Below are 45,394 nucleotides of genomic sequence, written 5' to 3' on the forward strand. Positions count from 1 at the left end.
CAAGCGCTGCGGCTGAGAATTGCGGCTGCGCCGCCTTGTCCGCTGCTGCGGTTGTCTTCGTCTTGCGTGGCATTCATGCTCCTTGTTGACATGCTATGCCTCACACACAAAACATCTGACAGGCTCAACTGGTGCCGCGATCGGGGCCGCTTCTCGCCGATAGTACGCGTTCGACGACCAAGTTTCGATGGCGGCAACCGCTGCGTTGCAGCCTCTCGCCGCCTCTTCCGATTTACCTGCTGCATAGACGGCCACATAACAACAACTTCCGATTGTTCGCTTCATGCCGGGCAAGTACATCCTCATACAACCCCGGAGGACTCATTTCTTCCCCCTCGAAATGTCATGGCGAGAACGCTCACATTTCAATAGCTGCTAGCGCTTATCTATAGGGCGGAAGAGGAAAATTCGACCCAAATTTTTTCACCACACTCCTTCCTACATCCAAAAAGCAGCCCGCCAGACACTGTGATTAAAATCAGTGTCACGCCAGCCCACCTACCCCGCCATGACGGTGCTGCCCTCCCCCACTTCGGACTCCCCACGCTCCACCCCGATCACCCGCTTTCACCGCACGCGCCTGATGCAGATCTGGCGCTCGGCAGGCTGGCCGTGCAAGGATGGGCTGGAGATTGACCTGCTGGCAGCGGGCCTCATCAACCTGCACATTGCGCCCGATGGTTGCGAAACCCTGCGCCTCACCGACGAAGGCATCCGCACGCTGGCGCAGGCCCGCCAGCGCGGCGTGCGGGCGCTGAGCCTGCACGACCGGCTGGGGCAGAAGTTTGCGGCGCAGTTGCTGGCTTCGGGGCGCATCGTATGGACCGAACTGTCACTGCGCGCGGTGATCGACACCGTGCCGATGGGGGATGTGGTGCCGCCTGCGGCCACGGCCGATGCGCCCGCCAACACCGCGCCCGCCATGGCGCTGCTGTGGGCCGAGGATGACCACGCCCCCGCTGCCCGCGCCGCCGCCAACGTGTGGCGCATGGCCCGGCCCGATCTGTTCTCGGTGCGCAACACCTCGGTGCCCGCCTACTTGCAGCCCATGGTGCATGAGGTGAAGGCGAGCCGGGCCGACCTGCTGTCGGACCTGCGGCACGACGCAAAGCGGCAGGCCTATCAGTGGTTGTGCGAGGAGTGCTACTACGTCTTCCCGGCGGGCATAGCCGAGCCCGAAGAGATCCCCGAGCACTTCGGCATTTGGGTATTGCACGGCAGCGTGGATGACGGGCGCTTTGAGCTGCTGCGCCCCGCGCGGCACAACCGCTGCACCCTGCCCTTTTCGGTGTGGATGGCGCTTTGCAAGGCCACGCCGCTGCGCAGCGATGACGACATGGCTCAGACCCATTTGGGCGAGCCTGCTCCTCCCGCCACCGACACCCCGACCACCCCGCCATGACCTACACCGTGGCGGTGCGCGAGCTGTGCGAGTTCACCGCCAAGCAGGGCGACCTGGACCTGCGCTTTACGCCCGCACCCACCGCACTGGAGGGCATGGCGGGTCATGCGGTGGCAGCGTCACGGCGGGGTGCAGGCTACCGCGCCGAGGTGGCACTGGGCGGCAGTTACCAAACTCTGCGCGTGCGCGGCCGGGCCGATGGCTACGACCCCGCGCAGCAGCGCATCGACGAGGTCAAGACCTTCAAAGGGCGACTGGACCGCCAACCCGCATCGCACCGCCACCTACACTGGGCGCAGGCCAAGGTGTATGGCTGGCTGCTGTGCGAGCAAGAGCAGTTGGCGCACATCGACGTGGCGCTGGTGTATCTGGACGTGGGCACGCAGCAAGAGACGGTGTTCACCGAACACTGCAGCGCCGACGACCTGCGCCAGCACTTCGAGGCCCAGTGCCAGCGCTTCATTGCCTGGGCCGAACAGCAGGTGGCCCACCGTGCCGTGCGCGATGCGGCATTGAGCACCTTGGCATTTCCGTTTGGCGACTTTCGCACCGGCCAGCGCCCGCTGGCCGAGGCCGTGTACAAGGCGGCAGTGGCGGGCCGCTGCCTGCTGGCCCAGGCGCCCACGGGCATTGGCAAGACCATGGGCACGCTGTTCCCGCTGCTCAAGGCAGCACCGGCCCAGCGCATCGACAAAGTGTTCTTTCTGGCCGCCAAAACCTCGGGGCGGCAGATGGCGCTGGATGCGCTGGCGCGCCTGTCCGACAGCGCACCCGCACTGCCCCTGCGCGTGCTGGAGCTGGTGGCGCGCGACAAGGCGTGTGAACACCCGGACAAGGCCTGCCACGGCGAATCCTGCCCGCTCGCCCGGAGCTTTTACGACCGACTTCCCGCCGCACGCGCCGCTGCGGTGGCCACCAATATCGAAGGGAAAACCGCCCCCGCTTTGCAACAAGCCCGCGTGCGTGAGGTGGCCCTGCAGCACGATGTCTGCCCCTACTACCTGAGCCAGGAACTCGCCCGCTGGGCCGATGTGGTGGTGGGCGACTACAACTACTACTTTGACCTGGGAGGACTGCTGCACGGCCTGGTCCAGGCCAACCAGTGGCGCACGGCACTGCTGGTGGACGAGGCCCACAACCTGGTGGAGCGCGGCCGCAAGATGTTCACGGCCGAGCTGCACCCCGCCGCCTTGGCCCAGGCCCGCAGCAGCCCCACCGCCGCGCAGCATGCGCCGGTGAAAAAGGCGCTGGACAAGGTGCGCCGCGCCTGGGTGGCGCTGGACAAGGCGCACCCGGCCCCATACACGGTGCTCGAAACCTTCCCCGACAAGCTGCTGGCCGCGCTGCAGCAGTGCACCACCACGCTCACCGAACACTTCACCGACCACCCCACGGAGCCAGACGGCGCGCTGCAGACCTTCTACTTCGACGCCCTGCACCTGCAGCGCATGGCCGACCTGCTCGATGCGCATTCGATGGTGGACATCACCCAAACTTCGTCAAGCCACCACCAGCGGGCCGCTAAACCCGGCGATTCCGTGGTCTGCATCCGCAACGTGGTGCCCGCGCCCTTCTTGCAACCCCGCCTCGCAGCGGCACACACCAGCACCTTGTTCTCGGCCACGCTGCAGCCCGCGCGCTACTACGCCGACCTGCTGGGCCTACCTGAGGACCATGTGTGGGTGGATGTGGAATCGCCCTTTGCTGCGCACCAACTGCAAGTGCAGGTGGCGCGCCACATCTCCACGCGCTACCCGCACCGGGCTGCGTCGCTGGCGCCCATCGCGGCGCTGATGGCGCAGCAGTTTCGCGCGCGGCCCGGCAACTACCTGGCGTTTTTCAGCAGCTATGACTACCTGCAGCAGGCCGCTGCACTGTTTGCGCAGCAACACCCCGATGTACCGCACTGGTGCCAGTCGCGCCGCATGCTGGAGGGCGAGCAGCGCGAGTTTCTGGCCCGCTTTACCGACACCAGCCAGGGCATTGCCTTTGCCGTGCTGGGCGGCGCGTTTGCCGAGGGCATCGACCTGCCCGGCCAGCGGTTGATAGGCGCATTCGTCGCCACGCTGGGCCTGCCGCAGGTCAACCCCGTCAACGAGCAGATCCGCGAGCGCATGCAGGCGCTGTTTGGTGCGGGCTATGACTACACCTACCTCTACCCCGGCCTGCAAAAGGTGGTGCAGGCCGCTGGCCGCGTGATCCGAACGCCCAGCGACGAAGGCGTGGTGCACCTGATGGACGAGCGCTTTGCACAGGCACAGGTGCGCAGCCTGCTGCCCGCGTGGTGGCAAACGCGCTAAGGTGCGGGGCACAGCCACCTTCCCCCCGCCAACCGCCCATGCTGACCGACGACGAGCGCTCCGCTTTCCTGCAATCCATCGCCTGCGTGCGGCAGCGGGCAGCGCAGGCGCTGCGGCAGGCCCGGGGCGCAGATGGTGCGGATGGCGCCGTGGCCTTCATCGCGCAGCTGCACCGGGGGCTGGACACCGTGGCCGAGCAGGCCCGCGCCACCGGCCCCCAGCCTGCCTGCCAGGCCGGTTGCGCCCACTGCTGCCACCTGCGGGTTGAGGCCACCGAGCCCGAGGTCTTCCACATCGCCCAGCACCTGCGTGCCCAGCCCGCTGCGGTGCAGGCTGATGCCATCAGTGCCCTGCAGCGGCATGTGGCAACTGCGCAGGCCAGCACCACGCGCCAGGCGTGCAGCTTTCTGGTGGATGACCGCTGCAGCATCTACCCCGTGCGGCCCGCCGCCTGCCGCAAGGCGCATTCGCTGTCGGCCCCGCACTGTGCAGAACAATCCCCCACCATCCCCCAAAACCTGCGCCTGCTGGTGGATGCCGAGGCCCTGATGGCAGGCACCGCCCTGGCCTACCGCGACCAGCCACTGCCCGCCAGCGCCCACGAACTGAACGCCGCCGTGCTGGCCGCCCTGAAGGACCCAGCCGCCCAGGCGCGCTGGCACCAGGGCGATCCGGCCGCGCTGGGGCCTGCGCCCGCGCAAGGTCCGCACACCTCCAAGACCCCGCCGCACCCTTGACTTCCATCAAGCCGCAGCCCGCCCACCGGCCCACAATGCCGTCCATGAGGTCTTTGCACAACACACCCGCCGCGCGCCGCAGCGCCTGGCCCCGCCGCTTGCCTGCCACCCGCGCACGCGTGCGCGCCGCCCCCCTGCTGCTCGCCCTGCCCCTGGGGCTGCTGGCAGGCTGCAGCAAGCCCGAGCCCACCGGCCCCGCCCAGACATCGTTTGCCGCGCTGGCCAGCGCCTGCACCCAGTTCCTCGCCGCCCGCCAGCCCCATGTGCGCCCCAGCGGCCCTGGCGAATGGACGTTGACGGGCTACAGCCCCGCCCTGGTCCAGCCCGAGGTCACCCGCACCGAATCGCCCGTGACGCCCTATGTGGGCAAGCTCGTCATCAAGGACAACGAAGCCCAGGCCCACGCCCCCACCGAAGCCGCCGCCCAGGCCATCACCCTCACGCCCGCGCACCTGCTCTCCAACCGCACCCACACCTTCATCTACAGCTTTGACGGCCAGCAGTGGCGCTGGCAAAACGGCCAGCGGCTGACCAAGATGCCGGGGCAGAACGACCGGGTGGAGGCGCTTTCGCAGGCCGAGGTGTCGGCGGCCGGGCCCAAGGGGTTTGCGGGATGTGCACCGCGTTGAATCAGCCCTTTTGCTCTGAAAAACTGGCACCACCGGATAGCACCTACCGCTGGCCAAACAGGCGCCCCGTCACGCGCTGCAATGCAGAGCTTCGCGGTAGCTGCGATACATGCGCCCCGTGCTGCCCGCGCAGCCTACATAGGGTATTTGACGCAACCCAGGCGCTTGCCAGGGCTGCGCCAGGCCGCTCAACGCGCCAATGCCTCCTTCGTGGCGCCTGGGCTGCCAGTGCCCCCATCGTGGCGCTTGATCAGCGCAATCAGAAGGTGAATGCCCACCGCCAACGCCACCAGCACGGTGGCGCCAAGGCCCCACAGCGCCCAGGCTAGGAAGGTGACGCCACCCGCCAGAGCAGGCATGGCATCGAGTGCGGCTTGCACCATGGGGCCCAGTGACGAAACGACAGCCTCCCACTGGCCCATCAACTCGGGGGATATCCAGGCCTTGAGCCAGCCCGGCACCAGGACTGCGTCTGTCACCGCGCTGCCGACTGCCAGTGCGCCGGCATTGGACACCGCCCAGACCATCGCCGCATGCGCCCCCCAACAGGCCACAGACCAGAGGGCAAGCAGAGCCAACGAAAGAAACCAGTTGATTGCGTAGAACATTTGAAAGCTTCCTCTGCATTGAAATTGGCAAGCGGTGAGTATGGGCAAGCCTTCGTTGCCTAGACATCAGCCCTGGCCGCACCTAGCATTCGGCTTTCTCGAACCTGAACCCACCCATGCTGAACTACCGCCACCTCTACTACTTCTGGATGGTTGCCAAGGAGGGGGGATTTGCCAGGGCTGCAGACCGGCTGGAGATGGCGGTGCAGACCATCAGCGCCCAGGTCCGTGATCTGGAGAAGGCGCTGGGCCACCAGTTGCTCAAGCCCTCGGGGCGCGGTGTGGCGCTGACCGAAGCGGGGCAAGCGGCCTTCACCCGTGCCGAAGAGATTTTCCAGCTGGGCCAGTACATCGAAGAAGAGGTGCGTGAGGCCGCGACTGCCCGTGTTGCCCGGTTGTCGGTGGGGTTGTCAGATGGCATATCGAAGCTGGCAGCACACGCACTGCTGGAGCCCGTGCTGGCCACACCCCACCTGCGGCTGGTATGCCATGAGGGAGAGTCGGACGAGTTGCTTTCTGAGTTGGCACTGCACCAGCTGGATGTGGTTCTGGCCGGGCAAGCAGCGCCGCGCAACCCCCACCAGCGCCTGACCAGCGAGCGCATCGCCCGCTCTGCACTGCAGTGGTATGGCCCGGCGTCGCTGGTGCGCAAGCAGGTGCGCGACCGGTTTCCCGAGTCGCTGCAAGACCTGCCAGTGCTGCTTCCCACCCACCATGCACCACTGCGCGCCACCCTGGATGCCTGGTTTCAAGACCTGGGCGTGCAACCCCGCGTGGTGGGTGAGTTTGAAGACAGTGCTTTACTGGCCGTGTTTGCGGCCCGGGGACTCGGGGTGTTTCCGGTGAGCCGGTTGGGTGCGCAGGATGTGGGGCTGGTGCGTGGGCTGCGCTTGCTGGGCGAATGCCCGCAGATTTTTGAGGAAGTCCACGCCATCTGGTCGCGCAGGGGGCAGCACCACCCGCTGGTGCGGCAACTGTTGGATGCACCTGCCGGGCTGGGCACCGCATAGTCCCCTGAATCTGAGAAATCGTTAGTGCGCCGGGGCTGTGGCATCACGCAGCCTGCACCAGCTCGCAGCGGCCGATTCCGGGAGGCGTGAAGCCCATTTTCCAATACTGGCGTGCTGCATCCATCAGCCCCCACTCACTTGGCGCCAGGTGACTGTCTGCAATCGCTGCGGTGTACGCAAACTCCAGCGCCTTGCGCCGCAGCGCAGGGTCGGTCACTTCGGCCAACAGAAAGGTCAGCGTGGGGCCATCAATGCTGCCCGTCAAAACCCGCCGTTCATGCATGCCCATCCACAGGTCTTCGCACAGACCATGGAGCACCTTGGCAAAGCCGCCGTGCGGCAATCCCAGCTCCTGCTCCATCTGAAGCCCATGCAAGGCATCCAGCTCGGAGCGGCTCACATGGCCATCCGATATCAACAGCAAGGCGATGATTCGGGCTACAGCTTCGGGGCTATTGCGGGGATAGCTACGCATCTCTGATCTCCTAGAGTTGGGGTACGAGCAATGACACAGGTGATAGGCAAACAAGCAATGGTTGACCCAACGCGCCGCCCTAGCGGCGATAGCGTGAGCGTGGCTGCCAGCCGTCGCGGTATTGAGCTTGCACCCGCAGCGGCACCTTGACTGGAATGCGCCGCAGCGTGGGTGCCCGCGCGACGGAGAAACCAGAGAGCCATTGCGAAAGGCGCTGGCGCAAAGAGGTGACAAGCGAAAAGATTCCAGACATGGCTTTCACGAAAGACTCCTTTGAGGCGGGAAGTTGCAAATAGGAAGAAGCCTTGAATGTGTGGCCCCCGCCCGCTGGCAAGAAGCAAGTTTTCTCTGATTCCTACATCCAAAAAAACGAAGTCTCCTGAAAAAAACGCGCTTGCCGCAAATGCGCAGGATTTTCAGGAAGGCAATGCAGAAAATTCCTGCTGGCTGGCAGCCACGCTGCGGACTACTGTGTCAACCTCAACTCAGGAGATCGCCAATGCAGATTCTTTTCAGAACACGCCACCCCGAAGCCGCACTCATGCGCGATGCCGTCGAGCGTCGCGTGCGCTTTGCCTTTCGGCGGCTGAACGCCCTGGTGCCACGCGCTGAAATCAAGCTGGATGACATCAACGGTCCGCGGGGCGGGCCCGACAAGCGTTGCCAGATCGCCTTGCGTACCGACGGCGCTGGTGCCGTGGTGGTGTCGTCGGTGGCCAGGGACTGGCGCTGCGCACTCGACGAGGCACTGGCCAGCGCCGCCCGGCATCTTTTGCGCACCTGGCGCCGCAATTCGACGCGCGCCAAACAACGTCGCCACGGCATGACAAAGGACGCCACCCGCCTGGCCAGCCGCGAGCAGCCCGCATAACGACCTGCTTACCGCCTCTGCATGTCACAGAGCAGTGGCTTTCAGCGTGCATCTAGGCCCAGCTCCGTCGCAGATGGACTTGGCTGCCAAGCAATCTGCAACCCGAGGCGGAGCAATTCACCTGCCCAGCGAACCCTCTGGCTCAGAACATGCGCCTTGCACCACTGCCTGCTCCACCATGTCCCGTGTGAGCGTGGGCACAAAGCTCTCGATGAAGCGGTAGGCATAGCCCCGCAGCCATGCGCCGCGCCGCAGGCCCAGGCGGGTGAGGTTTACTTCAAACAGATGACCTGCATCGATCAGCCGCAGGTGGCGGTCGCGGTCTTCGTCCACCGCAATGGAGGCGACGATGCCCACGCCCACGCCCATGTCCAGCTCCACATAGGTCTTGATCGCGTCGGCATCCATGGCGGTGAGCACGATGTTGGGGGGCAGGCTCGCGTTGGCAAACGCGGTGTCGATGTGGGCACGGCCGGTGTAGCCCAGCTCGTAGGTGATGATGGGGTGCTTAGCCAGCTGCTCCAGCGTGACGGAGCCAGGGTGGGCCAGCAGCGGGTGGCCGGGGGGCACAACGATGCTGTGCGTCCAGCGGTAGCAGGGCAGCGTGACCAGCGCGTCGTAGCTGGCCAAGGCCTCGGTGGCCACGCCGATGTCGGCCTCGCCGGAGAGCAGCATCTCCGCCACCTGGCGCGGTGAACCCTGGTGCAGGTGCAGCGACACCTGCGGGAACATGGCGCGGAAGTCGCGCACGACCTGGGGCAACGCATAGCGCGCCTGCGAATGCGTGGCGGCCACCGACAGGCGTCCCTGCGCGCTGTCGCTGAAGTCCTGCCCTGCCCGCTTCAGGTTGTCGGCTTCGAGCAGCAAGCGCTCCAGCGTGGGCAGCAGCACCTCGCCCGGCGGCGTGAGCCCGGTGAGGCGCTTGCCCGCGCGCACAAAAATCTCCACCCCCAGCTCGTCCTCCAGCTCGCGGATCTGGCGGCTGACGCCGGGCTGCGAGGTGTGCAGCATGTGCGCCACCTCGGTCAAGTTGAAGCCGCGCCGCACGGCCTCGCGCACAGAGCGCAGTTGCTGAAAGTTCATGGGTTTGCGTCAGCCATTGCTTTCGCCAGTGAATGTTGCTATTGCTGCCGCTATGGGCTATGGGCTTGTCGATTTGCGATTGCATTGATAGCTTCTTGCGCTTGATGGGCATGCGCAAGAGCCCGATTCAGTCTGAAACAGACTGATGCGCCAGAAGTCCAGGTACTGGCCTCGGGCAGGCCCGTTGGCCCTGAACTTGTCGAAGGTCTGCTGGTACAGAAGGTCCAGGCTTCGACAAGCTCAGCCCGAACGGGTCGGGAATGGGCCGTCAGGCAGGCTGCGCATCACAGCTTGGCGATCGACACCTCGGTGGACTTGACCAGCGCGACCACATCGGAGCCGACGACCAGGCCCAGGTCGTCCACCGAGCGGGTGGTGATGACGGAAGTGACGATGCCCCAGGGGGTTTCGACATCGACCTCGGAGACGACATCGCCGCGAATGATCTCGCGCACTTTGCCCTTGAACTGGTTGCGAACGTTGATGGCTTGGATGGACATGGAGTTCTCCTAAAAAGTCCGTTGAAAGAAAGAAAAACGAATGGGATGGGAAGGCTGCGGAATCACACCGCCCAGCGCAGCCCGTGCGCAGGCACGCCGGGCCAGGTGGGTTCGGGGGTGGACTCCACATCGGGCTTTTGCAGCACGCGGTCGAGGATGCGTTTTTCCAGCTGCGCAAAGGCGGCCTCGCCATGCACACGCGGGCGTGGCAGGTCGATGCGCTGGTCCAGCGCGATCTGGCCGTCTTCGATCAGGATCACGCGGTCGGCCAGGGCCACGGCCTCTTGCACGTCGTGGGTGACCAGCAGCGCGGTGAAGCCCGACTGGCGCCACAGGCCTTCGATGAGGCGGTGCATCTCGATGCGGGTGAGCGCGTCGAGCGCGCCCAAGGGTTCGTCGAGCAGCAGCAGGCGCGGGTCGTGTACCAACGCACGCGCCAGGGCCACGCGCTGGCGCTGGCCGCCGGACAGGCGTGCGGGCCATTCGCCCAGCCGGTCGCCCAGGCCCACGCGGGCCAGCACGTCGGCCGCTGCGCCGCGCCGCCCGGGGGGCAGGCCCAGGGCCACGCTGTCCTGCACGTGCTTCCAGGGCAGTAGGCGCGCGTCCTGGAACATGATGCGGGTGCTGCTGCTCAGGCCGTCCACGCTCTCGCCATCAATGCGGATGGCACCGCCCGACACCGACTCCAGCCCCGCCACCAGGCGCAGCAGCGTGCTTTTGCCGCAGCCACTGCGGCCCACGATGGCGACGAACTCGCCGGGCTCGATGACCAGCTCCGTCTTCTTGAGCACGTCGCGCGTGCCATAGCGTTTGTCCACGCCGCGCACTTCCAGGCGCACGCCCTGTGGCTGCGGCGGTGGGGAAATACTGGTAGTCAAAATGGCCTCCTGCGCCTGTCCATCAAGCGCTAGCAGCTATGAAAATGTGAGCATTCAGACACCCAGAGCAGGTGTCATGCCTGGTAACCGGAATGCCAGCGCAGCCAGTACCGTTCGAGGCCCTTGGCAAAGACGTCGGCAAGCTTGCCCAGCAGCGCATACAGCAGGATGCCCACGAGCACGATGTCGGTCTGCAGAAACTCGCGTGCATTCATCGTGAGGTAGCCAATGCCCGCCTGCGCCGAGATGGTCTCGGCCACGATCAGGATCACCCACATCAAACCGAGCGAGAAGCGCAGCCCCACCAGGATGCTGGAGAGCGCCCCGGGCAGGATGATCTGCTTGTAGAGCTGCCAGCGGCCCAGGCCATAGGTGCGCCCCATCTCGATCAGCCCCGGGTCCACATTGCGGATGCCGTGGAAGGTGTTGAGGTAGATCGGGAAGAACACCGACACGCTGATGAGGAACAGCTTGGCCGATTCGTCGATGTCGAACCACAGGATCACCAGCGGGATGAGCGCCAGTGCGGGGATGTTGCGCACCATCTGGATGGTGGAGTCGAGCAGCGTCTCGAACAGCTTGATGGAGCCGGTGAGCAGGCCCAGCAGCAACCCCAGGCCGCCGCCAATGGCCAGCCCGGTCAAGGCCCGGCCGGCGCTGACCCGCACATGGGTCCAGAGTTCGCCCGATACGGTCAGGGCCCAAGCGGCCTTGATCACCTCCAGCGGTGCAGGCAGCACGCGGGTGGACAGCCAGCCTTGCGACGAGGCGATCTGCCACAGCACGATGAGCCCCACGGGCACGGCCCAGGGCAGCAGGCGCTGCGCAACGCTTTTCACAAAGCGCACCACCGAAGCGGGGAGCCAGGGGCCTTCGATGGGCAGGTCTACGGCATCGGCCAAAGGGGACACCTGAAGTTCGCGGACGTTGTGGGTCTGTGTCATGGATAGGTTTCCCGTTCGTGGTCAGGCTCAAGAAATTCCAGCTGGTTGCCCGCCGGGTCTTTGGCATAGAAGCGCAGGTAACCGGGGAGCGCACGGGCTTCATCCAGCGCCACATCGGCCTGCAGCAGGCGGTGGCGCAGGCTGGGCAGGTTCTGGACCTCCAGCGCCAGGTGTGACACCGCAGGCACGGGTTGCCAGTGTTCTGTGGGCACCAGGTCGATGCGCTGCCCCCCGCTGCAAAGCGCAGCGTGGCGCCGGCCTGAAAACGGACTTCGGGCAGGCCCAGCAGGCCGGTGTAGAAGCGGCGGATCACGGCCTCGGCCCCCGCCGGGAAGGCCTGTTGCACATGGTGGATGGCGGCAATGCTCATGGGTGCACTCCCGCCTCAGCTTTGCGAAGCGCGCGGCACAAAATCATTGGCCACGGTTTCGCCAAACGGGCCCAGCGGGTTGCCAAACAAGGGATTGCCGCTGGCCAGCTGGTTGCGCAGCGGCAGGGGCAGCAGCGGGAACACCAGCTCGGCAAAGCGGTAGGCCTCGTCCAGGTGCGGGTAGCCCGACAGCACGAAGGTGTCGAGCCCCAGCGCGGCGTATTCCTCGATGCGTGCAGCCACCGTTTGCGGGTCGCCCACCAGAGCCGTGCCCGCGCCACCACGCACCAGGCCCACGCCGGCCCACAGATTGGGGCTGATTTCCAGGTACTTGCGGCTGCGCTTGGCACCACCAGCGTGCAAGGCGGCCATGCGGCGCTGGCCTTCGGAGTCCATGCGCGAAAACACGGCCTGGGCGCGCACCACGGTATCGTCATCCACATGGCTGATGAGTTCCTCGGCTGCGGCCCAGGCCTGCTCATCGGTCTCGCGCACGATGACGTGCAGGCGGATGCCGAAGTTGACGGTGCGGCCATGTTTGGCGGCACGGGCGCGCACGTCAGCCACCTTCTTCGCCACTTCGGCCGGTGGCTCGCCCCATGTCAGATAGGTTTCCACCTGCTCGGCCGCCAGGTCGTGTGCGGCGGGCGACGAGCCGCCAAAATACACGGGCGGGTGGGGCTGTTGCAGCGGCGGAAAGAGCAGCTTGGCCCCTTTCACCGAGAGGTGCTGGCCTTCGAAGTCCAGGCTTTCGCCCTGGTGGCTGCGCGTGAGGATCTCGCGCCAGATGCGGATGAACTCGGCCGACTGTTCGTAGCGCGTGGCGTGGTCCAGGAACACGCCGTCGCCCTCCAGCTCGGCCTGGTCGCCGCCTGTGACCAGGTTGATGAGCAGGCGCCCGCCCGAGAGCCGGTCGAACGTGGCCGCCATGCGCGCAGCCAGCGCTGGCTGGTGCAGGCCGGGGCGCACGGCCACCAAAAACTTGAGGTTGCGCGTGACGGGCAGCAGGCTGGACGCCACCACCCACGGGTCTTCGCACGAGCGGCCGGTGGGGATGAGCACGCCTTCGTAGCCCAGGCTGTCGGCCGCCACCGCGACCTGCTTGAGGTAGTCGTGGTTGAGCTGGCGTGCGCCTTTGGCAGTGCCAAGGTAGCGGCTGTCGCCGTGGGTGGGGATGAACCAGAAAATTTTCATGAATGAATGCCTCGGGGATGGGGGTATTGCCTACGTTTTTTAGGGCCGGGCCGGTGCAGCCGCTAACTGCGCGGCCGCTGGCCGCCACACGATGTCGGCCACGTTCACGGGCTTGGGAATCAGGCCCAGCTTGAAGAACGCGTCGGCCAAGCGCTGCTGGTCGGCCACGGTGGCGGGCGAGAGCAGCCCCACGGGCGACGACGGGCGGCGCTGGATGAACAGGCTAACCACGCCCGCGTCCAGGCCGCTGAAGTCGGAAATGAGCTTGATCGCGTCCTTGCGCGCCTCTTGCGCCAGGCGGTCGGCGCGGCTGAGTTCTTCAAACAGCACGCGCAGCACCTGGGGATGGGCCTGCACAAACGGGCGGGCGGCCAGGTAGAAAGAGTTGTTGCTGCTGGCCAGGTCGCGCCCCGTGGCCAGCACGCGGGGCTGGATGGCCAGCTCGGTGGCGGCGTAGAACGGGTCCCAGATGGCCCAGGCGTCCACGCTCTTGCGCTCGAACGCGGCACGTGCATCGGCCGGGGCCAGGTACACGGGCTGGATGTCGGCCCACTGCAGGCCCGCACGCTCCACGGCGCGCACCAGCAGGTAGTGCGCGCTGCTGCCCTTTTGCACGGCAATGCGGCGGCCCTTGAGGTCGGCCAGGGTGCGCAGGGGCGAATCCCTGAGCACCAGCAGCGCCGAGCTGTCGGGCTTGGGCGGCTCGGCCCCCACATAGAGCAGGTCTTTGCCGGCGGCCTGGGCAAACACGGGCGGCGAGTCGCCGGTCAGGCCGAATTCGAGGCTGCCGACCGACAGCGCCTCCAGCAGCTGCGGCCCGGCCGGGAACTCCAGCCAGCTGATTCGCGTGCCTGGAAAGCGTTTTTCCAGCACGCCCTGCTGCTTCAGGATGACGAGGTTGACGGCCGACTTCTGGTAGCCGATGCGCAGCTGCTCAGGGCCTTGTACGGCCGGGCCATGCGCTGTGGCACTCTGTGCATGAGCGTAGCGGCTGGCCAGCACCCAGTGGAACGCGGTGACGCCCAGCAGCTGCAGCGCGCGGCGGCGCTCGGTGCTCAGGGGAAGGTGGGTCATGGTGACTCCTTGCAGTGCTGTGTGACCCGGCTCTCAAAGGTCCACCGGCGCGGCGTGCAGCAGGTTGAGCTTTTTGGGGATGAGCTTGAGGTCGAAGAAGGTGTCGGCAATCGCCTGCTGCTCGGCCAGGATCTCGCGCGTGACGGGTGCAGTGCCGAAGCGGGCGCGGCTCAGGTACAGGTCGGTGATGGATTTGTCCAGGCCCAGCACGGCCGACAGCTCGGCAGCAGCGGCGTCCTTGTTCCTGGACACCCAGGTGTCGATGGCATTGACCTCTTCGATGGCAATGCGCAGCACGTCGGCGTTCTTGGTGGCGAAGTCGCGCGAAGTGAAGTAGTAGGCGCGGTTGTTGACCACGCCCGTGGCATCGACCAGCAGGCGCGCGTCGAGCTGCTTTTGCGCGGCGGCGAGGAAGGGGTCCCAGATGATCCAGGCATCGATCGCGCCGCGTTCAAACGCGGCCCGCGCGTCGGCCGGGGCCAGGAAGATGGATTGCACGTCGCCGTACTTCAGGCCGTTCTTCTCCAGCAGCTTGACCAGGAAATACTGCACGTTGGAGCCCTTGTTGTAGGCCACGCGCTTGCCCTTGAGGTCGGCCACGCTGCGGATGGGCGAATCCTTGGGCACGATCACGGCCTCCAGTGCAGGGCGCGGCACGGTGGCACCGGCATAGACCAGCGGCGCGCCAGCGGCCTGGGCAAAGATGGGCGGGGCTTCGCCCACGTCGCCGAAGTCGATGGAGCCGACATTGAGGGCTTCAAGCTGCACGGGGCCCGCGTTGAACTCGGTCCAGGTCACCTTCACGCCCAGCGGGGCCAGGCGCTTTTCGAGCGTGCCACGGCCCTTGAGGATGGAGAGCCAGCCCTTTTGGTGGCCCACGCGCAGCACGCGGCCAGCGTTTTGCGACCAGGCGTGGGGCGTTGCGACCGTTGCCGTAGTGGCAGCAACCGCAGCCAGCAGTTGGCGGCGTTGCAGGGAGAAGCGGTTCAGTTCGTTCATGGTGCGGATTCCAGATTCAAAACAGTTGTGGGATGGGCGACCGGGCGGGGTTGGCAGCAGGCGGCACACCGCCCTGCCCGCGCACCCGGCGCAGCAACAAAATCAAAATAAAGAGGACGAAGAGGGAGAAAGGCGGGCGCTGGCACCACGGCAGGGCCGCAGCGCCACGCCGTTGTCAGACGCTACATCGCACCTGCGAGAACGGCACCGGCGCAAACCGGGTGGCCTGGGCGGGCGACGGGCGCAGGGTTTCGGTCACCAGCACGTTCACCGCATCGTCCAGCCGGGCGGCAATGTCGGCCTGCACGTGGTAGCTGCCCTCGGGCGTCAGCGTGACCTGGGCATCGGTGGCGTAGATGCCGGGCAAGATGCTTTTGGCGCCCAGCGACTGCAGCACGGGCCGCAGCGCGTAGTCGAGCGCCAGCATGTGGTGCGGGCTGCCGCCCGTGGCCAGGGGCAGCACGACCTTGCCCTTGAGGGCCGTTTGCGGCAGCAGGTCCAGAAACACCTTGAGCACGCCGCTGTAGGCCGCCTTGTAGACCGGGGTGGCCACCACCAGCACGCTGGCATCGGCCACCTGGTCGATGGCATGCACCACCGTGGGGTGGCCAAAGTCGGCCAGCAGCAGCGCCTGGGGCGAGAGGTCGCGGATGTGGATGCGGTCCACCAGCGCACCGCGCACCGAGAGACGCTGGGCCACGGCATCCAGCAAGGCGGCGGAGCGGGAACGCTCGGAGGGGCTGCCAGCGATGAGCAAGGCGGACATGGTGTGGATTCCTTGATTACTACTGTTTTGATAGCTATCAGCGCTTGATGGACGCGCGCAGAAGGCTGTTTTTTCTTATAAATAGGACGTGCAGCGCCCCACCCGGCCCGCCCGGGCTGGGTTTTTTTCATGGAGACTGGGACGCCTTCCACCCGCGCACAGAGGCGGGTGGGCTTGCTGGCTTACTTACTTGCGCGTGTAGATCTGGTCAAAGCTCGCGTTGTCCGCAAAGTGCTCCTTGGCCGCCTTGTCCCAGCCACCGAACGCGTCGTTGATGGTGAACAGGTTCAGCTTGGGGAACTGCTTGGCGTACTTGGCCTTGGCTTTGTCAGACACGGCGGGGCGATAGAAATGTTTGCCCGCAATGTCCTGGCCTTCTTCGGTGTAGAGGTACTGCAGATAGGCCTCGGCCACGGCACGGGTGCCCTTTTTGTCCACGTTCTTGTCCACCACCGACACGGCGGGTTCGGCCAGGATGGAGATCGAAGGCGCGATCACGTCGAACTTGGTGCCGAACTCTTTTTCGAGCAGGTAGGCCTCGTTCTCCCAGGCAATCAGCACGTCACCCTGGTTGCGCTGCGCAAAGGTGATGGTGGAGCCACGCGCGCCGGTGTCGAGCACAGGCACGTTGCCATACAGCTTGGCCACGAAGTCCTTGGCCTTGGCGTCGCCACCGTACTTGCGCTTGGCAAACTCCCACGCGGCCAGGTAGTTCCAGCGCGCGCCGCCCGAGGTCTTGGGGTTGGGCGTGATCACCTTCACGTCGGCGCGCACCAGGTCGTCCCAGTCCTTGATGCCCTTGGGGTTGCCCTGGCGCACCACCAGCACGATGGTGCTGGTGTAGGGCGAGCTGTTGTGCGGCAAGCGCTTTTGCCAGTCTTTCGGAATCCAGCCGCCATTGGTGTGCAGCGCATCGGTGTCGCCCGCCAGGGCCAGCGTGGCCACGTCGGCGTCCAGCCCGTCGATGATGGATCGCGCCTGCTTGCCCGAGCCGCCGTGGCTTTGCTTGATGGTCACGTCCTGGCCGGTCTTGGCCTTCCAGTGCTTGGCAAACGCCTGGTTGAACTCCACGTACAGCTCGCGGGTCGGGTCGTACGACACATTGAGCAGCGTCACAGACTGTGCAAACGACGGCAATGCCGTCAGGGCCAAACTGCCCACCAGGGCGGCGGCGAAGGGAAACTTGATAAAGTCGCGGCGAAAGTTCATGGGAGGGCCTCTTTTTGTGAATGTGTTGCGGTGCAAATCACCGATGGAACGCATTCTGGAAGGCCCTCTTCAAAACTGGAACTACTGAGATTTCAGTTCTTAATATCCAAATCATCTGAGCGAAGCCTTTTTCGCTCGCCCCCACTACAAGGAATTCCCATGGCACGCACCGTTCAATGCATCAAGCTCGGCAAGGAAGCCGAAGGCCTCGACTTCCCCCCCTACCCCGGCGAACTGGGCAAACGCATCTGGGAAAGCGTGAGCAAGGAAGCCTGGGCGGGCTGGCTCAAGCACCAGACCATGCTGGTCAATGAAAACCGCCTGAACCTGGCCGATGCGCGCGCCCGCCAGTACCTGGCCCGGCAGATGGAAAACCATTTCTTCGGCGGCGGCGCAGACGCTGCAGCGGGCTATGTCCCGCCCAGTGCGTAACGTAGTGAAGCACTGCGAGAAATGGTTTCGCCAAAACCACTTTTTTGGCGGCGGCGCAGACGCTGCAGCGGGATATGTCCCGCCCAGCGCGTGACGCAGCGCAACACACCCCGGAGCGGTTCGCGGTAAAAACCGCCTTCCCTTTCCAACAGGCCGGCGCCACGCCGGCCTTTTGCCGTTCTCATGACTGAACCCATCGAGTGGCTGCCGGACGGCACCCCCTACAGCCCCCGCTTCGGCGACCGCTACCACAGTGAAAACGGCGGCCTGGATCAGGCCCGCCGCGTGTTTCTGCACGGCTGCGGCCTGCCCGAGGCATGGGCGGGGCAATCGCAGTGGCGCATTCTGGAAACCGGGTTTGGCTTTGGCCTGAACTTCCTGGTGACCTGGGCCGCCTGGCGGGCCGACCCCGCGCGGCCCACGCTGCTGCATTTCGTATCGACAGAAGCCTGGCCCGTGAGTGCAGCCGATCTGCTGCGTGCCACCTCGGTCCACCCTGAGCTGGCCCCGTTGGCAGAAGCACTGCACCAGCAATGGTGGGGCCTGCTGCCGGGCGTGCACCGCCTGCGTTTTGATGACGGCCGGGTGCTGCTCACCCTGTATGTGGGCGACACCCAGGCCATGCTGCGCCAGCAGAACCTGACGGTGGATTCCATCTACCTCGACGGCTTCAGCCCCCAGCGCAACCCCGAAAGCTGGGACCCGCACACCCTGAAGGCCGTGGCGCGCTGTTGCCGGCGCGGTACACAGCTCGCCACGTGGACCATCGCACGCGCCGTGCGCGATGCCCTGGCGCAATGTGGCTTTGAAGTGAACCGCGTGCCCGGCGTGCCGCCCAAGCGCGACAACCTGCACGCCACCTACAACCCACGCTGGGAGCCGCGCACCACGCGCCAGCCTGTGGCCACGCCCGAACCCGCCCTGCCCGGCCCCTGCATCGTGATCGGCGGCGGCATTGCAGGCGCCGCCACCGCCGCCAGCCTGGCCCGGCGCGGCTGGCAGGTCACGGTGCTGGACCAGGCCCCCGAGCCCGCCGCAGGCGCATCGGCCCTGCCCGCCGGGGTGTTTGCGCCCCATGTGTCGCCCGACGACAGCGTGCTGTCGCGCCTGTCGCGCAGCGGCATCCGCACCACGCTGGAGCAGGCCCGCTGGCTGCTGAGCGAGGGCGTGGACTGGGACCCTTGCGGCGTGCTGGAGCATCGCACCAATGGCACGCCCGGCCTGTCGCCCGGTTGGTTGGATGGCCCAGGCGCCGCCTGGAGCGAGCCTGCGCCCCCCGCCGCCCTGGCTGCCGCCCAGCTACCGCCCGATGCCACCGCCTGCTGGCACCACCAGGCAGGCTGGGTGCGCCCGGCCCGCCTGGCCACGGCCTTGCTGGCGCAGCCCGGCATCCGCTGGCAAGGCGGCTGTCAGGTGGCGCAGCTACGACGTGCCGAGCCCCCCGCCGCCGATGGCCACCCGGCCACCCCGGTCTGGCAGGCGCTGGACGCCCAGGGCCAAGTGCTGGCCGAGGCGCCCGCGGTGGTCATTGCGGCGGGCGCGGGCAGCCCGGAACTGCTGCACCACCGCTGGCCCCTGCAGCCGGTTCGGGGGCAGGTGTCCTGGGGCGCACATGCTGGCGCTGCAGCGCCGCTGCTGCCGTTTCCGGCCAACGGCAACGGCAACCTGGTGCCCCGCTTTCCGCTGGGCGGCGATGCAGGTGGCCGCCAGGGCTGGGGTTGGGTGATGGGCTCCACGTTTGAGCGGGATGTGCAGGCCCTGCCCCCCAGTGCCGCCGACATCCGGGCCGCACACGCCACCAACAGGGGCAAGCTGCAAGGCCTGCTGCCCGGCATCGCCCCCCGGCTGGAACCCCTGTTCGCACAGGCGCTGCAGTCCCCAGCGCCACAGCACGCCCCCGGGGACCCAGCCGCGCTGCACACCTGGGCCGCCGTGCGCTGCACCGCCCCCGACCGCCTGCCCATCGTGGGCCCCGTAGACCCTGCAAACCTGCCCGGGCTGTGGGTCAGCACCGCCATGGGCGCGCGGGGCCTGACGCTGGCACTGTTGTGCGGCGAACTGCTGGCCTCCCGCCTGCAAGGCGAGCCCTTGCCCATCGACGCACGGCTGGCCAAGGCACTGGGCACCGAGCGCCTGCCGTAACGCGGGCGCCGCAGGCATCCCAAGGCAGCCCCCCCCGCCAGCCCGCGCCAATCCTTGCTTATAAACAAATAGACATATTGGCAGAGCAAAACAATAGTTTGCATCCATAAGAAGCCCCTCTACATTCGCCGCCATGCATGAATTGGCGTTTGTTTTTGCGGGCTTTGCCGTCGGGCTCATCGTAGGCCTGACGGGTGTGGGCGGTGGCTCGCTCATGACGCCGATCCTGATCTTCTTCTTTGGCGTGAAGCCGCACATGGCCGTAGGCACCGACCTGCTGTTTGCGGCCTTTACCAAGATGGGCGGCACTGTCAGCCTGGCCCGCCAGCGCCTGGTGCCCTGGAAGGTGGTGGGCCAGTTGTGCGCAGGCAGCATTCCGGCCGCGCTGCTGGCGCTGTGGGCACTCAAGGCAATGGGCCCGGCCAGCGGCACGGCGCAAAGCATCATGACCACCACGCTGGGTTTTGCCCTGCTGCTCACGGCGGCGGCCACGCTCTACAAAGCCATTGCGTTTTCGGCCCAGCGCCAGGCGGCCGAAGCCGCCGCCCGCAAGACCCACGCGGGCGACCCCACCCGCCCCCGCCACTGGAGCCTGCCCGTGCTGCTGGGCGCCGTGATCGGCACGCTGGTCACCTTCACCTCGGTGGGCGCGGGCGCCATTGGCGTCACCGTGCTGCTGCTGGTCTACCCCCTGCTGCCCCTGCCGCGCGTGATTGGCGCCGACATTGCCTACGCCGTGCCTTTGACCCTGGTGGCAGGGTTGGGTCATGCCTCACTGGGCTCCGTGGATTGGCCTTTGCTTGCACAATTGCTGGCTGGCTCGCTGCCGGGCATCTGGCTGGGTTCGCGCCTGGTCACCCGCACGCCTGAGCGCCTGATCCGCTGCGCCCTGTCCGTTCTTCTGGCCTGGGCAGGCCTCAAATTGATTCTGATCTAGGACCCCCGGTTCCCGCCCCACGATGTACCAATACACAGAATTCGACACCCAGTTCGTGCAGCAGCGCGCTCACCAGTTCCGCGACCAGCTCACGCGCTGGCAGACGGGCAAGCTGAGCGAGGACGACTTCCGCCCTCTGCGCCTGCAAAACGGCTGGTATGTGCAACGCTACGCGCCCATGCTGCGTGTGGCCGTGCCCTACGGCGAAATCGCCAGCCGCCAGCTGCGCGTGCTGGCGCAGATCGCCCGCGAATACGACGAGCCCGAAGCGGCCGTCTTCAAGGCCGCCATGGAAGGCCAGGGCAAGCTGGGCACCACCTTCTTGCCCACCCACTGCGCCCACTTCACCACCCGCACCAACGTGCAGTTCAACTGGATTCCGCTGTCCAAAAGCGCGGATGTGATGGACCTGCTGGCCAGCGTCAACCTGCACGGCATCCAGACCAGCGGCAACTGCATCCGCAACACCACCACCGACGCCCTGGCGGGTATCGCCGTGGACGAAATCGTGGACCCGCGCCCCTACGCGGAGCTGATCCGCCAGTGGTCCACGCTGCACCCCGAGTTCGCGTTCTTGCCCCGCAAGTTCAAGATCGCCATCACCGGTGCCAAGGACGACCGCGCAGCCACCGGCTGGCACGACGTGGGCCTGCACCTAGTCAAGAACGATGCGGGTGAGATCGGCTTCAAGGTGTTTGTGGGCGGCGGCATGGGCCGCACGCCAGTCATCGGCACCGTGATCCGCGAGTTCCTGCCCTGGAACCAGATCATGAATTACATCGAGGCCATCGTGCGCGTGTACAACGAGCACGGCCGCCGCGACAACAAGTACAAGGCCCGCATCAAGATTCTGGTGAAGTCCGAAGGCCAGCAGTACATCGACGACGTGGAAGCCGAGTACCGTCAGATCGTGGAGATTGACGGCGGCCCCCACACCATCCCGCAGGCCGAGTTCGACCGCGTGGCCGCATGCTTTGTGGCGCCCCAGCTGGCCGACATTGCCGACGTGCCCCCCGCTGCACTGCAGGCCTCACTGGACGCCCAGGCTGCCGAGCATGTGATGTTTGGCCGCTGGCTCAAACGCAACGTGCACGCCCACCAAAATCCACAGCTGCGCGCAGTGACGCTGTCGTTCAAGCGCCCCGGCCAGTCGCCCGGCGACGCCACCAGCGAGCAGCTGATCGCCCTGGCCGACCTGGTGGACAAATACTCCGCCGGCGAAGCCCGCGTGACGCACGACCAGAACGTGCTGCTGCCCTGGGTGCACGCCAGCCGCCTGTTTGACCTGTGGCAAGAAGCCAAGGCCCTGGACCTGGCCAGCGCCAACGTGCAGCTGCTCACCGACATGATCGCCTGCCCCGGCGGCGACTTCTGCGCACTGGCCAACGCCCGCTCGCTGCCGATTGCCGAGGCCATCACCCAGCGCTACCAGGACCTGGACGAGCTGGACGACATCGGCGAGATCGACCTGCACATCAGCGGCTGCATCAACAGCTGCGGCCACCACCACAGCGGCCATATCGGCATCCTGGGCGTCGATAAAGACGGCAAGGAGTGGTACCAGGTCACGCTGGGCGGCTCCGACGGCTCTGACCTGTCGGGCGCTGCCGTGGCCGGCAAGGTGATTGGCCCCTCGTTCTCGGCCGCCGAAGTGCCCGACGTGATCGAGGCTGTGCTCAGCACCTACCGCGACCTGCGCGAAAGCGGCGAGACCTTCCAGAACACCGTGCGCCGTACCGGCCTCGACCCGTTCAAGGAAGCCGCAAAGACCGCCCGCCACCCCGCCTCCGAAGCGCTGGCTACGGCCTGAGCCACCGCCGCACTGCCCCATCCATGACCATGAAAATTCTTGCCTCCCAAGACCATCAGCCGCCCGCAGAAGGCGATGCTCGCACCGTGGCGCTGGCCAACGATGCCGACGCGCTGGCCCTGCCACTGGATGGCGTTGAGCGCGTGGACCTGCACTTCCCCAGCTTCACCGATGGCCGCGCGTTCAGCCAGGCGTTTTTGCTGCGCCGCCGCCGTGGCTTTGCGGGCGACATCCGCGCCACGGGCGACGTGCTGATCGACCAGCTGGTGCAGATGCAGCGCACGGGCTTCAGCTCGGCCGTGCTGCGCGAAGGCGTGGACCCGGCCGACGCCCAGCGCCAGTTCGAGATGTTCCCCGGCTTCTACCAGGGCGACGCCGTCAACCCCCAGCCGCTGTTTGCCAGCAAGGCCGCTTGATCGGCGCCCCCCTGCCAAGCCCACCCCTACCCCATCGCACAGCACAATGAGCCAACTCGATCTCGTACGCATCAACGCTGAACTCGGCCACAACGCCGAGGGCCTCGTCGCCTGGGCACTGGGCCTGGGCCAAAGCCCCATCGTCACCACCAACTTCCGCCCTTTCGAGGCGGTGATCCTGCACATGGTGTCGCAGGTGAACCCCGATGTGCCCGTGGTCTGGATGGACAACGGCTACAACACCGAAGCCACCTACCGCTTTGCCGACGAGGTGACGAAGCAGCTGGGCCTGAATCTCAAGATCTACCTGCCCCGCCGCTCGCGCGCGCACCGCGAAGCCGTGGAGGGCGCCACGCCCGCGCTGGATGATCCGCGCCACGCCGCTTTCACCGAAGAAGTAAAGCTGGAACCCTTTGCCCGCGCCCTGCGCGAAACGGCGCCCAAGGTCTGGTTCACCGCTCTGCGCGCCACCGACACCGCCGTGCGTGCGCAGATGGACCCGGTCAGCATCAACCCCGACGGCCTGATCAAGGTCGCGCCGCTGCTGTACTGGTCGTCCAAGGAGCTGCACGAATACTGCGTGAAGCACGGCCTGCCCAACAACTTCGACTATGTGGACCCCACCAAGGGCGAAGACAACCGCGAGTGTGGTCTGCACCTGGCCCACTGACCCCAGGGTCCGACCATGAACGCCCACACAGACTCAGCGCTGCTTGAGAAAACCAACAACATGAGCTATCACCTCAACAACTCCCACCTGGACGCACTGGAAGAAGAAACCATCTTCATCCTGCGCGAAGTCGCCGCCGCCTTCGAACGCCCCACCCTGCTGTTCTCGGGCGGCAAGGATTCGCTGGTCATGCTCAAGTGCGCAGAGAAGGCCTTTGGCGCAGGCCACATCCCCTACCCGCTGCTGATGATCGACACGGGCCACAACTTCCCTGAAGTGACGGACTTCCGCGACTTCCGTGCGAAGGAGCTGGGCGCCGACCTCATCGTGCGCAGCGTGGAAGACTCGATGGCGCGCGGCACCGTGCGCCTGGCCCACCCGGGCGAGTCGCGCAACGTGCACCAGTCGGTCACGCTGCTCGAAGCGATTGAAGAATTCCGCTTTGACGCGCTGATCGGCGGCGCCCGCCGCGACGAAGAAAAGGCCCGCGCCAAGGAACGCATCTTTTCGCACCGCGATAGCTTTGGCCAATGGCAACCCAAGGCCCAGCGCCCCGAGCTGTGGACCCTGTTCAACACCCGCCTGCAGCCAAACGAGCACTTCCGCGTATTCCCCATCAGCAACTGGACCGAGCTGGACGTGTGGCAGTACATCGACCGCGAAAACATCGCGCTGCCCAGCATCTACTACACCCACAAGCGCCAGGTGGTGGACAAGAAGGGCCTGCTGATGCCCGTGACCGAGCTGACTCCGCCGCGTGAGGGCGACGTGGTGGAAACGCGCGATGTGCGCTTCCGCACCGTGGGCGACATCACCTGCACCGCACCGGTGGAAAGCACCGCCGCCACCCCGGCCGAGATCGTCATCGAGACCCTGGCCGCCGACGTGAGCGAGCGCGGCGCGACCCGCATGGACGACAAGACTTCCGACGCTTCGATGGAGAAGCGCAAAAAAGACGGCTATTTCTGAGACGGGCACTTCTGATGACTACTACCAATTCGATAGCTGCCAACGCTTACCAGACGGGCGGTGAAGCCCAAAATGACCATGTTTCCGCCCTCAAGTTCATCACCTGCGGCTCGGTGGATGACGGCAAGAGCACACTGATCGGCCGCCTGCTGGTGGACAGCAAGGCCGTGCTGCAAGACCACCTGGCCGGTGTGCAGCGCCAGGGCGAAACCGACCTGGCCCTGCTGACCGACGGCCTCAGCGCCGAGCGCGAACAAGGCATCACCATCGACGTGGCCTACCGCTACTTCGCCACCGAAGCGCGCAAGTTCATCATCGGCGACGCCCCTGGCCACGAGCAGTACACCCGCAACATGGTCACCGCCGCCAGCAGCGCCGACGCCGCCGTGGTGCTGGTCGATGCCACCAAGCTCGACTGGAAGAACCCCGGCCTGGCCCTGCTGCCCCAAACCCGCCGCCACAGCCTGCTGGCCCATTTGCTGCGCGTGCACTCGCTGGTGTTTGCCGTGAACAAGCTCGACGCGGTAGAAGACCCCGAACTCGCGTGGAAGCACATCCAGGGCGCGCTGCAGTCCTTCGCCCAGGCGGCTGGCATTGCCGTGCGCGCCACTGTACCCGTGTCCGCCCTCAAGGGCTGGAACGTGGTGGACGCCCACGCGGGCTGGTGCGGCTACGAAGGCCCCACCCTGCTGCAGGTGCTGGAAGTGCTGCCCAACACCCCCGCCGACACGGCGCTGGCCCCCGCCTTCCCCGTGCAGTGGGTCGAAAAGTTCTCGTCCTCCTCCGACACCAGCCAGGGCCGCCGCGTGTTCTGGGGCCGCGTGGCTGCAGGCAGTTTTGCGCCCGGCACCGCCGTGCAGGTCTTCCCCAGCGGCCAGCTGGCCACCGTGGCCCAGGTGCTGGACCACGCCCGCCGCCCCACCGATGTGCCCGCAGGCACCAGCGCCGGCATCATCCTCGACCGAGAGGTGGACGTGTCGCGCGGCGACTGGATCCTGGCCGCCCCCACGGCAGCCGCTGCCCCGGCCGCTGACGACGACTTTGGCGACACACCCGCCGCCACCCCAGCCTGGCCTGCCAGCCGCGAGCTGCACACCACCATCGCCTGGATGGACGACGAACCGCTGGTTGCGGGCCGCGTGTACTGGGCGCTGCACGGCCACCGCTGGGTCAAGGCCAAGGTCAAGGCCGTGGTACACAAGCTCAACATCAACACGCTGGCCGAAGAAGCCGCCACGCAGCTCGACCCCAACGCCATTGGCCATGTCCAGCTCGTGCTGCAAGAGGCCATCCCCGCCGCTGCGTTCGGCCAGGCCCGCGTGCTGGGCTCGCTGATCCTGGTGGACACCGCCAGCCACAAAACCGCTGGCGCCGTGCTGGTCCACTGATCCAAATCAGCACCCCAACCCCCAGTCACCCCATCGGGGTGAGGGACCCTGTAACCAAAGGTCGGTGAAAGCTTTTAAAATCGAGGGTTTTCACCGACCCACACAACTCCTGTCATGACCCACGTCGTCTCCGAAAACTGCATCAAGTGCAAGTACACCGATTGTGTGGACGTGTGCCCCGTGGACTGCTTCCGCGAAGGCCCGAACATGCTCGTCATCGATCCTGACGAATGCATCGACTGCGCCGTCTGCATCCCCGAGTGCCCGGCCAACGCCATCTTTGCCGAAGAAGACCTGCCCGCAGACCAGATCGCCTTCATCAAGCTCAACGCCGACCTGGCCTTTGCCGACGGCTGGAAGAGCATCACCAAGCGCAAGCCCGCGCTGCCTGATGCCGACGAGTGGAACGGCAAGCCGGGCAAGGTCAACGAACTGGTCAAGTAAACCGCCCCGCGCCCCGCTGGTGACCGAGACTTTGCAAGTGCCCGCCGTCGTAGAGACCGACGCCGTTGTCATCGGCGCGGGTCCTGTGGGCCTGTTCCAGGTCTTCCAGCTGGGCCTGCAAGGCATCACCGCCCATGTCATCGACGCCCTGCCCCATGCGGGCGGCCAGTGCGTCGAGCTGTACGGCGACAAACCCATCTACGACATCCCCGGCATCCCCGTGTGCACCGGGCGCGAGCTGGCTGGCCTGCTGCTTGAGCAGATCGCGCCGTTCAAAACCCAGTGGCACCTGAACACGCTGGTGTCGGCGCTCGCCGTGCAAGCCGATGGGCGCCTGCTGGTCCAAACCTCCCAGGGCGCACAACTGCTGGCCCGCACGGTGTTCATTGCTGCCGGTGTGGGCGCCTTTGTGCCACGCACGCTCAAGGTGGACGGCATCGAGCGCTTTGTGGGCGCCCAGGTCCACTACCAGAACCTGCCCGCCACGGCCCACGTAGCCGGGCTCCATGTGGTCGTGCACGGCGGCGACGAGCCCGCCGTGGCCCGCGCCGTGGCACTGGCCGAACAAGGCCAGGCCGCCCGCGTCAGCCTGCTGCACCGCCGCGATGTGTTCCAGGCCCCGGATGCCCTGCTGCAGCGCCTGCAGCAACTGCGCAATGCGGGCCACATCCACGTCGAGGCCGCGCAGATCACCGGTATCGAAACCTCTGGTGACCAGCTGACCGCCTTGCAGGTGGTGGACGCCGATGGCAGCACCCGCGCCCTGGCACTCGACCTGCTGGTGGCCGTGCTGGGCATCTCGCCCCGCCTCGGCCCCATCGCCGACTGGGGCCTGGCCATGGACCGCAAACAGCTGGTGGTGGACACCGAGGCCTTCCGCACCAGTGTGCCCGGCATCTACGCCGTGGGCGACATCAACACCTACCCCGGCAAACGCAAGCTCATCCTGTGCGGCTTCCACGAGGCCACTCTGGCCGCCTTTGGCGCCGCCGAGGCGCTCAAGGGCGACAAGGTGGCGCTGCAGTACACCACCACCAGCCCACGGCTGCACCAGTTGCTGGGTGTGGCTGCGCCCGCTGCGGTACGCTGAGCTGAACGACAGTAGTCCCCCTACAGCGGACATTGCGCCCTCGACCTAATGGCGATCAACACAGAGCTCGGTACAGATCACAACGACGGACTTGAGGAGTTGTCGGCCGCGATGCGTGTTGCAGGGGTTCAGCACGCCCTGTACCACGACTGCATTTGGATAACCCTGCCTGAGCTCCAAGGGCATGTGGAAATCAAATCATGGAGCCATCAGGGTAGAACCGCACAACTATCCGTAAATCGCCAGTGGTTCTCCTTGAATGTTGACGACGGCGATTTTGATGGCCTGCCAGAGACCGTTATTGCGCGAATTGCAGGGAGACTGTCGCAGCGGGGCCTGTCACTGAGCTGACCAGCATGAGGCAGAACTCGGCCAAAGACGGACGTTCGATGAGCGATTTCACTGTCGTGAAAGAAGGAACGTGGCTGTACGACGGCACTGTGCCAACAGGCGTCCGTATTGTTAGCTGCTCGATTCGCTACGGATCGGGCGACTGGGAAGACCCACCGGAGATCCAAGAGGATCAAACCGTTCCGGGATTCGACGTCCAGTGGGCTTCACCTACAACGCCGCGTGACTTTTGGAAGTATCCCTCTGCAGTTTTCCACACACTGGAAGAAGCAATAGCTCACGCGGAACTAGCAGCTTGGGCCTCATCGACCTTGAAATGGGACCAGTTCTGACGTCTGCTCTGGTTCAAGTGCAAACGGTGGTGCTTCCATAGATCACCACTAGCTCATGCGAGCCAGTTCCCGCCGCGCCAATGAAGATACCGACTTCCCCCCCAGCACGCCATTCATTTCACTAGAATCCACCCCCATCGCTAGGGGTGTCCTGCAAGCATCTGCTGCAAGGCTGAGATCAAACCCTTCGAACCTGTTGCCACCAACGCTTTGCCTTGGCGGCTTTGAGATCATCCTCGCGCAGGGAAGCATGTTCGCGATGCCAGGGGCCCGTCAACCGGGCGCGTGCTGGCGGGCGTCCGGCGCCCCTGCTCTGTAGGAACGTACCTGCTGCTTACGGAGCCACCATGTCCTCATCACCCACCGCGCCCACCACCAACGAAGCGCTGGCCCCCATTTCCCCCGACCGCCGCGTCTTCCAGTGGCATGACCACGCCTCGCTCTGGTTCAGCCTGGGCGTGGGCCTGTTGGTCATGCAGGTGGGCGCGTACCTGATGCCCGCGCTGGGCACCAAGGAGGCACTGATTGCCATCGTCGCCGGCTCCATCGTGGGCGCGGGCCTGCTGGGCTGGGTGGCCAAGCTGGGCTGCGACAGCGGCCTGGCCAGTGCGGGGCTGATGCACGCCGTGTATGGCCGCACGTTTGCCAGCCTGCCCATCATCCTGAACATCGTGCAGCTGGTGGGCTGGGGCACGTTCGAGCTGGTGGTGATGCGCGATGCCACCGTGGCCATTGGCCAGCAGTCGGGCGCCATGGCCGGTGCCCATTGGCCGGTGCTGGCGACGCTGCTGTGGGGCGGCGTGGTGATGCTGCTGATCAGCGGCTCGATGGTGCAGCTGGTGCGCAAGGTGATTGCGCGCGTGGCGCTGCCGCTGGTGGTGCTGTCGCTGCTGTGGCTGTCGTGGCAGTTCTTGTCGCTGGCGCAGGCCCAGGGTTTTGAAGCGCTGTGGACACGCCAGGGCGCGGGCGGCATGGGCGTGTTGCCTGCGCTGGACCTGGTGATTGCCATGCCGATTTCGTGGCTGCCGCTGGTGGCCGACTATGCGCGCCATGGCAAGAACGGGGGCTCGGCATTGCGCGGCACCTGGCTGGGCTATGCGCTGGCCAACATGTGGTGCTATTCGCTCGGCGTGCTGGTGGCGCTGACCTTACCGAGCAAGGACCTGGTGCAGGCGCTGCTGCTGGCCCAGGGTGGGCTGATTGCACTGTCGCTGATCCTGATCGACGAGGTGGACAACGCCTATGGCGACACCTATTCGGGCGCCGTGTCGGCCCACAGCCTGCTGCCGCGTTTTGGCGTGCGCGCCTGGGGCCTGCTGGTGGCCGCGCTGTGCACGGGGCTGGCGCTGGTGCTACCCATGCACAGCCTGGAGCCGTTCCTGCTGCTGCTCAGCTCGGTGTTTGTGCCGCTCTTTGGCGTGATTCTGGGGCGCCTGGCCTTTGGCACCGATGCGACCGCCCTGCTGGCGGCTGCGCGCAAGGTGAATGTGGCGCCCGTGGCCATCTGGCTGGCGGGCATTGCGGTGTACCACCTGGCGCCCAAGGTGCTGCCGGGTGCGGGCTCGGCCCTGCCAGCGCTGGCGTTCAGCTTTGCGCTGGCCTGGGCCACCCGGCCGCGCAGCCTCTAACTGCCTAGGCCCGCTGGCGATGGCCGGGGCCCCGCCAGCCGTGTGGCCAGGTACAGCAGCAAACCCAGCGGCCCATACATAAAGGTGGCGGGCAACAAGACCAGCAGCGGCCACCGCGCCCGTCCGCGCGCCAGGACATCGGCCGCCATCCAGTGCCCGACCCACAGGTCGAACGCCAGAAAATGCACCCAGCCGCCCAGCACCTTGCCAGGCACGGCAAACAGGGCCTGCACGGCGGCGAGGCTGGAAAAGCCCCCGCCCGGTGCAGTGCCCCAGTGCATAACCAACAACCAGGCATACAGGGCGCACAGCGCAGCAGGCACCCACCGCCCGGCCACCACCAGCAATGACGCCCGCAGGCGGCCCGGCGGCGCAATGACCGCCACACCCAGTGCCAGCCAGCCCAGCATGGCGCCTACGCTGGCCACGGAAAAGAGGGTTTCGTTCATCTCAGCGCTCCCCCTCGCGGCCCCTTAGGCGCTCTTGCACCGGCCACACCACGGCCCCCTGGTGACCAACCCGTGTCACCAGCCCACCATGGGCCGACGCGAACTGCATGGCCTGCTGTTCGCCCACAAACCAGTGCTTCAGCATGGCCGTGCTGCGCTGTGCTGCCACCGACAACACCACCGACTGGGAGTCCAGGCCGGACAGGGCCTGGCTGTAGGCCTCCCAGCTCGCATGGCCTGCCTCAAAGGCCAGCATCCTCAGCACATGCTTGCGCTGAAGGCTTGCACGATCGCGGAACAGCGCCTGCAAGGGGCAGGCCGGAACCGCACGCGCGGCCAGCAGCCGCCGGAGCACCGGCAAAGCCTCTGACAACGCATCGGACGTGGCAGCACGGTGCAAACGCTTGGCCTCACGCAGCATGGCGGCCTGTGCAGGAGACGACGAAAGATTAGAGGAAGGCGACAGCGGCAAGGCTGTGGCAGCAACGCGCGGTGCGCGAGCAAAAAGAGAGGGCATACCGGCTCCAGAAACATGCGGCTCGTCTCGCTGCGAGCCACGGAGGGTATGCAAGCCAGGCTTGCGAAAGGGAAAAGAAAAAGGTGCTTGCGCTTTTGCGAGGTGGGCGGCCTTTCAACCCGGCGCGGATTGTACGGCACGGGATCGCGCGCCCCGCCAAAGGAGCGCCCACAGGTTTCGGCAGCGCTTTCAGCCTATGGCGATTTCCCAGCAGCCACAGAGAGAACTACTATTTTTATAGCAAACAAAGCTTGATGGACGCGCGCAAGGCGCCCAAAAAAACCAAAATCTTCAGCCCTGCACCGCCACCTGCGGCAGCGGCGCATAGCCATGGCTCAGCGGGCCATGGCCGCGCCCGGTGGTCACATTGGCACCGGCGGCAATGGCGCCCAGGATGTAGGCCCGGGCGCGTTCCACCGCCTGCGGCAGGGGCGCGCCCAGCGCCAAGTGCGATGCGATGGCCGACGACAGCGTGCAGCCGGTGCCGTGGCCGTTATGGGTGGCAATGCGCTGCGATGCCAGGCGCTGGCAGGTGCCGTCTGGCAGGGCCAGCACATCCACCACCCAGTCCCCGGGCAGGTGCCCACCCTTGAGCAGCGCGGCCGGGGCGCCCAGCGCGCGCAGGGCCTGCGCGGCGGCGTCCAGCGTATCCACGCCCTCGATCGTGCGGCCCAGCAGCCAGCCTGCTTCGTCCAGATTGGGGGTGATCACCTCGGCCAGCGGAAACAGCTCCTGCACCAGCACGCCCACGGTTTCCTGCGCGATCAGGCGGTCGCCGCTGGTGGCGACCATCACCGGGTCCAGCACCACATGGGGCAGCTGGTAGCTGCGGATGGCATCGGCCACCACACGCACCACCTCGGGTGAATGCAGCATCCCGATCTTGACGGCATCCACGCCGATGTCCTGCGCCACCGCGTCGATCTGCGCCTTGAGCATCTCGGGCGGAATGCCGTGGATGCCCGTCACACCACAGGTGTTCTGCGCGGTGATGGCGGTGATGGCCGTCATGCCGTAGCAGCCCAGCGCGCTGAAGGTCTTGAGGTCGGCCTGGATGCCCGCGCCGCCGCCGCTGTCGGAGCCCGCGATGGAGAGCACACGCACATAACGGCGTGTGGAAGGCGTGGACGGCAAGGAGGACGGCGGGGTCAAAGAAGTCATGGCAAAAATTATGGCCTATGCGCTAGCGCAAAAAGAGCGGCGCGGGCTTGTGCTGTAATTGATTTTTCCGGACGAAACAGGGGTGTCCCACCGTTATGGTGCGCGACTGAGAAATACCCTGGGGCTGCGCAGAACACTGCGTTGCGCTGCGCGCGCAATGGCCCCGCTACCCGATCCAGGTCATGCTGGCGTGGGGAGTTTCCACAAGCGGCCCTGCCCCCGTTTTGTCCATGGTTGCCTGCCAACACACGGATCAACGGACGGACAGACGGACTTATGCCACTTCAACCCTCTTCTTTTGCCATCCTGGGCGCGGGCCTCATGGGCCGGCTGCTGGCCGTGGAGCTGGCGCGCCAGGGCCACCGGGTGGACATTCACGACGCGGGCAGCCCGGCCGCCGAAGGCTCGGCTGCCACGGTGGCCGCCGCCATGCTCGCACCCCTGGCCGAATCGGCGATCACCGAACCCGGCGTGGTGCGCATGGGCCACCATGCCCTGGCCCGCTGGCCGCAGCTGCTGGCACCGCTGGCCGAACCCGTGTTCTTCCAGCAAGCGGGCACGCTGATCGTGTGGCACCGGCAGGACGCCGCCGAAGCCCAGCGCCTGACGCGCCAGCTGGAGGCCAACCAGCACACCGTGCCCGAGCTGCCCCGGCTTGAAAAGCTGGGCAGCGACGGCCTGGCCCAGGCCGAGCCCACACTGGCCCACCGCTTTGCCCAGGGCCTGTACCTGCCCGGCGAAGGCCAGCTGGACAACCGCCAGCTGCTGGCGGCGCTGGTGGTGGAGATGCAACGCCTGGGCGTGCGCGCGCACTGGCACAGCCCCCAGTCGCCCGACACCTTCAGCCCCGGCGCCCCTGGCCAGCCCGACTGGGTGCTGGACTGCCGGGGCCTGGGCGCCAAGGGCCAGTGGAGCGCGCTGCGCGGCGTGCGCGGCGAGGTGGTGCGCATCCACGCGCCCGACGTGACGCTGCGGCGACCCACGCGCCTGGTGCATCCGCGCTACCCCATCTACATCGCGCCCAAGCAGGACCACCTGTTTGTGATCGGCGCGACCGAGATCGAATCCGACGACCTCTCGCCCGCCAGCGTGCGGTCCACGCTGGAACTGCTGAGCGCGGCTTACGCCGTGCACCCCGGCTTTGCCGAGGGCCGCATCCTGGAGCTCGCCACGCAGTGCCGCCCCACGCTGCCCGACAACCTGCCCGCCATCCGCCAGACGCGGCCGGGTGTGCTGGAGATCAACGGCCTGTACCGCCACGGCTTCATGATCGCCCCGGCGATGCTGGATGTGGCGCTGGAAGTGCTGAACACAGGACAATCGCAGCTTTCGCAACGTTTTGACCTCGCGCTGGATCTGGCCCCTGCATCAGTGCCCGCCACCAGCGCCGCCGCTCTCGCATGAACATCTCCATCAACCAGACCCCGCACGAACTGCCCGAAGGCGCCACCGTGGCCGACGCCGTGGCCGCCATCGCGGCGCGCCCGCCTTTTGCCGTGGCGGTGAACACCACCTTTGTGCCCAACACCGCCTACGCCGCCCACCAGCTGCAGCCCGGCGACCGCGTGGAAATCATCTCACCCGTGACCGGGGGCTGACCCAGCGCCTGAAATTTGAAGAAAATAAACCCTCTGCGCGCGTCCATCAAGCCCTGATAGCTATCAAAAACATAGTAACCACATGACCACTCCGACGCCCCAAGACCCGCTGGTGCTGTACGGCCAGCAGTTCACCAGCCGCCTGCTGCTGGGCACCTCGCGCTACCCCTCGCCCGCCGTGCTCGAAGCCGCCGTGTTGCGCGCCCAGCCCGCCATGGTCACCGCCTCACTGCGCCGCCAGGGCAGCAACCCGGCCGAAAGCGGAAGCAGCTTCTGGGAGCTGCTGCGCAAGCTCAATGTGCCCGTGCTGCCCAACACCGCCGGCTGCCACAGCGCACAAGAGGCCATCACCACCGCCCAGATGGCGCGCGAGGTGTTCAACACCCCGTGGATCAAGCTGGAGTTGATCGGCGACGACTACACCCTGCAGCCCGACACGCTGAACCTGGTGGGCGTGGCCGAACACCTCATCAAGGAAGGTTTTCAGGTGCTGCCGTACTGCACCGAAGACCTGGTGCTGTGCCAGCGCCTCGTGGATGTGGGCTGCCAGGCCGTGATGCCCTGGGCCGCGCCCATCGGCACCGGCCGGGGCCCCGTCAACCCCTACGCGCTGCAGACGCTGCGCGAGCGCCTTCAAGTCCCCATGCTGGTGGACGCGGGCCTGGGCCTGCCATCGCATGCCTGCCAGGTCATTGAATGGGGCTTTGACGGCGTGCTGCTGAACACCGCCGTGGCCCTGGCGCAAGACCCTGTGGCCATGGCGGGTGCGTTCTCCGATGCCGTGGGCGCCGGGCGCGCTGCACGCCTGGCAGGCGCCATGGCCGCGCAGGACGCCGCCCAGCCCAGCACGCCGGTGCTGGGCACCCCTTTCTGGCACCACGCCCATGCATGACACCACCGCCCTGGCGCACGCCATCCTGAGCCACCACGCAGCCACCTTTGCGGGTTTCGCGCCCGAGCCCGTGCCTGCCCCCAACTCGCAGGAGCCGGTCTACCAGGCCGCGCTGCAAGCCTGCAGCCAGCTGGGCTTCATTGCGCACGACGCCGAATGCCTGGCCCGCGCCTGGCAGGCACGCGCCCTGCGCACCGGCAGCGCGCAGCCCGAGGCGTGGCCCGACGCCCCGGAGGACTTCGGCCTGCAACCCCTGCAGCGCGCCCATCAGTTCGCCCCCTGCCCCAGGCAACTGGGCCTGTACGCCGTGCTCCCCGATGCCACTTGGGTGGGCCGCATGGCCCGTGCGGGTGTGCCCACGGTGCAGCTGCGCTTCAAGTCCGACGATGCGGCAGCGATTGAGCGGGAAGTGCGCGCCGCCGTACATGCCGTGCAGGGCACGGGTGCGCTGCTGTTCATCAACGACCACTGGCGCATGGCCATTGACGCAGGTGCCTACGGCATCCACCTGGGCCAGGAGGATCTGGACGCGCTGAGTGCATCCGAGTTGCAAGCGCTGCACGGCTCCGGCCTGCGCCTGGGCGTCAGCACCCACGGTTATGCCGAGATGGTGCGCGCCGACGCCGTGGGCCCCAGCTACATCGCCATGGGGGCCGTGTTCCCCACCACACTCAAGAAAATGGCCACAGCCCCCCAGGGCGTGGGCAGGCTGGGGGTGTATGCGCGGCTGATGCGCCACTACCCGCAGGTGGCGATTGGCGGCATTGGCGCCGAGCAGTTTGCGCAGGTGCTGGCCACGGGGGTGGGCTCCATCGCCGTGGTGCGAGCGCTGGTGAACGCGGCAGATCCTGAAGGCGCTTCAGCCCAGCTGATGCAGCACATGGCGCCCACGCCCACCTGAAGGCGGCCCCGGGGCCTGGCACAACGCCAGGGCCCTGGATGCGGTGCGCCGCGCGCTGGCGGCGGTACATTGATGTGGGATACAACCCATGTGTGCCGTCCACGCTGCATGTGTAGCAGCGCCGCAGCAGGCCATGGGCCGATGGCCCAGGCCTTTTACTTGCTGCGATCGGTCTTGTGCTTCATCTGCTCCAGTTCCAGCCGCAGTTCCATCAGGTCATTCTCCATGCCAAAACCCACGGCCTGCCCGGAGGATGGCGGGGGCGTCACGGGCACGGGCGGAAGATCGCTGAGGGTCAGGTGCAGGGGTTCGGAAAGGTCGAGGTCCAGGGGCACATTGCCACTGTCTGCGCCCATGGCCGCCGGGGCAGTGGATACGGGGTCGCTGTTGCTGGCCGGGGCCGGGCGTGGCGGCATGGCCCCGAAGTCAAACTCCAGGCTGGCTGCGAGCGAATCCAGCGGCGCGTCGTCGAGCAACGATGCGGCGACAGCCGGAGCGGGGGCTACGGGCGGTTCTGCCACCAGAGCTTCGGCCCGGGAGGGGGCCAGCGGAGTGGTCCGCTTGCGTGGCGGGGGCTCACCCCGTGCGCTGGCGGGGGTGGTCTGTGCGATGGACAGCAGCAGCAGCAGGTCGTCGTAGGCCGCCAGGTCAAACGGCTCCACCGCCTCGGCCCCGGTGCGGCGGAAGAGGAGCTTCTCCAGCAAACCCAGCACCTCGGGAGATGTCCACGCGGCTTCGATGTCGGCCAGCGCGTCGGTGTAGTGGTAAAGCATGCGCCCTGTGCGGTGGAAGCCGGAAAACTCCGGCACCTGCGCATTGAAGGACTGCATGAACTGCGCACGCAGCTGGGCAAACTCGTCCACGCGGCTGAGCGTGTGGTACAGCTGCAAAAGCTCCAGATAAGCCAACGGCGAGGTCTCGCGGTGCTCGGCAATATGGTTCTTCAAGACCTCGATGGCCTGCTGGTGCTCGCCCACCGAAATGAAGAATTCGGCCTGCTGCTGGATGTCAAAAAGCTCTTCGGGGTTGACGATATGCAGCGACGCCGATGCCGCAGCGGATGACGGCGGCGCCACCGGCACTGGTGGCTTGGGCAGCGGCGCCGGGGCGCTGGCCACGGGGGTTTTGGTTGCAGCACTGCTCGCAACCGCCACCGCCACCGGGCTGGGCGCAGGAACGGTGACTGGCGACGATGGCCCCGTGGAGGCGGGGCCCTCTTCGGGCAAAGGCTGGGTGTCGGACGGCAGCCAGGAATCTCCGGGATGGGGCGCCAGGCCCAGCGCCTCTTCGGCCACGGCAGCATCGCGCGCGCCCAGGGCCACCGAGTCACCCCAGGCCCGCACGGCGTTCTGGGAGGCATTGCGCAGGCGCACCCACATCCAGGCAACCCCCAGCAGGGCCAGTGCCAACAAGGCCCCCAGCGCATACACGATGGTCGCCGGGAAGCGCTCTTGCTCGGCCAACTCCAGCTGCTGCTGCAATTGCGCGGTGGCGGCACGGTCTTTGGCGGCCTGCGCGCGCAGGGCTGCGGCCTCGGACTCCAGCGTTTTCAGTTGCTCGCTGTCCTTGAGCAGGGTTTCTGGTTGCGCGTTCAGCGACTTCCACAGCGCAATGGCTTGCGCGCGCTGCACCGACATTTCCTCTGATGGCGTGACCGTGAGTTCGGTGCTGGAGCGTAGCGGAACCGGGCTGTCGAGCCAGATGTCCAGGGGCTCCAGCACCAGGCGGGGGCGCTGGGCGGGCGCAGTACCCGCCGCCAAGGCCTTGGCGGGGGCCGGTGCACGTGCAACAGGCCGCGCAGGAGCCGGGGCCGCAGGCCGGGCCACGATGGGCGCCCGGGGTGCAGGGGGCTGGCGCGTGGCCTGCTGGTCAGCCGGGGCGGGTACCGCACGGCTGTCCTGCGCCTTCACCGAGGGCTGAGCGGCCTCGCCCCCTCTGGCGGCGGGCAGGCGCGAAAGATCGACCGGCAGCGCCGACGCCGAGCGCGTGGCAATGGCTGGGAGGTCGGAGAGAAAAGTGTATGTGCGTGTGGTTCTGCCCGCGCACCCTGCCGTGAGGGTGACGGTCAGCACGGGTTCATCCAGCGCAACGGATGCCATGACCCGCACGCCAGATGGGCGGCCCCGCACTTCAGGCAGGGGGATGACGCGCACCTTGCTGTCGCCAATCGCGTTGTCGCCTGCCACCAGCTTCGCCGTGACGCAGGACGACGCGACATCGGTGCCCGGGTCGGGCTGCAATTCAAACGTCAGATCAACAGGAGAACCCAACACCACCGTGCCGCTGCCACTGCCCAGCGACAGCGCCGACGCACCGGCTGCAAACACCCACAGCCCCGGTCCAAAAATAGTGTTACGGATTTTCACAATAAGTTCTGTTCCTGGTCTGAGGCATTCTTGCACACAAGTCCCAGGTAAGGCCAGAGCCATAATGGCGCTATGAAAATTCAGTTTCCCACCATCGCCATCGTGGGCACCGGCGCCATGGGCCGGGGCATTGCCCAAATCGCAGCCCAGGCCGGCAGCCAGGTTTTTCTGCTGGATGCCAACCCCGGCGCCGCCGATGCGGCCAAGGCGGCACTCCAGGAACAATGGAACAAACTGGTGGCCAAAGGCCGCATCGATGCCGCGCAGGCCAGTGAGCTGGTGGCGCGGCTGCACCCCGTCAAGGCCGTGGCCGACCTGTCGGGCTGCGACCTGGTCGTGGAGGCCATCGTGGAGCGCCTGGATGTGAAGAAGGCGCTGTTTGCCGAGCTGGAGGCCGTGGTGCGCCCGGACGCAGTGCTGGCCACCAACACATCGTCGCTGTCTGTCACCGCCATCGGCGCAGGCCTGCAGCGGCCCGAGCGCCTGGCGGGCTTTCACTTCTTCAACCCGGTTCCGCTCATGAAAGTAGTGGAAGTGATTGCCGGGCTCAAGACCGACGCCGCCGTGTGCGCCGCGCTGGCCGCCTATGCCAAGCAGATGGGCCACACGCCCGTGCAGGCGCAGGACACGCCCGGCTTCATCGTGAACCACGCCGGGCGCGGCTTTGGCACCGAGGCCCTGCGCATCGTGGGCGAAGGCGTGGCCGACTTTGCCACCATCGACCGCATCCTGCGCGACCAGGCGGGCTTCAAGCTCGGGCCGTTCGAGCTGATGGACCTCACGGCGCTCGACGTGTCCCACCCGGTGATGGAATCCATCTACCGCCAGTACTACGACGAGCCGCGCTTTCGCCCCAGCGTGATCACGGCGCAGCGCCTGGCCGGTGGCATCGTGGGCAAGAAGGTGGGCGAAGGCTTCTACCGCTACGTGGATGGCGCGGCCCAGGTGCCCGCCGAAGCCCCGGTGCCCACGGTCAACGACATCCCGCCCGTCTGGGTATCTCCGCGTGCCGCCCGGCGCGCCGAGCTGTACCAGTTGCTCAAGGACCTGGACGCCACCATCGAAACCGGCCAATCACCCTCGCCCCACGCCATCACGCTGGTGGCGCCGCTGGGCTTTGACGTGACCACCGTGGCCGTGGTGGAACGGCTGGACCCGGCACGCACCATCGGCATCGACATGCTGATCGACGACGCCGCCACCAAGCGCCGCGTGCTGGCCACCAACCCCGCCACGCGAGTGGACATCCGCAACGCGGCGCATGCGCTGTTTGCACGCGACGGCAAGGCCGTGAGCGTGATCCGCGACAGCGGCGGCTTTGTCACCCAGCGCGTGGTGGCAACCATCGTCAACATCGCGGCCGACATCTGCCAGCAAGGCATCTGCTCGCCCAAGGACCTCGAAACTGCAGTCACCCTGGGCCTGGGCTACCCGCTGGGCCCATTGGCCATGGGCGACCGCTGGGGGCCCACCAACATTCTCGAAGTGTTGTTCAACATGCAGACCGTGTATGGCGACACCCGCTACCGCCCCAGCCCCTGGCTGCGTCGGCGCGGCGCCATCGGCCTGAGCCTCACGCATGTAGAAGAAAACTGAACGCCCGCACCAAGGCCACCCATGCCCGCAGAACTCCGAAGCACCAGCCAGGGCCAGACCCTGATCCTGACCCTGAGCAACCCCGAGCGGCGCAACGCCATCGACCCGTCGATGTACGCGGCAGGCGTGGAGGCGCTGAGCGTGGCCGAGAGCAGCACCGACATCCGCAGCGTGGTCATCACAGGGTCCGACGGCATGTTCTGCTCGGGCGGTAACCTGCAGCGGCTGCTGGCCAACCGCCAGCAGCCGCCCGAAGTGCAGGCCCAGAGCATTGAAGGCCTGCACAACTGGATTGAAACCATCCGCACCTACCCCAAGCCCGTGATTGCGGCGGTGGAAGGCGCGGCGGCGGGTGCGGGCTTTTCGCTGGCACTGGCCTGCGACTTCATCGTGGCGGCGCGCAACGCCGTGTTCGTGATGGCCTACAGCAATGTGGCCCTGTCGCCCGATGGAGGGGCGAGTTGGAGCCTGTCGCAGGCCCTGCCCCGCCAGATCGCCACCGAGATCCTCATGGGCGGCGACCGCATTGGCGCCGAGCGCCTGCATGGCCTGGGCCTGGTCAACCGCGTGGCCGAGGCGGGCTCTGCACTGGATGCTGCACTGGCACTGGCCGAGCAGCTCAACGCCAAGGCACCCAACGCCCTGGCCAGCATCAAGGAGCTGCTGAACGAAGCACCCCACGCCAGCCTGACCCAGCACCTGGGCCACGAGCGTGACCACTTCGTGAAGAACCTGCACCACGCCAACGGCGGCGCAGGCATTTCCGCCTTCCTTGAAAAGCGCGTGCCGCGCTACGAGTAAGCAGCCACCCCATCCACGCCCCAAAGCCCCTGGCAGCCGAACCGGCTGCCAGGGGCTTTTTTCTGCGCGGCTGCGCAGACGCGCAGGTGACAACCCTGACGCTTTGCGCAGGTCCCTCACGCGACAATGGTTCCGTTTCCAGTCACACAAAAGACAGACCATGGACGACCCGATTCTTACTATCGAAGAACGTGAAGCGATCAACTCCGGTCGCTGGTTTTCTTCCCTCTCACCTTCGCTACGCCACGACATCCTCCGATGTGCATACGTCAAACGTTTCAAGGACGGCGCCCTGATCTGCGCACGTGGCGATCCACCCGAGGAGTGGATTGCCTGCGCACGCGGTGCGGTGCGAGTGAGCTCCACCTCCATCTCGGGCAAGCAGATCACGCTGACCTATGTGGAGCCGGGCATCTGGTTCGGCGACGTGGCGATCTTCGACGGGGACCGGCGCACCCACGACGCGTATGCGCATGGCGACACCACGATCCTGTGCGTGGCCAAGTCCGATTTCAAGAAGATCCTCGCCTCGCACGTGGAGTTCTACGAAGCCATGCTGCGCCTGCATGCACGGCGCATCCGCCAGCTCTACGGCCTGGTGGAAGACCTCAACACCCTGCCCCTGCGCGCCCGGCTGGCCAAGCAGCTGGTGCACCTGGTACGCAGCTACGGCATTCCCAGCCTGTCGGACGGCAGCGAGATGCGCATCGGGCTGCAGCTGGCGCAGGAAGAACTGGCACAGCTGCTGGGCGCATCGCGCCAGCGCGTGAACCAGGAGCTGAAAGCCATGGAGCGCGAGGATGCCATCCGCATCGAGCCGGGCGGCCTGGTGGTGCGCGACCGCGAGGCACTGATGCGCATTGCCGAAACCGACAACTGAAGAGCAACAACAACACACTCCCCGCCCTTCCATGAGCAACTTCGACCACTTCGTGGGCACCCGGCCCGTTTCCGACCAGCACGCGTTCGACACCGCCGCGCTGACCGCCTGGCTCGCGCGGCACATGCAGGGCTTTGAGGGGCCCCTGACGGTAGAGATGTTCAAGGGCGGGCAGTCCAACCCCACCTACAAGCTCATCACCCCCACCACCAGCTACGTGATGCGCGCCAAGCCCGGGCCCGTGGCCAAGCTGCTGCCCTCGGCCCACGCCATCGAGCGCGAGTTTGCGGTGATGAGCGGCCTGTACGGCACCGATGTGCCCGTGCCACGCATGTTTGTGCTGTGCGAGGACGAGTCGGTGATCGGCCGCGCCTTCTATGTGATGGAGTGCATGCAGGGCCGCGTGCTGTGGGACCAGTCCCTGCCCGGCATGTCGCAGGCCGAGCGCGGCGCCATCTACAACGAGATGAACCGCGTGATTGCCGCGCTGCACACCGTGAAGTTTGCAGACCGGGGCCTGGCCAGCTACGGCAAGCCCGGCAACTATTTCGACCGCCAGATCGGCCGCTGGAGCAAGCAGTATGTGGCCTCCATCACCCAGCCCATCCCCGAGATGGACAAGCTCATGGAATGGCTGCCCGCGCACATCCCCGCAGGCGCGCGCGATGAGAGCCAAGTGTCCATCGTGCATGGCGACTACCGGCTGGACAACCTCATGTTCCACCCCACCGAGCCCCGCGTGATTGCCGTGCTTGATTGGGAGCTGTCCACCCTGGGCCACCCGCTGGCTGACTTCAGCTACCACTGCATGAGCTGGCACATCCCAGCCGCCATGGGCCGGGGCATCGCGGGCCAAGACCTGGCCGCGCTCGGCATCCCCAGCGAAGACAGCTACATCCGCCTGTACTGCGAACGCACCGGCATCGCCACGCCCGAGGCGCTGCGTGCCGACTGGAACTTCTACCTCGCCTACAACATGTTCCGCATCGCGGCCATCCTGCAGGGCATTGCCAAACGCGTCGAGGCGGGCACCGCCTCCAGCGCGCAGGCCAAGGCCTCGGGGGACACCGCGCGGCCCATGGCAGAGCTGGCCTGGTCGTTTGCACAGCGCGGCTGAGGACACCCGGACACAGACCAAGGCACAGGCGCCGCCCCACGATTACCAACGGAGAAGAAACCCATGGACTTTGACTACTCGCCCAAAACCAAGGAACTGCAGGCCAAGCTGCTCCAGTTCATGGATGACCACATCTATCCGAACGAGTCTGCCTACAAAGACGAACTGATAGCCAACACAGCAGCGGGCAAACGCTGGAGCGCGCTCAAAACCATCGAAGACCTCAAGCCCAAGGCCCAGGCCGCCGGTTTGTGGAACCTGTTCCTGCCGGTGGACAGCGCAGCTGCCTCGGGCTACGACGGCGCCGGCCTGACCAACCAGGAGTACGCGCCCCTGGCCGAAATCATGGGCCGCGTGCAATGGGCCAGCGAAGTGTTCAACTGCTCGGCCCCCGACACGGGCAACATGGAAACCATCGCCCGCTACGGCGACGAGGCCAACAAGGCCCGCTGGCTCAAGCCCTTGCTCGAAGGCAAGATCCGCTCGGCCTTTGCGATGACCGAGCCCGACGTGGCATCGAGCGACGCCACCAACATCGAGACGCGCATCGAGCGCGATGGCAACGAGTACGTGATCAATGGCCGCAAGTGGTGGATCTCTGGCGCGGCCGACCCGCGCTGCGCGGTGTTCGTCACCATGGGCAAGACCGACCCCGAGGCGCCCAAGCACTCGCAGCAAAGCATGGTCCTGGTGCCCGCCGACACCAAGGGCATCACCATCATCCGCCCGCTGAACGTGATGGGCTATGACGACGCCCCCCACGGCCACGTCGAGATGACCTTCGAGAACGTGCGCGTGCCCGTCTCCAACATCCTGCTGGGCGAAGGCCGTGGCTTCGAGATCGCACAAGGGCGCCTGGGCCCCGGCCGCATCCACCACTGCATGCGCCTCATTGGCCTGGCCGAACGCGCGCTGGAGCTGATGTGCAAACGTGCCTCGTCACGCACCGCCTTTGGCAAGACCGTGGCCCAGCAGACCGTGACGCAAGAGCGCATTGCCGAAGCCCGCTGCAAGATCGACATGGCCCGCCTGCTCACGCTCAAGGCCGCCTGGCTGATGGACGTGGCCGGCAACAAGGTCGCCAAGACCGAGATCGCGATGATCAAGGTCGTCGCCCCCAGCATGGCCTGCCAGGTCATTGACTGGGCCATGCAGGTGCATGGCGGCGGCGGCATGTGCGACGACTTCCCGCTCGCCTATGCCTACGCCGGTGCACGCACGCTGCGTTTTGCCGACGGCCCGGACGAAGTGCACCGCAACGCGATCGCCAAGTGGGAGCTGGGCAAGTACGGCACCTATGGCCGCGATGCGGGTGTGCCGATCACACGTGGGGCTTGAGCGAGGACAGTCCCTGAGGCCCTTCGGGCCTCCCTCTGCACCCACTCTCGCACCGCTGCGCGCTGTGGGTGGGAGATGAAGCACTCGCCGCTGGGCGGCTTTTACTCTGCCGCTCTGGCCCAGGCATCGGGTGCACTCATTGCATAGACCAGTTGAACCCGTCGCGCGGAGAAACCCTTAGCAGGCTGCTGAAATACTCCCCTTGCCCACGAGCGTCTTCCTCGGCCCTCGCGCGTTTCTTGCGCCCGCTTTCCGTATCTTGAAACTCAGTGCTCCAGGTCGGCCTTTTTTGCCTTTCCCAGCCCGTTTTCTCGACCTTTTCCCCTCACCTGTGTGCCCCTGCAGACGGATTTGCCCCAGGCTGCGCAGTCGCGTGAGGTTGTAGCCCGCCATCGTCAACACAAACATCTGATCGACCTTTTTGATCCCGCGCACCAGCACCTGACGCATGTGTCCCACCGTCTTGGCCCAGCCAAAGCCTTGTTCGATCAGCTTTCTCTTTTGCTGCGAGATGGCATACCCTTCGCTGTCTGCAATCGCATCGGGTACCGCCGATTGGCGCCTTGATTTGTTCTGCGCTACGTGGGGCAGCACGTTCATGTCTTGCAGGGCCTCAATGAACTCCTTGGCGTCGTAGCCTTTGTCTGCCCCCAGGGTGATGGTGATGGGCTCATCGCCCGGTAGTGCCTGCCGCGCATCGTTGATCATGGCCTTGGCCGCTTCGCGCTCTGCATGCCCGTCAGCCTGAGTGACCACAGCACTGACCACTAGCCCATGGCGGTTGTCAGTAAGCGTGTGGCCCATAAAGCGCAGTTCGCTGGCCGTCTTGCCTTTGCGGTACAGCCGTGCATCCGAATCCGTGGTGGATTCATGGGTCTCGTTGCTGCGCTTTTGGTCTTTGAAGTTGCCCGCGTTATCGTTGCCGTCATCATCCGTGCGGTCTTTGCGCACGAAGCTCTTGTGACCCGCCCACGCCTGGATCAGGGTGCCGTCCACGCTGAAGTGCTCGCCTGAGAGCAACTCCTGCTCCTGGGCTTGCTGCACGATCTGGTTGAAGAACTCGATGACCGCATCGTGCTCAATCAGGCGCTCGCGGTTCTTGCTGAACACGGTAGGCACCCACACGGCATCGTCCATGGCCAGGCCAATGAACCAACGAAACAGCAGGTTGTATTGGGTCTGCTCCATGAGCTGGCGTTCTGAGCGCACGCTGTAGAGCACCTGAATGAGCATGGCGCGCAGCAGTTTCTCTGGGGCAATGCTGGGGCGCCCTCCCTTGATGTCGGCCGCGTACATCTGAGCGAACAACACGTCCATACTCGCCAAGGCCTTGTTGACCATCACGCGGATCACGCGCAGAGGATGGTCTGCGGGCACGAAGTCATCGAGATGACGCATGGTGAACAGGCTCTCGGTGAAGGTGTCGGCTCCGCGCATGGATGGCTCGTCTGTCTGCTCGCTTGGGTTGCTTCTATTGTCTTGGTACGGAGTCAACTGAGGAGTGATGGTGGGGAGTATTTCAGCAGTCTGTTAGGTATCATGCACTGACGCGGTCTACGATGTGCTGTCCTGCGCTCCCGAATACACAGCCTTGCTCAGCAAAATGTCTATACCTCGCCTTTTGACAAGCTCGAATTGCCTGAGCAAATGCGTGCTGGGGCTCCTGGAATTCTTTACGCGGATGTTTGCAGAATGAGATCACTCCAAACCGAAGCGGCGAGCCACCTTCAAGGAGAGCCAATACCTAGAATTCCCCGTATTGGCCAGCCTATTCCGCGAGCTCTGCGGGATAAATAGCGCTAGGCAATTGCATATGCCGAATTGTGATTTCTACGCGACGATTGATGATCACAGAGAACTGCTGAACTGGCTCTTCTCCGAAGGTACCTGTGATGTTTACGAGTTGTATTCAGATTTTGAAACTGAACTAAGAAAATTCTCGTCGGTAGTCGAGATACTGGATCAGTTTGACCGCCGCTATGCCACAGGCGAGGGCGGTCTCAAATCTGAAGTGCAACACCCTCACCGAGGGTAATGTACGCAAATGAGAACGAGATACGAACACTTGCAGCCAGAAGACAGAGTGACGTTGGCATCGCTGCGCCAGCAGGGCTGGAGCA

Annotated in this window: 47 protein-coding genes; 28 read left to right on the plus strand and 19 right to left on the minus strand. The window is 66.1% G+C overall.

Annotated elements, in window-relative coordinates; translation table 11 throughout:
* Positions 1-508 precede the first annotated feature (508 nt).
* Genes ACYZGB_RS19680 through ACYZGB_RS19695 form a run of 4 tightly spaced genes read left to right on the plus strand, consistent with a single transcriptional unit; the run spans position 509 to position 5,068 of the window.
* Positions 509-1,402: a hypothetical protein gene (locus tag ACYZGB_RS19680; protein ID WP_462390581.1), complete on the plus strand. Its 894-nt coding sequence runs from the start codon at positions 509-511 to the stop codon at positions 1,400-1,402.
* Positions 1,399-3,702, plus strand: coding sequence for an ATP-dependent DNA helicase (locus tag ACYZGB_RS19685; RefSeq protein WP_462390542.1), 2,304 nt, complete (start codon positions 1,399-1,401; stop codon positions 3,700-3,702). The genes ACYZGB_RS19680 and ACYZGB_RS19685 overlap by 4 nt, the downstream gene beginning before the upstream one ends.
* A gap of 38 nt (positions 3,703-3,740) precedes the next feature.
* Entirely contained in the window at positions 3,741-4,439 is a 699-nt protein-coding gene (locus ACYZGB_RS19690) for a YkgJ family cysteine cluster protein (RefSeq protein ID WP_462390543.1), read from the plus strand.
* Positions 4,440-4,483: 44 nt separating this feature from the next.
* Positions 4,484-5,068 carry a hypothetical protein gene (locus tag ACYZGB_RS19695; RefSeq protein ID WP_462390544.1) on the plus strand — a complete coding sequence of 195 codons (585 nt, stop codon included), beginning with the start codon at positions 4,484-4,486 and terminating at the stop codon, positions 5,066-5,068.
* A 188-nt stretch (positions 5,069-5,256) separates the two neighbouring features.
* On the opposite strand, the gene ACYZGB_RS19700 is transcribed toward ACYZGB_RS19695, so the two are convergent.
* Positions 5,257-5,547, minus strand: coding sequence for a hypothetical protein (locus ACYZGB_RS19700; RefSeq protein WP_462390545.1), 291 nt, complete (start codon positions 5,545-5,547; stop codon positions 5,257-5,259).
* 245 nt (positions 5,548-5,792) lie between these two features.
* Here ACYZGB_RS19700 and ACYZGB_RS19705 point away from each other — a divergent pair, with 245 nt between their 5' ends.
* Entirely contained in the window at positions 5,793-6,686 is an 894-nt protein-coding gene (locus ACYZGB_RS19705) for a LysR substrate-binding domain-containing protein (protein ID WP_462390546.1), read from the plus strand.
* Between the two features lie 43 nt (positions 6,687-6,729).
* On the opposite strand, the gene ACYZGB_RS19710 is transcribed toward ACYZGB_RS19705, so the two are convergent.
* Together ACYZGB_RS19710 and ACYZGB_RS19715 are read right to left on the minus strand one after the other, a co-directional pair.
* Entirely contained in the window at positions 6,730-7,161 is a 432-nt protein-coding gene (locus tag ACYZGB_RS19710; RefSeq protein ID WP_462390547.1) for a tellurite resistance TerB family protein, read from the minus strand.
* A 79-nt stretch (positions 7,162-7,240) separates the two neighbouring features.
* Complete coding sequence (locus tag ACYZGB_RS19715; protein ID WP_462390548.1) at positions 7,241-7,423, minus strand: hypothetical protein; 183 nt, start codon at positions 7,421-7,423, stop codon at positions 7,241-7,243.
* A 237-nt stretch (positions 7,424-7,660) separates the two neighbouring features.
* Between ACYZGB_RS19715 and ACYZGB_RS19720 the strand changes: the two genes are divergently transcribed.
* Complete coding sequence (locus ACYZGB_RS19720) at positions 7,661-8,032, plus strand: HPF/RaiA family ribosome-associated protein (RefSeq protein WP_462390549.1); 372 nt, start codon at positions 7,661-7,663, stop codon at positions 8,030-8,032.
* A 117-nt stretch (positions 8,033-8,149) separates the two neighbouring features.
* Here the strand turns inward: ACYZGB_RS19720 and ACYZGB_RS19725 are convergent, their stop codons facing one another.
* From ACYZGB_RS19725 to ACYZGB_RS19770, 10 genes are all read right to left on the minus strand, one after another.
* Positions 8,150-9,115 (minus strand): CysB family HTH-type transcriptional regulator, encoded by a 966-nt coding sequence (locus ACYZGB_RS19725; RefSeq protein WP_462390550.1) that lies wholly within the window; start codon positions 9,113-9,115, stop codon positions 8,150-8,152.
* A 284-nt stretch (positions 9,116-9,399) separates the two neighbouring features.
* Positions 9,400-9,615, minus strand: coding sequence for a TOBE domain-containing protein (locus ACYZGB_RS19730; protein ID WP_015013774.1), 216 nt, complete (start codon positions 9,613-9,615; stop codon positions 9,400-9,402).
* A 62-nt stretch (positions 9,616-9,677) separates the two neighbouring features.
* Positions 9,678-10,493, minus strand: coding sequence for an ATP-binding cassette domain-containing protein (locus ACYZGB_RS19735; protein WP_462390551.1), 816 nt, complete (start codon positions 10,491-10,493; stop codon positions 9,678-9,680).
* A gap of 74 nt (positions 10,494-10,567) precedes the next feature.
* Positions 10,568-11,437 carry an aliphatic sulfonate ABC transporter permease SsuC gene (gene ssuC / locus ACYZGB_RS19740; RefSeq protein WP_462390552.1) on the minus strand — a complete coding sequence of 290 codons (870 nt, stop codon included), beginning with the start codon at positions 11,435-11,437 and terminating at the stop codon, positions 10,568-10,570.
* Positions 11,434-11,649, minus strand: a complete 216-nt coding sequence (locus ACYZGB_RS19745; protein WP_462390553.1) for a VOC family protein — start codon at positions 11,647-11,649, stop codon at positions 11,434-11,436. Before ACYZGB_RS19745 ends, ssuC begins: the two co-directional genes overlap by 4 nt.
* A gap of 173 nt (positions 11,650-11,822) precedes the next feature.
* Positions 11,823-13,001: an FMNH2-dependent alkanesulfonate monooxygenase gene (gene ssuD / locus ACYZGB_RS19750; RefSeq protein ID WP_462390554.1), complete on the minus strand. Its 1,179-nt coding sequence runs from the start codon at positions 12,999-13,001 to the stop codon at positions 11,823-11,825.
* 39 nt (positions 13,002-13,040) lie between these two features.
* Positions 13,041-14,075 carry a sulfonate ABC transporter substrate-binding protein gene (locus tag ACYZGB_RS19755; RefSeq protein ID WP_462390555.1) on the minus strand — a complete coding sequence of 345 codons (1,035 nt, stop codon included), beginning with the start codon at positions 14,073-14,075 and terminating at the stop codon, positions 13,041-13,043.
* A gap of 33 nt (positions 14,076-14,108) precedes the next feature.
* Positions 14,109-15,074 carry a sulfonate ABC transporter substrate-binding protein gene (locus tag ACYZGB_RS19760; RefSeq protein ID WP_462390556.1) on the minus strand — a complete coding sequence of 322 codons (966 nt, stop codon included), beginning with the start codon at positions 15,072-15,074 and terminating at the stop codon, positions 14,109-14,111.
* Positions 15,075-15,249: 175 nt separating this feature from the next.
* Positions 15,250-15,840, minus strand: coding sequence for an NADPH-dependent FMN reductase (gene ssuE, locus ACYZGB_RS19765; protein WP_121419843.1), 591 nt, complete (start codon positions 15,838-15,840; stop codon positions 15,250-15,252).
* Positions 15,841-16,026: 186 nt separating this feature from the next.
* Entirely contained in the window at positions 16,027-17,049 is a 1,023-nt protein-coding gene (locus tag ACYZGB_RS19770; protein WP_142146687.1) for a sulfate ABC transporter substrate-binding protein, read from the minus strand.
* A gap of 159 nt (positions 17,050-17,208) precedes the next feature.
* On the opposite strand from ACYZGB_RS19770, the gene ACYZGB_RS19775 reads away from it, so the two are divergent.
* The 13 genes from ACYZGB_RS19775 (at position 17,209) to ACYZGB_RS19835 (ending at position 29,658) form a co-directional block, all read left to right on the plus strand.
* Entirely contained in the window at positions 17,209-17,481 is a 273-nt protein-coding gene (locus tag ACYZGB_RS19775) for an oxidative damage protection protein (protein WP_010461281.1), read from the plus strand.
* 183 nt (positions 17,482-17,664) lie between these two features.
* Complete coding sequence (mnmC, locus tag ACYZGB_RS19780) at positions 17,665-19,623, plus strand: bifunctional tRNA (5-methylaminomethyl-2-thiouridine)(34)-methyltransferase MnmC2/FAD-dependent 5-carboxymethylaminomethyl-2-thiouridine(34) oxidoreductase MnmC1 (protein WP_462390557.1); 1,959 nt, start codon at positions 17,665-17,667, stop codon at positions 19,621-19,623.
* Between the two features lie 133 nt (positions 19,624-19,756).
* Entirely contained in the window at positions 19,757-20,560 is an 804-nt protein-coding gene (locus ACYZGB_RS19785) for a sulfite exporter TauE/SafE family protein (RefSeq protein WP_462390558.1), read from the plus strand.
* 22 nt (positions 20,561-20,582) lie between these two features.
* A complete protein-coding gene (locus ACYZGB_RS19790) occupies positions 20,583-22,370 on the plus strand; it encodes a nitrite/sulfite reductase (RefSeq protein ID WP_462390559.1) in 1,788 nt (595 codons plus the stop codon).
* Positions 22,371-22,399: 29 nt separating this feature from the next.
* Entirely contained in the window at positions 22,400-22,786 is a 387-nt protein-coding gene (locus ACYZGB_RS19795) for a DUF934 domain-containing protein (RefSeq protein ID WP_462390560.1), read from the plus strand.
* A gap of 46 nt (positions 22,787-22,832) precedes the next feature.
* Complete coding sequence (locus ACYZGB_RS19800) at positions 22,833-23,456, plus strand: phosphoadenosine phosphosulfate reductase domain-containing protein (RefSeq protein WP_462390561.1); 624 nt, start codon at positions 22,833-22,835, stop codon at positions 23,454-23,456.
* Positions 23,457-23,471: 15 nt separating this feature from the next.
* Complete coding sequence (gene cysD / locus ACYZGB_RS19805) at positions 23,472-24,425, plus strand: sulfate adenylyltransferase subunit CysD (protein WP_462390562.1); 954 nt, start codon at positions 23,472-23,474, stop codon at positions 24,423-24,425.
* Between the two features lie 14 nt (positions 24,426-24,439).
* Positions 24,440-25,813 carry a sulfate adenylyltransferase subunit 1 gene (locus ACYZGB_RS19810; RefSeq protein ID WP_462390563.1) on the plus strand — a complete coding sequence of 458 codons (1,374 nt, stop codon included), beginning with the start codon at positions 24,440-24,442 and terminating at the stop codon, positions 25,811-25,813.
* Between the two features lie 114 nt (positions 25,814-25,927).
* A complete protein-coding gene (gene fdxA, locus ACYZGB_RS19815; RefSeq protein ID WP_055393870.1) occupies positions 25,928-26,257 on the plus strand; it encodes a ferredoxin FdxA in 330 nt (109 codons plus the stop codon).
* A gap of 31 nt (positions 26,258-26,288) precedes the next feature.
* On the plus strand, positions 26,289-27,347 hold the full coding sequence (locus tag ACYZGB_RS19820) for an NAD(P)/FAD-dependent oxidoreductase (protein ID WP_462390582.1): 1,059 nt from the start codon (positions 26,289-26,291) through the stop codon (positions 27,345-27,347).
* A gap of 48 nt (positions 27,348-27,395) precedes the next feature.
* Entirely contained in the window at positions 27,396-27,698 is a 303-nt protein-coding gene (locus ACYZGB_RS19825; protein WP_462390564.1) for a hypothetical protein, read from the plus strand.
* 38 nt (positions 27,699-27,736) lie between these two features.
* Positions 27,737-28,030 (plus strand): hypothetical protein, encoded by a 294-nt coding sequence (locus ACYZGB_RS19830; protein ID WP_462390565.1) that lies wholly within the window; start codon positions 27,737-27,739, stop codon positions 28,028-28,030.
* A 347-nt stretch (positions 28,031-28,377) separates the two neighbouring features.
* The gene (locus ACYZGB_RS19835) at positions 28,378-29,658 is read left to right on the plus strand and encodes a purine-cytosine permease family protein (protein WP_462390566.1); all 1,281 of its coding nucleotides are present in this window, start codon (positions 28,378-28,380) and stop codon (positions 29,656-29,658) included.
* Here ACYZGB_RS19835 and ACYZGB_RS19840 read toward each other — a convergent pair.
* The 3 genes from ACYZGB_RS19840 to thiD form a co-directional block, all read right to left on the minus strand.
* Positions 29,655-30,107 (minus strand): abscisic acid-deficient protein Aba4 family protein, encoded by a 453-nt coding sequence (locus tag ACYZGB_RS19840; RefSeq protein ID WP_462390567.1) that lies wholly within the window; start codon positions 30,105-30,107, stop codon positions 29,655-29,657. The genes ACYZGB_RS19835 and ACYZGB_RS19840 overlap by 4 nt on opposite strands.
* A gap of 1 nt (position 30,108) precedes the next feature.
* Positions 30,109-30,624, minus strand: coding sequence for a hypothetical protein (locus ACYZGB_RS19845; protein WP_462390568.1), 516 nt, complete (start codon positions 30,622-30,624; stop codon positions 30,109-30,111).
* A 291-nt stretch (positions 30,625-30,915) separates the two neighbouring features.
* On the minus strand, positions 30,916-31,785 hold the full coding sequence (gene thiD, locus ACYZGB_RS19850) for a bifunctional hydroxymethylpyrimidine kinase/phosphomethylpyrimidine kinase (protein ID WP_462390569.1): 870 nt from the start codon (positions 31,783-31,785) through the stop codon (positions 30,916-30,918).
* Between the two features lie 276 nt (positions 31,786-32,061).
* On the opposite strand from thiD, the gene ACYZGB_RS19855 reads away from it, so the two are divergent.
* From ACYZGB_RS19855 to ACYZGB_RS19870, 4 genes are all read left to right on the plus strand, one after another.
* On the plus strand, positions 32,062-33,189 hold the full coding sequence (locus ACYZGB_RS19855) for an FAD-dependent oxidoreductase (RefSeq protein WP_462390570.1): 1,128 nt from the start codon (positions 32,062-32,064) through the stop codon (positions 33,187-33,189).
* Positions 33,186-33,383, plus strand: a complete 198-nt coding sequence (gene thiS / locus ACYZGB_RS19860; RefSeq protein ID WP_462390571.1) for a sulfur carrier protein ThiS — start codon at positions 33,186-33,188, stop codon at positions 33,381-33,383. The genes ACYZGB_RS19855 and thiS overlap by 4 nt, the downstream gene beginning before the upstream one ends.
* Positions 33,384-33,465: 82 nt before the next feature.
* Positions 33,466-34,275, plus strand: coding sequence for a thiazole synthase (locus tag ACYZGB_RS19865; protein WP_462390572.1), 810 nt, complete (start codon positions 33,466-33,468; stop codon positions 34,273-34,275).
* The gene (locus tag ACYZGB_RS19870; RefSeq protein ID WP_462390573.1) at positions 34,268-35,176 is read left to right on the plus strand and encodes a thiamine phosphate synthase; all 909 of its coding nucleotides are present in this window, start codon (positions 34,268-34,270) and stop codon (positions 35,174-35,176) included. The genes ACYZGB_RS19865 and ACYZGB_RS19870 overlap by 8 nt, the downstream gene beginning before the upstream one ends.
* 155 nt (positions 35,177-35,331) lie before the next feature.
* On the opposite strand, the gene ACYZGB_RS19875 is transcribed toward ACYZGB_RS19870, so the two are convergent.
* Entirely contained in the window at positions 35,332-37,542 is a 2,211-nt protein-coding gene (locus tag ACYZGB_RS19875) for a type IV pilus assembly protein FimV (RefSeq protein ID WP_462390574.1), read from the minus strand.
* 72 nt (positions 37,543-37,614) lie between these two features.
* Between ACYZGB_RS19875 and ACYZGB_RS19880 the strand changes: the two genes are divergently transcribed.
* From ACYZGB_RS19880 to ACYZGB_RS19900, 5 genes are all read left to right on the plus strand, one after another.
* Complete coding sequence (locus tag ACYZGB_RS19880) at positions 37,615-39,138, plus strand: 3-hydroxyacyl-CoA dehydrogenase (RefSeq protein ID WP_462390575.1); 1,524 nt, start codon at positions 37,615-37,617, stop codon at positions 39,136-39,138.
* A 21-nt stretch (positions 39,139-39,159) separates the two neighbouring features.
* Positions 39,160-39,939 (plus strand): oxepin-CoA hydrolase, alternative type, encoded by a 780-nt coding sequence (locus ACYZGB_RS19885; RefSeq protein ID WP_462390576.1) that lies wholly within the window; start codon positions 39,160-39,162, stop codon positions 39,937-39,939.
* Between the two features lie 160 nt (positions 39,940-40,099).
* On the plus strand, positions 40,100-40,819 hold the full coding sequence (locus ACYZGB_RS19890; protein WP_063460954.1) for a Crp/Fnr family transcriptional regulator: 720 nt from the start codon (positions 40,100-40,102) through the stop codon (positions 40,817-40,819).
* Positions 40,820-40,850: 31 nt separating this feature from the next.
* A complete protein-coding gene (locus ACYZGB_RS19895) occupies positions 40,851-41,936 on the plus strand; it encodes a phosphotransferase (RefSeq protein WP_462390577.1) in 1,086 nt (361 codons plus the stop codon).
* 63 nt (positions 41,937-41,999) lie between these two features.
* On the plus strand, positions 42,000-43,274 hold the full coding sequence (locus tag ACYZGB_RS19900; RefSeq protein ID WP_462390578.1) for an acyl-CoA dehydrogenase family protein: 1,275 nt from the start codon (positions 42,000-42,002) through the stop codon (positions 43,272-43,274).
* A gap of 177 nt (positions 43,275-43,451) precedes the next feature.
* On the opposite strand, the gene ACYZGB_RS19905 is transcribed toward ACYZGB_RS19900, so the two are convergent.
* Together ACYZGB_RS19905 and ACYZGB_RS19910 are read right to left on the minus strand one after the other, a co-directional pair.
* Positions 43,452-44,711 carry an IS5 family transposase gene (locus ACYZGB_RS19905; RefSeq protein ID WP_462390579.1) on the minus strand — a complete coding sequence of 420 codons (1,260 nt, stop codon included), beginning with the start codon at positions 44,709-44,711 and terminating at the stop codon, positions 43,452-43,454.
* A gap of 490 nt (positions 44,712-45,201) precedes the next feature.
* The coding region (locus ACYZGB_RS19910) for a hypothetical protein (protein ID WP_462390580.1) at positions 45,202-45,394 on the minus strand (193 nt) is incomplete at its 5' end.

The organism is Acidovorax sp. Q11, assembly GCF_054950075.1.

What these genes read in the sequence shown, in the direction of transcription:
- ACYZGB_RS19680 (WP_462390581.1), top strand. Translation starts at nt 509, where the DNA reads ATGACGGTGCTGCCCTCCCCCACTTCGGACTCCCCACGCTCCACCCCG.
- ACYZGB_RS19685 (WP_462390542.1), top strand. Translation starts at nt 1,399, where the DNA reads ATGACCTACACCGTGGCGGTGCGCGAGCTGTGCGAGTTCACCGCCAAG.
- ACYZGB_RS19690 (WP_462390543.1), top strand. Translation starts at nt 3,741, where the DNA reads ATGCTGACCGACGACGAGCGCTCCGCTTTCCTGCAATCCATCGCCTGC.
- ACYZGB_RS19695 (WP_462390544.1), top strand. Translation starts at nt 4,484, where the DNA reads ATGAGGTCTTTGCACAACACACCCGCCGCGCGCCGCAGCGCCTGGCCC.
- ACYZGB_RS19705 (WP_462390546.1), top strand. Translation starts at nt 5,793, where the DNA reads ATGCTGAACTACCGCCACCTCTACTACTTCTGGATGGTTGCCAAGGAG.
- ACYZGB_RS19710 (WP_462390547.1), bottom strand. Translation starts at nt 7,161, where the DNA reads ATGCGTAGCTATCCCCGCAATAGCCCCGAAGCTGTAGCCCGAATCATC.
- ACYZGB_RS19720 (WP_462390549.1), top strand. Translation starts at nt 7,661, where the DNA reads ATGCAGATTCTTTTCAGAACACGCCACCCCGAAGCCGCACTCATGCGC.
- ACYZGB_RS19725 (WP_462390550.1), bottom strand. Translation starts at nt 9,115, where the DNA reads ATGAACTTTCAGCAACTGCGCTCTGTGCGCGAGGCCGTGCGGCGCGGC.
- ACYZGB_RS19730 (WP_015013774.1), bottom strand. Translation starts at nt 9,615, where the DNA reads ATGTCCATCCAAGCCATCAACGTTCGCAACCAGTTCAAGGGCAAAGTG.
- ssuC (WP_462390552.1), bottom strand. Translation starts at nt 11,437, where the DNA reads ATGACACAGACCCACAACGTCCGCGAACTTCAGGTGTCCCCTTTGGCC.
- ssuD (WP_462390554.1), bottom strand. Translation starts at nt 13,001, where the DNA reads ATGAAAATTTTCTGGTTCATCCCCACCCACGGCGACAGCCGCTACCTT.
- ACYZGB_RS19755 (WP_462390555.1), bottom strand. Translation starts at nt 14,075, where the DNA reads ATGACCCACCTTCCCCTGAGCACCGAGCGCCGCCGCGCGCTGCAGCTG.
- ACYZGB_RS19760 (WP_462390556.1), bottom strand. Translation starts at nt 15,074, where the DNA reads ATGAACGAACTGAACCGCTTCTCCCTGCAACGCCGCCAACTGCTGGCT.
- ssuE (WP_121419843.1), bottom strand. Translation starts at nt 15,840, where the DNA reads ATGTCCGCCTTGCTCATCGCTGGCAGCCCCTCCGAGCGTTCCCGCTCC.
- ACYZGB_RS19770 (WP_142146687.1), bottom strand. Translation starts at nt 17,049, where the DNA reads ATGAACTTTCGCCGCGACTTTATCAAGTTTCCCTTCGCCGCCGCCCTG.
- ACYZGB_RS19775 (WP_010461281.1), top strand. Translation starts at nt 17,209, where the DNA reads ATGGCACGCACCGTTCAATGCATCAAGCTCGGCAAGGAAGCCGAAGGC.
- mnmC (WP_462390557.1), top strand. Translation starts at nt 17,665, where the DNA reads ATGACTGAACCCATCGAGTGGCTGCCGGACGGCACCCCCTACAGCCCC.
- ACYZGB_RS19785 (WP_462390558.1), top strand. Translation starts at nt 19,757, where the DNA reads ATGCATGAATTGGCGTTTGTTTTTGCGGGCTTTGCCGTCGGGCTCATC.
- ACYZGB_RS19790 (WP_462390559.1), top strand. Translation starts at nt 20,583, where the DNA reads ATGTACCAATACACAGAATTCGACACCCAGTTCGTGCAGCAGCGCGCT.
- ACYZGB_RS19795 (WP_462390560.1), top strand. Translation starts at nt 22,400, where the DNA reads ATGAAAATTCTTGCCTCCCAAGACCATCAGCCGCCCGCAGAAGGCGAT.
- ACYZGB_RS19800 (WP_462390561.1), top strand. Translation starts at nt 22,833, where the DNA reads ATGAGCCAACTCGATCTCGTACGCATCAACGCTGAACTCGGCCACAAC.
- cysD (WP_462390562.1), top strand. Translation starts at nt 23,472, where the DNA reads ATGAACGCCCACACAGACTCAGCGCTGCTTGAGAAAACCAACAACATG.
- ACYZGB_RS19810 (WP_462390563.1), top strand. Translation starts at nt 24,440, where the DNA reads ATGACTACTACCAATTCGATAGCTGCCAACGCTTACCAGACGGGCGGT.
- fdxA (WP_055393870.1), top strand. Translation starts at nt 25,928, where the DNA reads ATGACCCACGTCGTCTCCGAAAACTGCATCAAGTGCAAGTACACCGAT.
- ACYZGB_RS19825 (WP_462390564.1), top strand. Translation starts at nt 27,396, where the DNA reads ATGGCGATCAACACAGAGCTCGGTACAGATCACAACGACGGACTTGAG.
- ACYZGB_RS19830 (WP_462390565.1), top strand. Translation starts at nt 27,737, where the DNA reads ATGAGCGATTTCACTGTCGTGAAAGAAGGAACGTGGCTGTACGACGGC.
- ACYZGB_RS19835 (WP_462390566.1), top strand. Translation starts at nt 28,378, where the DNA reads ATGTCCTCATCACCCACCGCGCCCACCACCAACGAAGCGCTGGCCCCC.
- ACYZGB_RS19840 (WP_462390567.1), bottom strand. Translation starts at nt 30,107, where the DNA reads ATGAACGAAACCCTCTTTTCCGTGGCCAGCGTAGGCGCCATGCTGGGC.
- ACYZGB_RS19845 (WP_462390568.1), bottom strand. Translation starts at nt 30,624, where the DNA reads ATGCCCTCTCTTTTTGCTCGCGCACCGCGCGTTGCTGCCACAGCCTTG.
- thiD (WP_462390569.1), bottom strand. Translation starts at nt 31,785, where the DNA reads ATGACTTCTTTGACCCCGCCGTCCTCCTTGCCGTCCACGCCTTCCACA.
- ACYZGB_RS19855 (WP_462390570.1), top strand. Translation starts at nt 32,062, where the DNA reads ATGCCACTTCAACCCTCTTCTTTTGCCATCCTGGGCGCGGGCCTCATG.
- thiS (WP_462390571.1), top strand. Translation starts at nt 33,186, where the DNA reads ATGAACATCTCCATCAACCAGACCCCGCACGAACTGCCCGAAGGCGCC.
- ACYZGB_RS19865 (WP_462390572.1), top strand. Translation starts at nt 33,466, where the DNA reads ATGACCACTCCGACGCCCCAAGACCCGCTGGTGCTGTACGGCCAGCAG.
- ACYZGB_RS19870 (WP_462390573.1), top strand. Translation starts at nt 34,268, where the DNA reads ATGCATGACACCACCGCCCTGGCGCACGCCATCCTGAGCCACCACGCA.
- ACYZGB_RS19880 (WP_462390575.1), top strand. Translation starts at nt 37,615, where the DNA reads ATGAAAATTCAGTTTCCCACCATCGCCATCGTGGGCACCGGCGCCATG.
- ACYZGB_RS19885 (WP_462390576.1), top strand. Translation starts at nt 39,160, where the DNA reads ATGCCCGCAGAACTCCGAAGCACCAGCCAGGGCCAGACCCTGATCCTG.
- ACYZGB_RS19890 (WP_063460954.1), top strand. Translation starts at nt 40,100, where the DNA reads ATGGACGACCCGATTCTTACTATCGAAGAACGTGAAGCGATCAACTCC.
- ACYZGB_RS19895 (WP_462390577.1), top strand. Translation starts at nt 40,851, where the DNA reads ATGAGCAACTTCGACCACTTCGTGGGCACCCGGCCCGTTTCCGACCAG.
- ACYZGB_RS19900 (WP_462390578.1), top strand. Translation starts at nt 42,000, where the DNA reads ATGGACTTTGACTACTCGCCCAAAACCAAGGAACTGCAGGCCAAGCTG.
- ACYZGB_RS19905 (WP_462390579.1), bottom strand. Translation starts at nt 44,711, where the DNA reads ATGCGCGGAGCCGACACCTTCACCGAGAGCCTGTTCACCATGCGTCAT.